Annotated in this window: 61 protein-coding genes and 1 pseudogene; 17 read left to right on the top strand and 45 right to left on the bottom strand. The window is 65.9% G+C overall.

Features of this window, described 5'->3' with window-relative positions:
• Window positions 1-144: 144 nt before the first annotated feature.
• Both BCY78_RS20545 and BCY78_RS20540 read right to left on the bottom strand, forming a co-directional pair.
• Window positions 145-522 carry a hypothetical protein gene (locus BCY78_RS20545; RefSeq protein ID WP_068305575.1) on the bottom strand — a complete coding sequence of 126 codons (378 nt, stop codon included), beginning with the start codon at window positions 520-522 and terminating at the stop codon, window positions 145-147.
• A 236-nt stretch (window positions 523-758) separates the two neighbouring features.
• The gene (locus BCY78_RS20540) at window positions 759-2,669 is read right to left on the bottom strand and encodes a bifunctional 2',3'-cyclic-nucleotide 2'-phosphodiesterase/3'-nucleotidase (protein ID WP_158515973.1); all 1,911 of its coding nucleotides are present in this window, start codon (window positions 2,667-2,669) and stop codon (window positions 759-761) included.
• A 267-nt stretch (window positions 2,670-2,936) separates the two neighbouring features.
• Here BCY78_RS20540 and nudC point away from each other — a divergent pair, with 267 nt between their 5' ends.
• Both nudC and BCY78_RS20530 read left to right on the top strand, forming a co-directional pair.
• Complete coding sequence (gene nudC / locus BCY78_RS20535; RefSeq protein ID WP_068305569.1) at window positions 2,937-3,911, top strand: NAD(+) diphosphatase; 975 nt, start codon at window positions 2,937-2,939, stop codon at window positions 3,909-3,911.
• An 11-nt stretch (window positions 3,912-3,922) separates the two neighbouring features.
• Entirely contained in the window at window positions 3,923-4,351 is a 429-nt protein-coding gene (locus BCY78_RS20530) for a hypothetical protein (RefSeq protein ID WP_068305568.1), read from the top strand.
• Between the two features lie 39 nt (window positions 4,352-4,390).
• Here the strand turns inward: BCY78_RS20530 and glpK are convergent, their stop codons facing one another.
• A complete protein-coding gene (gene glpK, locus BCY78_RS20525) occupies window positions 4,391-5,869 on the bottom strand; it encodes a glycerol kinase GlpK (protein WP_068305566.1) in 1,479 nt (492 codons plus the stop codon).
• Window positions 5,870-5,997: 128 nt separating this feature from the next.
• On the opposite strand from glpK, the gene BCY78_RS20520 reads away from it, so the two are divergent.
• The 3 genes from BCY78_RS20520 (at window position 5,998) to BCY78_RS20510 (ending at window position 8,903) form a co-directional block, all read left to right on the top strand.
• Complete coding sequence (locus tag BCY78_RS20520) at window positions 5,998-6,975, top strand: OmpA family protein (protein WP_068305564.1); 978 nt, start codon at window positions 5,998-6,000, stop codon at window positions 6,973-6,975.
• 179 nt (window positions 6,976-7,154) lie between these two features.
• Window positions 7,155-8,144, top strand: coding sequence for an agmatinase (locus BCY78_RS20515; protein WP_068305562.1), 990 nt, complete (start codon window positions 7,155-7,157; stop codon window positions 8,142-8,144).
• A 9-nt stretch (window positions 8,145-8,153) separates the two neighbouring features.
• Window positions 8,154-8,903 carry an SDR family NAD(P)-dependent oxidoreductase gene (locus tag BCY78_RS20510; protein WP_068305560.1) on the top strand — a complete coding sequence of 250 codons (750 nt, stop codon included), beginning with the start codon at window positions 8,154-8,156 and terminating at the stop codon, window positions 8,901-8,903.
• Between the two features lies 1 nt (window position 8,904).
• On the opposite strand, the gene BCY78_RS20505 is transcribed toward BCY78_RS20510, so the two are convergent.
• On the bottom strand, window positions 8,905-9,501 hold the full coding sequence (locus BCY78_RS20505; RefSeq protein WP_068305558.1) for a TetR/AcrR family transcriptional regulator: 597 nt from the start codon (window positions 9,499-9,501) through the stop codon (window positions 8,905-8,907).
• Between the two features lie 92 nt (window positions 9,502-9,593).
• Here BCY78_RS20505 and BCY78_RS20500 point away from each other — a divergent pair, with 92 nt between their 5' ends.
• Together BCY78_RS20500 and hrpB are read left to right on the top strand one after the other, a co-directional pair.
• Complete coding sequence (locus BCY78_RS20500) at window positions 9,594-9,974, top strand: hypothetical protein (RefSeq protein ID WP_068305557.1); 381 nt, start codon at window positions 9,594-9,596, stop codon at window positions 9,972-9,974.
• Window positions 9,975-10,013: 39 nt separating this feature from the next.
• Complete coding sequence (hrpB, locus tag BCY78_RS20495) at window positions 10,014-12,464, top strand: ATP-dependent helicase HrpB (RefSeq protein WP_233499456.1); 2,451 nt, start codon at window positions 10,014-10,016, stop codon at window positions 12,462-12,464.
• Between the two features lie 146 nt (window positions 12,465-12,610).
• Here hrpB and BCY78_RS20490 read toward each other — a convergent pair whose 3' ends face one another.
• Window positions 12,611-13,837: an FAD-dependent monooxygenase gene (locus BCY78_RS20490; protein ID WP_068305552.1), complete on the bottom strand. Its 1,227-nt coding sequence runs from the start codon at window positions 13,835-13,837 to the stop codon at window positions 12,611-12,613.
• An 85-nt stretch (window positions 13,838-13,922) separates the two neighbouring features.
• Between BCY78_RS20490 and BCY78_RS20485 the strand changes: the two genes are divergently transcribed.
• A complete protein-coding gene (locus tag BCY78_RS20485) occupies window positions 13,923-15,269 on the top strand; it encodes an amidase (protein ID WP_068305550.1) in 1,347 nt (448 codons plus the stop codon).
• A gap of 85 nt (window positions 15,270-15,354) precedes the next feature.
• Window positions 15,355-16,287 (top strand): 3-keto-5-aminohexanoate cleavage protein, encoded by a 933-nt coding sequence (locus BCY78_RS20480; RefSeq protein WP_068305548.1) that lies wholly within the window; start codon window positions 15,355-15,357, stop codon window positions 16,285-16,287.
• A 491-nt stretch (window positions 16,288-16,778) separates the two neighbouring features.
• On the opposite strand, the gene dapA is transcribed toward BCY78_RS20480, so the two are convergent.
• Window positions 16,779-17,654, bottom strand: a complete 876-nt coding sequence (dapA, locus tag BCY78_RS20475) for a 4-hydroxy-tetrahydrodipicolinate synthase (protein ID WP_068305547.1) — start codon at window positions 17,652-17,654, stop codon at window positions 16,779-16,781.
• A gap of 112 nt (window positions 17,655-17,766) precedes the next feature.
• Here dapA and BCY78_RS20470 point away from each other — a divergent pair, with 112 nt between their 5' ends.
• Window positions 17,767-19,722 carry a lytic transglycosylase domain-containing protein gene (locus BCY78_RS20470; protein WP_068305545.1) on the top strand — a complete coding sequence of 652 codons (1,956 nt, stop codon included), beginning with the start codon at window positions 17,767-17,769 and terminating at the stop codon, window positions 19,720-19,722.
• 93 nt (window positions 19,723-19,815) lie between these two features.
• On the top strand, window positions 19,816-21,072 hold the full coding sequence (locus tag BCY78_RS20465) for an MFS transporter (protein WP_068305543.1): 1,257 nt from the start codon (window positions 19,816-19,818) through the stop codon (window positions 21,070-21,072).
• Window positions 21,073-21,244: 172 nt separating this feature from the next.
• On the opposite strand, the gene BCY78_RS20460 is transcribed toward BCY78_RS20465, so the two are convergent.
• On the bottom strand, window positions 21,245-21,790 hold the full coding sequence (locus BCY78_RS20460) for an NADPH-dependent FMN reductase (protein WP_068305542.1): 546 nt from the start codon (window positions 21,788-21,790) through the stop codon (window positions 21,245-21,247).
• A gap of 115 nt (window positions 21,791-21,905) precedes the next feature.
• Between BCY78_RS20460 and BCY78_RS20455 the strand changes: the two genes are divergently transcribed.
• The gene (locus BCY78_RS20455; RefSeq protein ID WP_068305540.1) at window positions 21,906-23,567 is read left to right on the top strand and encodes a thiamine pyrophosphate-binding protein; all 1,662 of its coding nucleotides are present in this window, start codon (window positions 21,906-21,908) and stop codon (window positions 23,565-23,567) included.
• A 66-nt stretch (window positions 23,568-23,633) separates the two neighbouring features.
• On the opposite strand, the gene BCY78_RS20450 is transcribed toward BCY78_RS20455, so the two are convergent.
• The 12 genes from BCY78_RS20450 to rplO form a co-directional block, all read right to left on the bottom strand.
• Window positions 23,634-25,139 (bottom strand): Do family serine endopeptidase, encoded by a 1,506-nt coding sequence (locus tag BCY78_RS20450; RefSeq protein ID WP_233499455.1) that lies wholly within the window; start codon window positions 25,137-25,139, stop codon window positions 23,634-23,636.
• An 86-nt stretch (window positions 25,140-25,225) separates the two neighbouring features.
• Window positions 25,226-25,588: a DUF1304 domain-containing protein gene (locus tag BCY78_RS20445; RefSeq protein ID WP_068305538.1), complete on the bottom strand. Its 363-nt coding sequence runs from the start codon at window positions 25,586-25,588 to the stop codon at window positions 25,226-25,228.
• 119 nt (window positions 25,589-25,707) lie between these two features.
• Window positions 25,708-26,127, bottom strand: coding sequence for a 50S ribosomal protein L17 (gene rplQ, locus BCY78_RS20440; protein WP_068305536.1), 420 nt, complete (start codon window positions 26,125-26,127; stop codon window positions 25,708-25,710).
• Between the two features lie 190 nt (window positions 26,128-26,317).
• Window positions 26,318-27,334, bottom strand: coding sequence for a DNA-directed RNA polymerase subunit alpha (locus BCY78_RS20435; protein ID WP_068305535.1), 1,017 nt, complete (start codon window positions 27,332-27,334; stop codon window positions 26,318-26,320).
• 115 nt (window positions 27,335-27,449) lie between these two features.
• Entirely contained in the window at window positions 27,450-27,845 is a 396-nt protein-coding gene (gene rpsK / locus BCY78_RS20430) for a 30S ribosomal protein S11 (protein ID WP_068305533.1), read from the bottom strand.
• A 15-nt stretch (window positions 27,846-27,860) separates the two neighbouring features.
• The gene (gene rpsM, locus BCY78_RS20425; protein ID WP_068305530.1) at window positions 27,861-28,229 is read right to left on the bottom strand and encodes a 30S ribosomal protein S13; all 369 of its coding nucleotides are present in this window, start codon (window positions 28,227-28,229) and stop codon (window positions 27,861-27,863) included.
• 237 nt (window positions 28,230-28,466) lie between these two features.
• The gene (locus BCY78_RS20420; protein ID WP_139103249.1) at window positions 28,467-28,877 is read right to left on the bottom strand and encodes a hypothetical protein; all 411 of its coding nucleotides are present in this window, start codon (window positions 28,875-28,877) and stop codon (window positions 28,467-28,469) included.
• 110 nt (window positions 28,878-28,987) lie between these two features.
• On the bottom strand, window positions 28,988-29,341 hold the full coding sequence (locus BCY78_RS20415) for a hypothetical protein (RefSeq protein WP_068305527.1): 354 nt from the start codon (window positions 29,339-29,341) through the stop codon (window positions 28,988-28,990).
• 121 nt (window positions 29,342-29,462) lie between these two features.
• Window positions 29,463-30,029, bottom strand: coding sequence for a hypothetical protein (locus BCY78_RS20410; RefSeq protein ID WP_068305525.1), 567 nt, complete (start codon window positions 30,027-30,029; stop codon window positions 29,463-29,465).
• 33 nt (window positions 30,030-30,062) lie between these two features.
• Window positions 30,063-30,641: an adenylate kinase gene (locus BCY78_RS20405; RefSeq protein WP_068305524.1), complete on the bottom strand. Its 579-nt coding sequence runs from the start codon at window positions 30,639-30,641 to the stop codon at window positions 30,063-30,065.
• Window positions 30,638-32,002 (bottom strand): preprotein translocase subunit SecY, encoded by a 1,365-nt coding sequence (gene secY / locus BCY78_RS20400; protein ID WP_068305523.1) that lies wholly within the window; start codon window positions 32,000-32,002, stop codon window positions 30,638-30,640. Before secY ends, BCY78_RS20405 begins: the two co-directional genes overlap by 4 nt.
• A 104-nt stretch (window positions 32,003-32,106) precedes the next feature.
• Window positions 32,107-32,586 carry a 50S ribosomal protein L15 gene (rplO, locus tag BCY78_RS20395; RefSeq protein WP_068305521.1) on the bottom strand — a complete coding sequence of 160 codons (480 nt, stop codon included), beginning with the start codon at window positions 32,584-32,586 and terminating at the stop codon, window positions 32,107-32,109.
• Between the two features lie 207 nt (window positions 32,587-32,793).
• Between rplO and BCY78_RS20390 the strand changes: the two genes are divergently transcribed.
• Together BCY78_RS20390 and BCY78_RS20385 are read left to right on the top strand one after the other, a co-directional pair.
• Entirely contained in the window at window positions 32,794-33,630 is an 837-nt protein-coding gene (locus BCY78_RS20390) for an intradiol ring-cleavage dioxygenase (RefSeq protein WP_068305520.1), read from the top strand.
• A gap of 93 nt (window positions 33,631-33,723) precedes the next feature.
• Window positions 33,724-34,329 carry a DUF998 domain-containing protein gene (locus BCY78_RS20385; protein ID WP_083195199.1) on the top strand — a complete coding sequence of 202 codons (606 nt, stop codon included), beginning with the start codon at window positions 33,724-33,726 and terminating at the stop codon, window positions 34,327-34,329.
• Here BCY78_RS20385 and BCY78_RS20380 read toward each other — a convergent pair.
• The 13 genes from BCY78_RS20380 to rpmC all read right to left on the bottom strand — a co-directional run bounded on the left by BCY78_RS20380 (window position 34,299) and on the right by rpmC (window position 40,668).
• On the bottom strand, window positions 34,299-35,504 hold the full coding sequence (locus tag BCY78_RS20380) for a cytochrome P450 (protein ID WP_068305515.1): 1,206 nt from the start codon (window positions 35,502-35,504) through the stop codon (window positions 34,299-34,301). The two genes, BCY78_RS20385 and BCY78_RS20380, sit on opposite strands and share 31 nt — an antisense overlap.
• An 82-nt stretch (window positions 35,505-35,586) precedes the next feature.
• Window positions 35,587-36,225: a hypothetical protein gene (locus tag BCY78_RS20375; RefSeq protein WP_068305514.1), complete on the bottom strand. Its 639-nt coding sequence runs from the start codon at window positions 36,223-36,225 to the stop codon at window positions 35,587-35,589.
• Between the two features lie 143 nt (window positions 36,226-36,368).
• Window positions 36,369-36,554 (bottom strand): 50S ribosomal protein L30, encoded by a 186-nt coding sequence (gene rpmD, locus BCY78_RS20370; RefSeq protein WP_068305512.1) that lies wholly within the window; start codon window positions 36,552-36,554, stop codon window positions 36,369-36,371.
• Between the two features lie 12 nt (window positions 36,555-36,566).
• The gene (gene rpsE / locus BCY78_RS20365) at window positions 36,567-37,121 is read right to left on the bottom strand and encodes a 30S ribosomal protein S5 (protein WP_068305511.1); all 555 of its coding nucleotides are present in this window, start codon (window positions 37,119-37,121) and stop codon (window positions 36,567-36,569) included.
• 145 nt (window positions 37,122-37,266) lie between these two features.
• Window positions 37,267-37,626: a 50S ribosomal protein L18 gene (gene rplR / locus BCY78_RS20360; protein WP_068305510.1), complete on the bottom strand. Its 360-nt coding sequence runs from the start codon at window positions 37,624-37,626 to the stop codon at window positions 37,267-37,269.
• Window positions 37,627-37,637: 11 nt separating this feature from the next.
• Window positions 37,638-38,171: a 50S ribosomal protein L6 gene (gene rplF / locus BCY78_RS20355; RefSeq protein ID WP_068305509.1), complete on the bottom strand. Its 534-nt coding sequence runs from the start codon at window positions 38,169-38,171 to the stop codon at window positions 37,638-37,640.
• Between the two features lie 11 nt (window positions 38,172-38,182).
• On the bottom strand, window positions 38,183-38,581 hold the full coding sequence (gene rpsH, locus BCY78_RS20350; RefSeq protein WP_199523183.1) for a 30S ribosomal protein S8: 399 nt from the start codon (window positions 38,579-38,581) through the stop codon (window positions 38,183-38,185).
• A gap of 9 nt (window positions 38,582-38,590) precedes the next feature.
• On the bottom strand, window positions 38,591-38,896 hold the full coding sequence (gene rpsN / locus BCY78_RS20345; protein ID WP_068305507.1) for a 30S ribosomal protein S14: 306 nt from the start codon (window positions 38,894-38,896) through the stop codon (window positions 38,591-38,593).
• A gap of 19 nt (window positions 38,897-38,915) precedes the next feature.
• A complete protein-coding gene (gene rplE, locus BCY78_RS20340; protein WP_068305505.1) occupies window positions 38,916-39,476 on the bottom strand; it encodes a 50S ribosomal protein L5 in 561 nt (186 codons plus the stop codon).
• On the bottom strand, window positions 39,476-39,781 hold the full coding sequence (gene rplX / locus BCY78_RS20335; protein ID WP_068305503.1) for a 50S ribosomal protein L24: 306 nt from the start codon (window positions 39,779-39,781) through the stop codon (window positions 39,476-39,478). The genes rplE and rplX overlap by 1 nt, the downstream gene beginning before the upstream one ends.
• Entirely contained in the window at window positions 39,781-40,149 is a 369-nt protein-coding gene (gene rplN, locus BCY78_RS20330; RefSeq protein WP_013066055.1) for a 50S ribosomal protein L14, read from the bottom strand. The genes rplX and rplN overlap by 1 nt, the downstream gene beginning before the upstream one ends.
• Window positions 40,150-40,212: 63 nt before the next feature.
• On the bottom strand, window positions 40,213-40,452 hold the full coding sequence (gene rpsQ / locus BCY78_RS20325) for a 30S ribosomal protein S17 (protein ID WP_068305501.1): 240 nt from the start codon (window positions 40,450-40,452) through the stop codon (window positions 40,213-40,215).
• 12 nt (window positions 40,453-40,464) lie between these two features.
• Entirely contained in the window at window positions 40,465-40,668 is a 204-nt protein-coding gene (rpmC, locus tag BCY78_RS20320; protein WP_068305498.1) for a 50S ribosomal protein L29, read from the bottom strand.
• Between the two features lie 314 nt (window positions 40,669-40,982).
• Between rpmC and BCY78_RS20315 the strand changes: the two genes are divergently transcribed.
• Window positions 40,983-41,897, top strand: coding sequence for a delta-class carbonic anhydrase (locus BCY78_RS20315; protein WP_068305496.1), 915 nt, complete (start codon window positions 40,983-40,985; stop codon window positions 41,895-41,897).
• A gap of 159 nt (window positions 41,898-42,056) precedes the next feature.
• On the top strand, window positions 42,057-43,292 hold the full coding sequence (locus BCY78_RS20310; protein ID WP_139103248.1) for a calcium-binding protein: 1,236 nt from the start codon (window positions 42,057-42,059) through the stop codon (window positions 43,290-43,292).
• Window positions 43,293-43,298: 6 nt separating this feature from the next.
• Here the strand turns inward: BCY78_RS20310 and BCY78_RS20305 are convergent, their stop codons facing one another.
• On the bottom strand, window positions 43,299-44,423 hold the full coding sequence (locus BCY78_RS20305; RefSeq protein ID WP_068305493.1) for a DUF3179 domain-containing (seleno)protein: 1,125 nt from the start codon (window positions 44,421-44,423) through the stop codon (window positions 43,299-43,301).
• A 78-nt stretch (window positions 44,424-44,501) separates the two neighbouring features.
• Window positions 44,502-44,636, bottom strand: a complete 135-nt coding sequence (locus BCY78_RS26230) for a hypothetical protein (RefSeq protein ID WP_255403199.1) — start codon at window positions 44,634-44,636, stop codon at window positions 44,502-44,504.
• Here BCY78_RS26230 and BCY78_RS20300 point away from each other — a divergent pair.
• Window positions 44,620-45,246, top strand: coding sequence for a 2OG-Fe(II) oxygenase family protein (locus BCY78_RS20300; protein ID WP_068305491.1), 627 nt, complete (start codon window positions 44,620-44,622; stop codon window positions 45,244-45,246). The genes BCY78_RS26230 and BCY78_RS20300 overlap by 17 nt on opposite strands.
• 106 nt (window positions 45,247-45,352) lie before the next feature.
• Here BCY78_RS20300 and rplP read toward each other — a convergent pair whose 3' ends face one another.
• From rplP to tuf, 11 genes and pseudogenes are all read right to left on the bottom strand, one after another.
• The gene (gene rplP / locus BCY78_RS20295) at window positions 45,353-45,766 is read right to left on the bottom strand and encodes a 50S ribosomal protein L16 (protein ID WP_068305489.1); all 414 of its coding nucleotides are present in this window, start codon (window positions 45,764-45,766) and stop codon (window positions 45,353-45,355) included.
• A gap of 12 nt (window positions 45,767-45,778) precedes the next feature.
• Complete coding sequence (gene rpsC / locus BCY78_RS20290) at window positions 45,779-46,507, bottom strand: 30S ribosomal protein S3 (RefSeq protein WP_068305488.1); 729 nt, start codon at window positions 46,505-46,507, stop codon at window positions 45,779-45,781.
• Window positions 46,507-46,887, bottom strand: a complete 381-nt coding sequence (gene rplV, locus BCY78_RS20285) for a 50S ribosomal protein L22 (RefSeq protein ID WP_068305487.1) — start codon at window positions 46,885-46,887, stop codon at window positions 46,507-46,509. The genes rpsC and rplV overlap by 1 nt, the downstream gene beginning before the upstream one ends.
• Window positions 46,888-46,890: 3 nt before the next feature.
• Window positions 46,891-47,169, bottom strand: a complete 279-nt coding sequence (rpsS, locus tag BCY78_RS20280) for a 30S ribosomal protein S19 (RefSeq protein WP_068305486.1) — start codon at window positions 47,167-47,169, stop codon at window positions 46,891-46,893.
• A gap of 3 nt (window positions 47,170-47,172) precedes the next feature.
• Window positions 47,173-48,012 (bottom strand): 50S ribosomal protein L2, encoded by an 840-nt coding sequence (rplB, locus tag BCY78_RS20275; RefSeq protein WP_068305485.1) that lies wholly within the window; start codon window positions 48,010-48,012, stop codon window positions 47,173-47,175.
• Between the two features lie 234 nt (window positions 48,013-48,246).
• Window positions 48,247-48,597, bottom strand: a complete 351-nt coding sequence (locus tag BCY78_RS20270) for a DUF2200 domain-containing protein (RefSeq protein ID WP_068305483.1) — start codon at window positions 48,595-48,597, stop codon at window positions 48,247-48,249.
• 471 nt (window positions 48,598-49,068) lie between these two features.
• The gene (locus BCY78_RS20260) at window positions 49,069-49,365 is read right to left on the bottom strand and encodes a 50S ribosomal protein L23 (protein ID WP_068305480.1); all 297 of its coding nucleotides are present in this window, start codon (window positions 49,363-49,365) and stop codon (window positions 49,069-49,071) included.
• On the bottom strand, window positions 49,362-49,982 hold the full coding sequence (gene rplD / locus BCY78_RS20255; RefSeq protein WP_068305478.1) for a 50S ribosomal protein L4: 621 nt from the start codon (window positions 49,980-49,982) through the stop codon (window positions 49,362-49,364). Before rplD ends, BCY78_RS20260 begins: the two co-directional genes overlap by 4 nt.
• Window positions 49,979-50,707, bottom strand: coding sequence for a 50S ribosomal protein L3 (gene rplC, locus BCY78_RS20250; RefSeq protein WP_068305477.1), 729 nt, complete (start codon window positions 50,705-50,707; stop codon window positions 49,979-49,981). Before rplC ends, rplD begins: the two co-directional genes overlap by 4 nt.
• Before the next feature lie 12 nt (window positions 50,708-50,719).
• A complete protein-coding gene (gene rpsJ / locus BCY78_RS20245) occupies window positions 50,720-51,028 on the bottom strand; it encodes a 30S ribosomal protein S10 (RefSeq protein ID WP_068305476.1) in 309 nt (102 codons plus the stop codon).
• Between the two features lie 64 nt (window positions 51,029-51,092).
• Window positions 51,093-51,256: pseudogene (tuf, locus tag BCY78_RS24825) on the bottom strand (elongation factor Tu); the annotation flags it as partial.

Here is a 51,256-nt window from a genome sequence, read left to right as displayed (position 1 = left end):
TGCAGGCACAATGTTAGTCGCATTCGTGTCATTCACTAAAGGTATCGAGTTGAGTCAGTAGCTGGAGGATTGTTGTTTTCTAGTTCAAACAGACCCGGCGACCAAGAAGATCACCTCATTCCTTTCAGTCGCCACCGTAAGTTGTTAAAAAGAGACGGGGGCTATCCCGGCCACCATCCCCGCCGCGAAATTCCCCCAGAACAAACCCATCACCACCGAGAGCGTCAGCCACTCGCCGCGCAAGACCACATGGCGCGCCTCGCGGGACAGGATCCAGCGGCCCTGCAGCGTGAAGCCGATCGCCCCGCCGACCAAGGCCCCGAGCGCCAGCGCCATCAGCGCCGCCGTGCTCTCGGGCAGATGGACGGCGCGGTTTAGGGTCAACAGCCCCATCAGCGGCATCAGGTACAGGACAAGGACCGGCACCCGCCGCGTCCTAGTTGCGCGCAGGCCCAGCCAGAGCAGGCCGAGGAACAGCGGGAAAACCCAAAGCGGGATCTGAGACAGGATCGGAAGCAGCATGGCAGAAGGACCTCGAAATATTGCGATGGTCCTTCCTCGCCCCGCGCCTCCCGACCGGACAGCGCGGTTACGCGAAACGGCTCCGATCCTGCGTCGGACGCGGCTCTGTCCTTCCGCGAAGCGCAGGATGCAACCGCCTGCGCGCCGCGAAACGTGGCTGATGAAGCCTCTCCGCGCAGGCTCAAGCCTTTTGAATCACAAAAACGTCCGGACCGTCCCCCGCAGGGGACGCGCCCTCAGACCCCTTCCGACAGGTCCAGCTTCAACCGCAGGAAGCCGGTGCGGGTCAGGCCCCGGATTTCGGGATGGAAGCGGGCGATCTCGTCCAGATGGCCCTTCGCGGCGGGCCCGGTCTCGAACACCACCGAGGTGCCGGGCATCGCCTTGAACCGGATCGAGCCGCGTCCGTCCCGCGCTAGCGCGCCGCGGGCGCTCACATGCCGGCAGAGGATGTCGCGGGTGACCTGCTCGTCGGCGAGGACAAGGTTCCCCGCCCGCGCGCCCGCAAACTGCCCGGCCCCGCCCGCCCGGTAGGAATTCGTGCACAGGATATAGCGGGCCGCGGGATCGAGCGGCTTGCCGTCCAGCGTGACCGAGACCACGCGCCGCGCCGTCGCATCGACCAGCCCACCGGCATGATCGTAGCGCGCCGGCTGCGACAGGTCGTAGACCACGTCGAGCGGGTCAATCACCTCGAAATTATAGCCCGGAACCTCACCGTTCCTGAGCGGCGTGCCCGCGCTGCCCGGCTTCACCCGGTTATAGGCGGCGGCGGAGCGTTCCAGCCATTCCACCACCTCGGCCCCGGTCAGGCACAGCGCGGCGATGGCGTTCGGGAAAGGATAGAGGTCGGCGATATGCCGCAGTGCGACCGGCCCGCGCGGGACCTCGGTATAGCCTGCCGGCCCGTTCCGCCCGCCCGATTTGAACGGCGCGACGGCCGAGAGGATCGGCAACTCGGCCAGTTCGGGATCGTCGAGCCGCGCGCGGACATGATCGCGCTGCGCCTCGGCCACGACCTGAAGGGCGGCGGTCTCGCCGAGATGGGTGAAATAGGAATGGAGCGTCTCGTCGGCGTGTCCCACCGGACGGCGGATGGCCGAGAGCGTGTCCTCGTGCAGCGCCCCGACGGCCTTGGTCACGCGATGCGCCGGATCAGGCGCCCCGCCCTCAGCCGGCGTCAGCGAACGCACTTCCGAGCGCGAGCCCAGCACCTGCCAGCGCCCGCCCTCGTGCACCAGAAGCATGTCGATGAGGCCGATATGCGCGCCCCAGCAGCCGCCCATCACCGCAGGCTTCCCGGCGATGGTGCCGGTGGCGATGTCGACCTCGGCCATGCCCGAGAACACCGGCGAGGGGAACAGCAGGTGGCTGTGGCCCGTCAGCAGCGCATCAATCCCGGCCACACGGGCCAGCGGGACGGCGGCATTCTCCATCCCGTCGCGGTGACGGGCGGCGCCGATGCCGGTATGGGCCAACGCGATCACCAGATCAGCCCCGGCCTCGCGCATTTCGGGGACCCAGGCGCGCGCGGTCTCGACCATGTCGCGGGCCTCGATCCGGCCGTTCAGGGCGCGACTGTCCCAATCCATCACCTGCGGCGGGGCAAAGCCGATGACACCGATGCGGATCGGATATTCGGTGCCGAATTCGTCCTTCAGCATCCGGTCCAGAAGGACGTAGGGCTTCACCAGCGGGCAGTCGCGGCGCGGATCCGCCCCCCGACGCTTTGCCAGATTGGCCGAGACGACGGGGAAGGCCGCGCCATCCAGCGCCGTCATCAGGAAATCGAGCCCGTAGTTGAATTCGTGATTGCCCAGCGTGATCGCGTCGTAATCGAGCGCGTTCATCGCCGCCATCACAGGGTGCAGATCCCCCTCGCGCAGGCCCCGCTCATGGGCGACGTAATCGCCCATCGGCGTGCCTTGCAGGAAGTCGCCATTGTCGAACAGCAGGGCGTTGCCGGCCTCCTGCCTTGCGGCCTCGATCATGCGGGCGGCATGGGCCAGACCGACGCCGGACCACGGGCGGTCGGCGTAGTAATCATAGGGAAGAAGATGGAGATGCAGGTCCGTGGTCTCGATGACCCGGAGGTGGACGCCACGCTGCCCGGCGGCCAAGCCGCTGAAGGAAAGAGGGTTGAGCAACGCGTTGCCTCGAACGATCACGATCCCGAAACCTTCAAGCTTCCGCACCGGAGGGTCGTCGGTCGCTCATCAGGTCGAGCGGTGATGCCGGTACTCATTGTCACAAATTGGGCAAAACACAGGCCCAGCCGGGGCAAGTATCCACAACCTTTGGTTGAATATCAACCATTCCTTGCCGGGACGGCGTGACGCGGACTGGCTCCGGCGGATCGAAAGTGACATAAACCGCCCGCAAGCCAACGAGGCCCATGGGCCCAAGGGGGACGTGTGGGTCAGGATATTGTCTTCGCTGCGGAATGGGACGACCGGCTGGCCGAGTTGCGCGCCAAGCCCGAGGCGCTGGCCGAGCTGCGCGCCGAGGCCTCGACCCGCGTCCTGCCTCTGTGGCGCGGACGCCCGTTGATGGCGGGCGAGGACAGCGTCACCGCAGGCTGGCTGCCGACCGATCATCCGGTGCTGGCCGATGCCGGGCCGGACTGGATCTTCCTTGGCCGCCACGCCGGGTCCGCGCGCTTTGCGGCTGACGTCAGTTCCTGGGTGCCGGCGGGCATCGACGAGGCCGCAATGTCCGGCTTCTTCGATCCGACCGAATACCGCCACCCGGATCTGCCCGACGACCACCGCTATGCCGAGATGCGTGGCCTGATGGGGCGGCTGGATGGCGTCGATGCCTCGATGGCTTCAACCGCGCGCGGGATCCTGAACTGGCATGCCTCGCACCGGTTCTGTTCGGCCTGCGGGCAACCCAGCATGGCCGAGCATGGCGGCTGGCAGCGCGTCTGCCCCGCCTGCCGCGCCGTGCATTTCCCGCGTACCGACCCCGTCGTCATCATGGCCATTGAACGCGACGGCCAGCTGTTGCTGGGACGTTCGCCCGGTTGGCCCGAGGGCATGTATTCCACGCTGGCCGGCTTCATCGAACCCGGCGAGTCGATGGAGGCCGCCGTCCGGCGCGAGGTGTTCGAGGAAAGCGCGATCCGCGTCGGCCGGGTGTCCTATGTGGCCTCGCAGCCCTGGCCCTTCCCGAATTCACTGATGATCGGCTGCGTCGGGCAGGCTGAAACGGACGCCATCACCCTCGACCACGAGCTGGAGGATGCGCGCTGGTTCAGTCGCGCCGAGCTGGCGCAGGTGGTGGCTGGCGAGCACCCCACGGTGCGTCGCCCGCGCAAGGGTGCGATTGCTCAAGAACTCATTTCCCGCTGGCTCGCCGGCGACATCGGCTTTGGCCGCAAGGACTGACTGGACAGAAGATGCAGATCGATTCCACCAAGGATTTCAAGCGCCCGCGCGCCAAAGTATTGCAGAACTTCCGCAACCCCGAACGGTTTGAATCGGTGATGCGCGGAATGGACATCACCGTCACCCGCGTGGCCGATCCCGCGCAGCTGGCCTGGGATTGCTCGATCCACTGGAACAACGCGCCGCGCGCGTTCCGGGCGGTGTTGACCGAAGTGACGCAGGACGAGACCATGGTGCTGGCCATCACCTCGGATCTGGCCAACGCCACGATCAACATGGATTTCTATGACCTGCCGGAGGGCGGCTGCCGGGTGATTACCAAGGCCGACATCACCGCGCGGTCGATGATGATCAAGCTGGCTCTGCAATCGCTGCGCCTCGTACGGGGCAAGGCCGAGGAGAAGCTCACGCGCCTCGTCACCGCCTTCGGCAAGCCCTGACCCTAAACGGACCGCACCGCGACAGCAGCCGGCGCGGTGTCAGCCCGCCGCGATCGTTGCCTCGACCGCGCGCCGCCAGGCGTCATAACGCTGGTCGCGGCTGTGTTCGTCGAGCTGCGGCTCAAAACGGCGTTCCAGCGACCAGCGTTTGGCGAAGCCCTCGGCATCGGGCAGCATGCCCTCGGCATGGCCGGCCAGCCACGCCACGCCCAGCGCCGTCGTCTCCAGCACATCCGGCCGGTCGACCGGCGCCCCGAGGATATCGGCCAGTGACTGCATGGCGAAGTCGCTGGCGCTCATGCCGCCGTCGACCCGCAAGGTTCCCAAGGTCGCGGCCGAACCCGAGGCCTTCCAGTCCCCCCGCATGGCCTCGGCCAGATCGCGGGTCTGGAAACCGACGCTCTCCAACGCGGCCCGCGCGAATTCCGCCGGCCCCGAGTTCCGCGTAAGGCCAAAGACCGCACCCCGCGCCTCGGGCCGCCAATAGGGCGCGCCAAGCCCGGTGAACGCCGGCACGATGATCACTCGCTGGTGGTCATCCGCGGCCTCGGCCAGCGCCTGCGTCTCCGAGGCCGCACCGATCACGCCCAGCCCGTCGCGCAGCCATTGCACCACGGCCCCGGCGATGAAGATCGAGCCCTCCAGCGCATAGGTCACCTTGCCGTCCAACTGATAGGCCACCGTCGTCAGCAAGCGGTTCTGCGAGGCCACCCGCGTCTCGCCAGTGTTGAGCAGCGCGAAGCAGCCGGTGCCATAGGTCGATTTCAGCATCCCCGGCTGGAAACACGCCTGCCCCATCGTCGCCGCCTGCTGGTCGCCCGCCACGCCAAGGATCGGGATCGCCGTGCCGAACAGGCGGCACTCCCCGAATTCGGCATTGCAGTCCCGCACCTCGGGCAGGATCTGCATCGGGATGCCGAACAGGCGACACAGCTCCGGGTCCCAGCGGCCATCATCAATATTGTAGAGCATCGTCCGCGCGGCGTTGGTGGCGTCGGTCGCGTGCACCCGCCCCTCGGTCAGGCGCCAGATCAGAAAGCTGTCCATGGTACCGACGGCCAGCGTGCCGGCCTCGGCCTTGGCGCGCGCACCCGGCACATTGTCCAGCAGCCACTTCACCTTGGTGGCTGAGAAATACGGGTCCAGCAGCAGGCCCGAGCGCGCCGTGACCTCGGCCTCATGCCCCTCGGCCCGCAGGTCGGCGCAGAAATCGGCGGTGCGGCGATCCTGCCAGACAATGGCTCGGTGCAGGGCCTCGCCGGTCTGGCGATCCCAGATCACCACGGTCTCACGCTGGTTGGTGATGCCGATGGCCGCGGCCGGACCGGCCTTCTCCAAGACGGCCTCGCAGGTCTCCAGCACACTCTGCCACAGCTCCTCGGGGTCGTGTTCGACCCAGCCGGAATCGGGGAAATGCTGCGTGAACTCGCGTTGAGCCACCTCGCGCACCCGCAGATCGGCGTCGAAAAGAATGGCCCGGCTCGAGGTCGTGCCCTGGTCGATTGCGAGGATCGTCATGCCTGTCTCCCTTTGGGCCGAAACTGGCCCGAGGGGCTCAAGGCGTCAAGCCACGCTTGGGGCGCGCTTGGAAACCGAATCATAACCCCTTTCTTCCATCCTGTACCCGAGTCAAACGCGAGGGTCGCATGATACGTTGGTTCGTCGTCTTCTTCCTGAGCCTCGGCATCGCGATGGGCGGTGCACAGGCACAATCCGAAAATGATCTGCAAGGCGCGGAAGATCCGCTGCCGGAAATCCGCGATCACGGTCAGACGCTGGTCTGGCAATCGATCGTCGAGGATCCGCAAACCTTCAGCGTGCCGATGGGCGCCCTGACCGGTCTGGCGCAGATCAACGACTGGGTCCATGCCGTGGGTCCGGTCAGCCGCACCTATTATGAGCGCGACGGCACCGCCCGCCGCGTCGAGGTGGTCTTCCGCCGTCAACGCGAGGTGCTGGAACGTCACGGCTTTGAAATCCGCGTGGCCGGGTTCACCAACGACCGGATCGGGTCGGGCGTGGGCAGCCGTCGTTGGCTGGATGCCTATCTCAACACCAATGAAACGCCTGAGGATTTCCCGGCCGGCCCCGGCGCCACTGCCGAGGCGCAGGGCGTCGTCGTCGCCTCCCGTGAGGAAGCCACCGGCACGCTTTGGGCCATCGCCAGCGTCTACCAGCCGCAAGATGACGTCATCGCCATGCTGATCGACGTGATCCAGACGGCCCGCGCCGCGCCGCCGCCGCCGATCGGCTCGGCCGAACTGCGTCACGCCATGGATACCTATGGCCGCGCCGTTCTGGACGGGATCCATTTCCTCGACGATGGCACGCTGGATCCTGAGTCCGAGCGTGTTCTGAACACCGTCGGTCGCTTCCTCGGCGAGAATACGCGGCAGGTCTATCGCATCGTCGGCCATACCGATGACGCGCATTCGCTGGCCGATTCGGCGCGCCTGTCGCAGGTGCAGGCCGAGGAGGTCGTGACGGCACTTGTCGACACCCACGGTGCGGAACGTGATCGCCTGCGCGCCTTTGGTGTGGGTCCGCTGGCCCCGCTGTTCCCCAACGACACCGCCGCCGGCCGCGCCCGTAACACCCGGGTGGAACTGGTCGCCGGTCCCTGATCTCGGCCCGGGGCGTTAACCCGCCCCGGCCATGCCCATCGGCAGCAACGGTGCGGTGGCCTTTGGCCCCGCGCCGTTTTTCACACCTGCCCCGGTCGCAGGGGTGACAAGGCATCAGGCCTCTGGTTCTCTGACCGCAAAGCGCGCGCAGACGCGCCCAGTCCGACCAGGAGGCCAGAATGTCCGACCATCCCCATGGGGGCCATGCCGATTTCCAACCCGTCTCGGGTTTCGTGCTGCCCCGGTTCGCCGGGATCCCCACCTTCATGCGCCTGCCGCATATCCCGCTGGACGACCCGCGCCTCGCGCAGGTTCAGGTCGGCCTGATCGGCGCGCCCTGGGACGGCGGCACCACCAACCGACCCGGCCCGCGCCATGGCCCGCGGCAGCTGCGCGATGCCTCGACGATGATCCGCGCGCAGCATGGCATCACCGGCCTCCGCCCGTTCGAGGCGCTGAACTGCGCCGACCTCGGCGACGTGGCCCCGAACCCTGCCGATGTGCAGGACAGCCTGCGCCGCATGACCGAGTTCTATGCTCAGGTGAAAGCCGCCGGGATCATCCCGCTGACCGCCGGCGGCGACCATCTCTGCACCCTGCCGATCCTGCGTGCCCTGGCCGAGGGTCGCAGCGCCGAGAACCGCCTCGGCATGATCCATTTCGACAGCCACACCGACCTCTACCACAGCTATTTCGGCGGGCAGATGTACACCCACGGCACGCCTTTCCGCCGCGCGGTGGAGGAGGAACTGCTTGATCCCAAACGCGTCTGCATGATCGGCATCCGCGGCACCGCCTACGACAACGAGGACCGGGACTTCGCCAAATCGGTCGGCATCCGCGTCATCCCGATCGAGGAATTCCACGCGCGCGGCGTCGCAGATGTGATGGAGGAGGCCCGCGCCATTGCCGGTCAGGGCGACACCTATGTCAGCTATGACATCGATTTCGTCGACCCGGCCTATGCCCCCGGCACCGGCACGCCCGAGGTCGGCGGCCCGACCAGCTGGCAGGCGCTGGAATGCGCGCGCGGTTTGGCCGGCGTTAAGATCGTCGGCGCCGATCTGGTCGAGGTCTCGCCGCCCTTCGACCCCTCCGGCGCGACGGCGTATCTCGGCGTGTCCTTGATGTTCGAGATGCTCTGCGCCATCGTGACCGCGCAGATCTAGGGAGGATCCATGCAGAAAGTTGCCCTCGTCACCGGCGCCGCCCGCGGCATCGGACTGGCCACCACGAACCTTTTCCTCGAAGCCGGCTGGCAAGTGGCGATGATCGACCGCGACGTCCCCGCGCTCGACAGTGCCTCGGCCGGGTTGGAGGGCGCGCGCGCCTTCTATTGCGACGTCTCGCAACCCGCCGAGGTCGAGACGACGATCAAGGAAGTGCTGGCGCATTACGGCCGCCTCGACGCCTTGGTGAACAACGCAGGCGTGGCCGATTTCGGACCGATCGCCGAGACCGACTTCGCCCGCTGGCGCCGCGTGATGGAAACCAACCTCGACGGGGTTTTCCTGATGTCGCAGGCCTGCACCCTGGCGCTGAAAGCCACCAAGGGCGCGATCCTGAACATCGCCTCGATCTCGGGCCTGCGCGCCTCGACCCTGCGGGTGGCCTATGGCACCTCGAAGGCGGCGGTGATCCAGCTGACCAAGCAGCAGGCGGCGGAACTCGGCGAATACGGCATTCGCTGCAATTGCGTCTGCCCCGGTCCCGTGCGCACCAAGCTGGCGATGGCCGTCCACAGCCAGGACATCATCGACGCCTACCACGACGCAATCCCGCTGAACCGCTACGGCTCCGAGCGCGAGATCGCCGAGGTTATCGTCTTCCTGTGCTCGGACAAGGCCAGCTATGTGACCGGTCAGGTGATCGCCGCAGACGGCGGGTTCGAGAGCACCGGCGTCGGCCTGCCCGCCCTGCGCAAGTAAGTCAGGCGCAGAGCCTGCGAAACGCCGCGAGCGCCCGGTTCGACCGGGCCTCGCATTCCGCCGCCGTCGGTTCCGGCATTCGCCCGATCACCCGACGGATCTGCAAATCCCCGACCAGCAAATCTAGGTACAGGCCCAGCGCCTCCCCCCCGTCCGCATAGGACAACTGCCCCGCCGCGCGCGCCTGTTCCAGCACCGCCGCGATCATCGGCGCGATCCGTTCCCGCCCCTCGCTGGCGATGGCCCGGCCCAAGTCGCCCGTCGCATCTGCCGCCGCCGCCCGGTTCAACGCCACCGCCCGCGCGCCCGTCAGCAGCGACAGCAAGACCGGCCCCAGCCGCGACAGCGCGTCCAAAGCGTCGCCGCCTTCCGCGATCTGCGCTTCCAACAGCGCCTGCACCTCCGCCGCGTTCCGGCGAACCAGCGCGTGGAAAAGCCCGGTCTTGTCGCCATACCAATTGTAGAGCGTCTCGTTCGAGGCCTTCGCGCGTCGGGCAATCGCCAGCATCGAGGCGCCCGCATAGCCCTTTTCTTCCAGCACCGCATAGGCCGCCGTTTCGATCTGGGCCTGCCGTTCCGTCCGGTTGTCGTCGCGCATGGGGCCTCCAAGCCTGTTGACTCAATCCGTAATCGGAATTACGGATGATAGCAACCGTACACACAATTACGGTTTTCGAAATGGAGAGAGACATGACCCAGACCGACCGCAAGGCCAATGCCGCCCTCGCCCCGCTGATCGCGCTGCAGCTGATCATGCTCGGCTCGCTCTATGCCGGCGTCGCCCCCCATCCGCCCGCCGCCATCCCGCTCTTCGCCATGGGCCCGTTCCTCGGCGCCTCGGTCGGCGCGGCGGCGGCAGCGATGTTCCTTGGGCCGGGCCAATCGACCCTCGGCCGCGCTCTGGCCCTGCTCGCGGGGGCGATGGCGCTGGTGTCCTTCGGCCCGCAGAAATACCTCGACGTGCAATTCGCGCTGATCTGGCCCGCCGTCATCGCCGCGCAGGCCTCGGTCATCGGCCTTGTCGTGACGCTGCTGGCGCCCTCCCGCCGCCGGGTCGCGCAGCCCGGCTGACCCCTTCCCTTCGGGCCGGGCGTCTTTCATAACCGGCAGATGCAGATGCCCGGCCCCGCCCTTCCCATCGACCCGCTGCTGCCCGAGCTTGTCGCGGCGCTGTCCACCCATGGGCAGGCCGTCCTGCAAGCCCCGCCCGGCGCCGGCAAGACGACCCGCGTACCCTTGGCGCTGCTGCCGGTCACCAAGGGTCGGATCGTCATGTTGGAGCCCCGCCGCCTCGCCGCCCGAGCCGCGGCCGAGCGGATGGCCGAAACGCTTGGCGAAAAGGCCGGCGAAACCGTGGGTTACCGGGTGCGCGGCGAGGCGACGGTCTCGAAAGCCACGAAGATCGAGGTGGTGACAGAGGGCATCCTCACCCGCATGTTGCAATCCGACCCCTCGCTCGACGGCGTCGGCGCAGTGATCTTCGACGAGTTCCACGAGCGCAGCCTCAACGCCGATCTCGGCCTCGCTTTGGTGCTGGAAGCCCGCGCCGCCCTGCGCGAGGACCTGCAGCTGATCGTCATGTCCGCGACCTTGGACGCCGCCCCGGTGGCCGCGCTGATGGGCGACGCGCCGCTGTTGACCGCCGAGGGTCGCGCTTTCCCGGTCGAAACCCGCTGGCTCGACGCGCCTCTCCCCGCCAAGGCCCGCCTGTCCGAGGCGGTGGCGGACCTGACGATGAAGGCGCTCGCGGAGACCGAGGGCGGCGTGCTGGTTTTCCTCCCCGGCGAAGGCGAGATTCGCCGCGTGGCCGCACTGCTGACCCCGCGCCTGCCCGGCGACACACAGCTGCACACCCTCTTCGGCGCGATGGACTTCGCCGCCCAGCGCGCTGCCCTCGCCCCCGCGCAAACCGGCCGCAAGCTGGTGCTCGCCACCTCCATCGCCGAGACCTCGCTCACCATTCCCGACATCCGCGTGGTGGTCGATGCCGGCCAGGCCCGCCGCGCGCGCTTCGACCCCAATTCCGGCATGTCCCGTCTGGTCACCGAACGCGCCTCACTGGCCGATGCCGAGCAGCGCCGAGGCCGCGGCGGGCGCGTCGCTGAGGGGATCTGCTACCGGCTCTGGACCAAGGGGCAGGAGGGCGCGCTGCCCGCCTTCCCGCCGGCCGAGATCGAGACCGCCGACCTGACCGGCCTCGCTTTGGAACTGGCGCTCTGGGGCGCCGCCGACCTGCCCTTCCTGACCCCGCCCCCCGCCGGCCCGCTTGCCGAGGCCCGTGCGCTGCTCCACGACCTCGGCGCGCTCGATCCGCAGGGACGCATCAGCGACCACGGCAAGGCCATGGCCCGCCTGCCGCTGCACCCCCGCCTCGCGCATATGTTGCTTCGTGCAGGCGGGGGTGCCGCCCCCTTGGCCGCGCTCATCGCCGACCGCGACCCGCTCTCCGGCGCGCCCGCCGATCTGTCCCTGCGCCTGAAAGCCCTCGCCGATCCGCGCGCCTATCAGCGCGACCATTCCTTCCCCGTGCGGCGAGAGACGCTGGACCGCATCCGGCAGGAGGCCAAACGCCTCGCCCGCCTCGCCCCCGCCGATCAAGGGCTCGACCCGGCCGAGATGGCCGCCCTCGCCTATCCCGACCGCATCGGCCTCAGGCGCAAGGGCGACGCCCCCCGCTACTTGCTCTCAGGCGGCAAGGGCGCGGTCTTCGACGCTGCCGACCCGCTGGCGCAGACGCGGCTGATCGTAGCCACGGATCTCGACGGCGACCCACGCGAGGCGCGAATCCGGCAAGCGCTGCCGATCTCCGAATCGGCCCTGCGCGCGCTGTTCCCCGATCTGATCCGCTGGGAGGACGCCTGCGAATGGTCGCCGCGCGACAACCGTATCCTGTCGAAATCTCGCGAAAAACTCGGAGCACTGGTACTGGCCGAGCGCAATTGGGATGCCGCGCCCGAGGCCCGCGCCCGTGCCGCGCTGGACGGCTTCCGCGCCTTGGGCATCGCGCAGGTGATGACGCCCGCGGCGCGACGCCTACAATCCCGCGTGGAACTCCTGCGCGCCGAGGGGGCCGAACTGCCGGCTTTCACCGACGCTGCCCTCACCGAGCGCGCCGAGGACTGGCTGCTGCCGCATCTGACCAAGATCCGCACGGGCGAGGATCTGAAGGCGCTCGACCTGACCGACGCCCTGCGCAACAGCCTCGACTGGGAGCAACAACAACTCCTCGACCGCCTCGCGCCCGCGCATTTCACCACGCCCTTGGACCGCAAGGTGCCGATCGACTATTCCGGCGGCCAGCCCGAGATCAGCCTGCGCCTGCAGGAGATGTTCGGCGTGACGGAACATCCCACCGTGGGTCCGCGCCGTCTGCCCCTGAAGGTCACGCTTTTGAGCCCCGCCCAGCGCCCGGTGCAGGTCACGACCGACCTGCCGCGCTTCTGGGACACCTCCTACGCCGATGTGCGCAAGGACATGCGCGGCCAATATCCCCGCCACCCCTGGCCCGAGAACCCGCGCGAAGCCGACCCGACGCTGCGCGCCAAACGCCGGGGCACCTGACGGTGAGCTGGGATTGAGTATTTGGAACAAGGTGAGGGGCAATTTGAGTCAAATTGTCCGCACCTGCGCTGGGCCCGCCCTTTCACTTTGTCTCAAATACTCTCCGGGGTGAGGCCGCAGGCCGAGGGGGCGGAAAGCCCCCTTCTTCAGACCCGCTCGCCCTGCATCAGCTTCGGCTCGGCGGCATTGAGCCCTGCGGCCTCGCGGATGAAGTAGCGGCGCAGTTGCGGCACCGCGTTGACCGCGCCGAGGCCGAGGCCCCGGATCAGCTCCATCACCGGATTGCCGTTGGAAAACAAACGGTTCACCCCATCCATCCCCAGAGCCATCCGCACCACGTCGAAACGGCGCCATTCCTGATAGCGCTCCAGCACGTCGATGGCGGCAATGTCCTCGCCGCGCCGCTGGGCCTCGATCAGCACCTCGGCCAAGGCCGCCACGTCGCGCAGGCCGAGGTTCAGCCCTTGCCCCGCAATCGGATGCACGCCATGCGCCGCGTCGCCGACCAACGCCAGCCGTTCGGCCACGAAGGACTCGGCCACGGTCAGCCGCAAAGGATAGGCGAAGCGCTGGCCCTCCAAGGCGATCTCGCCGAGAAAATCGCCGAAACGGGGCCGGAGCACTTCCAGATACTCGGCCTCCGTCAGCCGGCCGATGGCCTCGGCGGTGGCGTGTTTCTCGCTCCAGACGATGGAAGAACGATTGCCCGGCAGCGGCAGGATCGCCAGCGGGCCGGGCGGCATGAAGAACTGATGCGCGATGCCCTCGTGCGGGCGCTCATGCGAAATCGCGCAGACAAGGCCGGTCTGGCCATAGTCCCAACCCCAACGCTTGATGCCGGCGCGCTGCGCAGTGGCCGAATCGCGCCCGTCGCAGCCGACGATCATCCGCCCGCGCAGCACCCGCCCATCGGCCAGCGTCAGCGAGGCGCCCTGCGGCCCTGTCTCCTGCGCGACGACGCGGGCACCGGAATGCAGCGTCACGCCGTCAGCGGCCTGCATCGCATCGAGGAAGGCGGCGTAGAGATGCCGGTCCTCGATCATCTGGCCCATCACGCCTTCCTCGATCTCCGACGAATCGAACCCGAGCATCAGCGGCGAGGGGCCCTGCCCCGCATGCCCTTGGCTGGCGCGGATGCCGTGGATCGGCTGTGCCTTGGCGCGCAGCCCGGACCAGAGGCCCAGCGCCTGCAGCACCCGCACCGAGGCCAAGGCCAGCGCGTAGGCACGCCCGTCAAAGCGTTCCTCGGCCCGCGATTGGGCGGGGCGCGCGTCCACGACGGCGACGGAAAGCCCGCCCTGCGCCAGCGCGAGGGCCAGCGCCGGGCCGTTGAGCCCGCCGCCCACAATGAGAATATCGGCATCCTGTGTCATGGCCGCCAAACTACTCCTGCGCGCGGGATTGTCCATGCGACCTGCGCGCGCTAGCGTCCCGACCAAGCAGCCGAAAGGGATGGCAATGAGCGAGACATGGCGCAGCATGAGCGCGGGGGCGCTGGGGCGCGGGATCGAGGCCGGGAAGATCTGCCCGCTGGATCTGACCGAATGCTTCCTCGATGCGATCGACAGCCATGAGCATCGCGACCGGATCTACACCACGACCATGCGCCTCCACGCGCTGGAGATCGCCGCTGCCGCGCGCGGTCGCGCGAAGGCAGGGCTGCGGCGCGGGTTGCTCGACGGGGTGCCGGTCAGCTGGAAGGACCTGTTCGACACCGCCGGCGTGCCGACCGAGGCCGGGAGCCTGTTGCTGAAGGGGCGGATGCCTGCGCGCGATGCGCTGGTGGTGGAGCGTCTGACCGGCGCCGGAATGCCGCCTCTGGGCAAGACGCATATGACCGAGCTGGCGTTTTCGGGGCTGGGGCTGAACCCCGTCGCGCAGACGCCGCCGATGATCCATGACGCGGACCGCGTGCCGGGGGGCTCGTCCTCGGGCGCGGCGGCCTCGGTGGCCTGGGGCTTGGCGCCCTTGGCCATCGGGTCGGATACCGGCGGTTCGGTGCGGGTGCCGGCGGCGTGGAACGATCTGGTGGGCCTGAAGACCACCTCGGGGCGCATTCCTGCGACGGGCGTGGTGCCTTTGGCCGAAAAATTCGACACCATCGGCCCACTGGCGCGCACGGTCGAGGACGCGGCTTTGGCCTTTGCGCTGCTCGACGGCTCCAAGGCGCCCGATCTGCGCGGCGCCTCATTGGACGGCACACGACTGTTGGTGCTGGAGAGCGTCGCTTTCGACGACATCCACGCGGGCCCGGCCGAAGGGTTCCAGCACGCTGCGAAGGCCTTGGAGGCCGCCGGGGCCTCGGTCACTCATGGCAAGGTCGCGGCCGTCGAGGAGGCGATGGGCCTCGCCGGCGTGCTCTATACCTCGGAATGCTACGGCATCTGGGGCGAGACCATCGAGCTGACCCCGGACGTGATGTTCCCGCCGGTGCGTGACCGCTTCCGCGCGGGCGCGCAGCACAAGGCGTCGGATTATGTCGCGGCCTGGCGGCGGCTCGACCGGCTGCGCGCCGAATGGCTGGCGGCGACGGCGGGTTATGACGCGGTGCTGATCCCCTCGGTCGCCAGCGTGCCGCCGCGCATCGACGATCTGATGGGCGATCTGGACCTCTTCGCGTCCGAGAACCTGCTGGCCCTGCGCAACACGCGGATCGGCAATTTGATGGGCCTTTGTGCGCTGACCCTGCCGACCGGTGTGAACTGCGCGGGCCTCATGCTGATGGGCCGTCCGGGTGACGAGGCCCGGCTGCTGCGGCTGGGCGCGGCGGCGGAAGCGGCGATCGGGGCGGTTTCCGGCGCCTGAGCCATTGCCTGCCCGCCCGGAAGGGTTAGGGTCCTCCCCGGCGGGTTGTGGGGACAACCTCGCCTTGAGCCGAGGGAGGGCCGACATGGCGCGCAAGCCGAAAACCATCATCACCTGTGCCGTGACGGGCGCGATCCATACGCCGACGATGTCCGAGGCGTTGCCCTATACCTATGACCAGATCGCCGAGCAGGCGATTGCGGCCTCGGAAGCGGGCGCCTCGATCCTGCACCTGCATGCGCGGAACCCGGAAACCGGCGCGCCGTCGATCTATCCGGACGACTTCGCGCCCTTCCTTCAGCGCATCAAGCAAGCGACGAATGCGGTGGTGAACATCTCGACCGGCGGCTCGCTGACGGCCTCGATCCAGGAGCGGATCGCGCCGGCGAAGACCTTCTCGCCCGAGATGTGCTCGATGAACATGGGCAGTCTGAACTTCAGCTTCCACGGGCTGGCCGGGCGCTACAAGGAGTGGAAATTTGACTGGGAGAAGGACTATGTGACCGGCTCCGAGGGCAATATTTTCCGCAATACCTTCAAGGACATCAAGGAAGCGGCCGAGACGTTGGCGCCGCACCGGATCAAGTTCGAGCACGAGATCTACGATGTGGGTCATCTCTACAATCTGAAATTCATGATGGATCAGGGCCACTTCAAGGCGCCGATCTTCCTGCAGTTTGTCCTGGGGATCCTCGGCGGGATCGGCGCGGATGTGGAGAACCTCGTGTTCCTGAAGCGCACCGCCGACAAGCTGTTCGGCGATCAATACCGCTGGTCGGTGCTGGCGGCGGGGGCGGCGCAGATCCCGATGGCGGTGACGGCCAGCCAGATGGGCGGGCATGTGCGCGTCGGCCTGGAAGACAGCCTCTTCATCTCGCGCGGCGAGCTGGCGGAGTCGAATGCTCAGCAAGTCGCCAAGGTGCGGCGGATCATCGAGGAACTGGGGCACGACGTCGCCACGCCGGATGAGGCGCGCGAGATCCTCGACCTCAAGGGCGGCGATCAGGTCGCGTTCTGAGGGCCCCAAACACAGCCGGGCGCGAGGATCTGACACCTCGCGCCCGCCAACCTGTGCATAAGCCAACCCACTGATACAAGGGCCAGAACACGCGGTTGAACCGCCGAAATCCAGCCCGGAAAACCGAGGGCGCGGTGCGTTCTGCACGCGCGCCCTCTTTTCCCTCGTGCCCGTTCCCGCCCGCGAAAGCAGCCATTCGAGCCGCAACATTCCCCGGTCGTTTGTCCTGAACGGACCCCAATACAGGCGCCGCTGACAAGGCAACCTGTGTCTTCCTGCACGGTCATCGGCTCCCCAGCCTGTACCGCATGACCAATCTGCATGGTTAACGTTAACTCTTGGTTACCAAGAACGCGGTGCCCGAAACAATTCGCGCCTCAGGGCAAGATTCTTCACGGCCCCCTCGCCGCGGCGCAGAGAATGCGGGCCAGAAGGCCGGAACGAAAAAGGCGGCCCCGAAGGACCGCCTTTCACGAATTCTGTCCGGACGATCAGTCCAGAATGCCGGCGTGGCGCATGGCGGCGTCGATGGCGGCGGCCGTCTTGCCCGACACCGGCAGCAACGGAAGGCGCACTTCGTTCTCACATTTGCCCAGACGCGACAGGGCATATTTTGCCCCAGCCAGACCCGGCTCCAGGAAGATCGCCACATGCAGCGGCATCAGCTTGTCCTGCAGCTCCAACGCGCGGGCATAATCACCGGCCAGCGTGGCCTCCTGGAACTGCGCGCAGAGCTTCGGCGCGACGTTCGCGGTGACCGAGATGCAGCCGACGCCGCCATGGGCGTTGAAGCCCAGTGCGGTCCCATCCTCGCCCGAGAGCTGGATGAAGTCCTTGCCGCAGGTCTCGCGCTGAAGCGAGACGCGCTCGATCTTGCCGGTGGCATCCTTGACGCCGACGATATGCGGCAGCTTGGCCAGCTCGCCCATGGTCTCGGGCGCCATGTCGACGACCGAACGGCCGGGAATGTTGTAGATGATGACCGGCAGCGTCGAGGCGGCATTGAGCGCGCTGAAATGCGCGATCAGCCCGGCCTGCGTCGGCTTGTTGTAATAAGGGGTCACCACCAGCGCCGCATCGGCGCCGACCTTCGCGGCGTGTTTGAGCAGACGGATCGCCTCGATCGTGTTGTTCGAACCGGCACCGGCGACCACGGGCACACGGCCCTTCACCTTCTTGACGACGAACTCCACGACCTGTTCGTGCTCGTCATGCGTCAGCGTCGGGCTCTCGCCGGTGGTCCCCACGGGAACAAGCCCGTGCGACCCTTCAGCGATATGCCACTCGACCAACGCTTCGAGCGCTGCGTAATCGACCGCACCGTCCTTGAACGGCGTGACCAGCGCGGGAAGCGAACCCCGGATCATGTGTGACTCCTCTTGGCAGTCTGCCGCGGACGGGCCGAAACCTGACCCCTTTGTGTGTTGCGCAGACGTCCAAGCCGACTAGACTCTCGAGCGGTCCTTTTCAAGAGCAACCATGCGTCTCCTGCCTGCCCTCCTCGCCTTTGTCACCGCTCCGATCCTGTCCGACCCGGTCCGCGCCTGGGAGGGCGCCCCGCCGCCGCGCGCGGGCGGGGCCATCGGCGCGCTGGTGAATGCCGTCCGCGTCGGCGATGCCGAGCGCTTCGCCGTCCTGTCCGAAGCGGCGGGGCCGATTGGCGTGCGCATCGCCACCTGGCGCATCCTGCGCGAGGGGATCGCGGGGGATCTGTCGACCTTCGCCAGCTTCGACGCCCATCACGCGCATTGGCCCGGGATGGCGCTGCTGCGCTCGCGCGCTGAGGAGCGGCTGGCCGGCGAGGCGCCCGAGGTCGTGCTGGGCTGGTTTGCCACGCATGAGCCGCAGACCGCGGGGGGCCTGCTGGCCCTGCTGCGCGCGCAGACCGCGACCGGCGCCGACCCAAGCGGCACCCTGCGCGCCCTGTGGCTGGAGCGGTCACTGACCGGCGATATCGAGGCCGATCTGCTGGCGCGGTTCGGCGACCAACTGCGCCCGCTCAACGGAGCCCGGCTGGACGCGATGCTGTGGGAAGGCGAGCGTGACGCGGCCGAACGGATGCTGTCCCGCGTCGGCCGGCCCGAGGCCGCGCTGGGGCGCGCCCGCATCGCGCTGCAGACCCGCGCCGACGGGGTGGATGCGCTGATCGCCGCCCTGCCCGCCGCACAGGCGGCCGATCCGGGGCTGGCGCATGACCGCTTCCGCTGGCGACTGGCGCAGGGATTCACCGATTCCGCCGCGCAGCTGCTGGCCGACCTGCCCGCCGACAACCTCGGCCGGCCCGAGGTCTGGGCGGGTCAACGCGCCCGGCTTGCGCGCCGCGCGCTCGAGGCCGGGGACAACCAGCTGGCGTACCGGCTGGCCGCAAACCATGGGCTGACGGATTTCGGCACCTCAATGGCGGATCTGGAATGGCTGGCGGGCTATGTCGCCTTGCGGCGCCTCGACCGTCCGGCGGATGCCGCCCAGCATTTCGCGCGGCTTCGCAACCGCTCGGTCAGCCCGATCACGCTGGGCCGCGCCGGCTATTGGGAGGGGCGGGCGCTGGAGGCCGCCGGGCAGGCCGATGCCGCCCGCACCGCCTATGAATTCGGCGCGCAATACCAGACGGCCTTCTATGGCTTGCTGGCGGCCGAGCATCTGGGTCAGGACCTCGACCCGGCCGTGATCGCCGCCCCGGAGTATCCCGACTGGCACGACACGGCGCTGGCCTCGTCCGACCTGCTGCAGGCGGCAATCCTGCTGCATGATTCCGGCCAATGGTACGGGGCCCGCCGCTTCACGCTGCAACTGGCCGAGAACCTGACGGACCCCGACCAGCTGGGCGCGCTGGCGCAGCTGTGGTTCGACCGGGGCGAGCCGCATTTCGCGCTGCGCATCGCCAAGGAGGCGATCTCGAAGGGCGTGCTGTTGCCCCGCGCCTATTTCCCGGTGACGGAGCTGGCCGAGGCCGATCTGCGCGTGCCCGCCGATCTGGCCCTGTCGATCGCCCGCCGCGAGAGCGAGTTCGACTACCGCGTGACCAGCCATGCCGATGCGCGCGGGTTGATGCAGGTGATGCCGGCGACCGGTCAGCACACCGCGCGGCGGATCGGCATCGGCTATGACGAGGGGCGGTTGTCCTCGGACCCGGCCTATAACGCGGTTCTGGGCGCGGCCTATCTGGAGGAGATGTCGGATCTGTTCGACGGCACCCTGTCGCTGGTCGCCGCCGCGTATAACGCCGGACCGGGCCGCCCGCGCCGCTGGGCCGAGGAATACGGCGATCCGCGCGATGCCTCGGTCGATCCGGTGGATTTCGTCGAGATGATCCCCTTCACCGAGACGCGCAATTACGTGATGCGCGTGACGGAATCGATCGTGATCTACCGGGCGATGCTGGCCGGGCGCGCGGGCCCCATCGGCTTGACCGACATTCTGCGCGGGCGCGACTGAGGCCGCGCAATGGTGGGGTGAAACCCCACCCTACGGCCTTGACGCGGGGCTGGAAGCGTTGATCTTTCCGGTCATGGCGAAAGGACCGGGCCCATGTCGCACCCTCATGCGCTGACGCGCTTCATCGCGGCCTCGGGGCTGACCAACCTCGGCGACGGGATCGCCACCATTGCCTGGGCCTGGACGGCGACGCTGCTGACGCGCGACCCGCTTCTGGTGGCGCTGGTACCGGTCGCGCTGCGCCTGCCCTGGGCCGTTTTCGCCCTGCCCGCGGGCGTCATCACCGACCGCACCGACCGGCGACGTCTGATCCTGGCGATGGACCTGATCCGCATGACCGCCTTCGCGCTGGCCGGTCTGGTGCTGTGGCTGGCCCTGCCCCTGCCCGACGCGCCCGAGACGGGCACCGCCTCCGCCCCCGCCTTCGCCGCTCTGGTGCTGGCCGCGCTGATCGTCGGTGCGGCCGAGGTCTTCCGCGACAATGCCGCGCAAACCATGCTGCCCTCCATCGTCCCGCACGACCGGCTGGAGCAGGCGAATGGCCGGCTCTGGAGCATCGAGATGACCGGGAACGCCCTTGTCGGCCCGCCGCTGGGGGCCTTGTTGATCGGCCTCGCCTTGCCCCTGCCCTTCCTGCTGAACGCCGGAGCTTACGGCATCGCGGCGCTGATCGTCGCCGGGCTGGTCGGGGCCTATCGCCCTCATCGCCCCGAGCCGCGCAGCTTCCGCGTCGAGCTGGCCGAGGGGCTGGCCTTCCTGCGCGCCTCGCCCTTGCTGCGGGTGTTGGCGGTACTGACGGGGCTGTGGAACCTGTTCTTCCAGATGGTCTCGATCGCGATGGTGCTGCATGTGCAGGAGAACCTCGGCCTGCCGCCGACCGCCTATGGTCTGATCCTTGCCGCGGGGGCCGTCGGCGGGATCCTCGGCGGGCTGGCGGGGGAGCCGATCGTGCGCAGGTTCGGCCCGGCACGAACCGCGCAATGGGCGCTGGTGGTCTCGGCGCCCGCTTTCGTGGGTATCGCACTCGCGCCGGGGGCGTGGTCGCTGGGGCTGGTCTTCGCCGTCTTCGAATTCGCGGGACTGGTGTGGAACACCGTGTCGGTGGCGACGCGGCAGCGGATGATCCCGGACGGGCTGCTGGGACGGGTGAACTCGGCCTACCGGCTGCTGGCCTGGGGGATGATGCCGCTTGGGCTGCTGCTGTCGGGCATTCTGGTCCGGCTGCTCGACGGGCCTCTGACGCGCGAGACGGCGCTGGTTGCGCCCTTCTGGGTGGCAAGCCTCGGGGCACTGGTCATTGCGCTCTGGGGCTGGGGTCCGCTGGGACGGGGGTTGCGCGGGAAGGGGTGAGGGACAGCGTCGGCCCGTGGGGTGGCGCCGCAACGCTTGATCAGGGCGTTCTATCCCCCCAAGTCCGCCTGACAGCTGTTCCGCGCGGGCGGCAACCAAAGCGCCAGCCCGCCGGAACGGGCCGGCGCTGCCCCGGCGCCTTCGGCTTGCCCCGGGCCCGTAGGGTGGGGTTTCACCCCACCTTGCCCGACGCCTGATCCCTGAGCCGCTCCATCAGCGTCTCCAGCTGCTTGCGATACCGCTCGGACAACAGCCGCCCCTCCGCGTCGAACTCCTTCTCCGGCGCCGCCACGAAAACCTCGGGCCAGCTCAAGGGCTCGACCCGATGCGGCACCAACATCCAACGCAGCACGTTCTGCGACCGCTCGCCCCCGGCGCGCCCGCCCGCCGCCGTAACGATGGCCACCGGCTTGCCCGCCAAGGGGTTCGGCTTCAGCCGGCTGAGCCAGTCCAGCGCGTTCTTCACCACGCCCGGCGGGGCCTTGTTGTACTCGGGGCAGGCGAACAGCACCGCATCCGCCCCGGCAATCGCCGCGCCCAAGGCCTCGACCTCAGACGGCATCCCTTCGGCCTCCAGATCCTCGTCGAACAGCGGCAGCCGCAAAGATCCCTCGGTGAAACGGCCCCCGAAGATCCCGGCGGCCTCTAGCATCAACTGGCGATTGTAGCTGGCCGCGCGGAGCGATCCGCATAGGCCGACGAGGGTAAGGTCCGTCATTCAAGTCTCCTTTTGCCGCCAAGCTATCGCAGGCTTGCCGATCGGCAAGCAGGGCTTGCTTGAAACCGGCGCGCCCTTGCGCCACTTTCGCCCCCGATAGCGGAAAGGACCCATCATGCGCCACGGCGGACAAATTCTGGTCGATCACCTGAAAGCCGAGGGCATCCGGCGCGTCTTTTCCGTCCCCGGCGAGAGTTTCCTCGCCGCGCTGGACGGCCTGCACCAGTCGGGGATCGAGAATGTCGTCTGCCGTCAGGAAGGCGGCGCCGCGATGATGGCCGAGGCCCATGCCAAGCTCACGGGCGAGGTCGGCATCTGCTTCGTCACCCGTGGGCCGGGCGCCACCAATGCTTCGGCCGGCATCCATATCGCCAAGCAAGATTCGACGCCGATGATCCTGTTCGTCGGCCAGATCGACACCGGCCACCGCGACCGCGAGGCGTTTCAGGAGGTCGATTACCGGCAGGTCTTCGGGGGGCTCGCGAAATGGGCCACGGAAGTCGACGACATCCGCCGCCTGCCGGAATACCTCAGCCGCGCCTTCCACCTCGCGCAATCGGGTCGCCCCGGCCCGGTGGTCATCGCCCTGCCGGAAAACATGCTCTCCTCGTTGGCCGATGTGCCCGACCTGCCGCCGCGCAAGGCTCCGCTCTCGGTTCCAGCCGAAGCCGAGACCGCCGCGATCTGGGACGCGCTGAAGGGCGCCGAGAAGCCGCTCCTCGTCGTCGGCGGGCCGACATGGTCCAAAGAAGCCGCCGCCGATCTGGGCCAGCTGGCCGCAGCCACCGGCCTGCCCGTCGCCGTCACCTTCCGCCGTCAGGACCGGCTCGACAATCGCCACAAGAACTACGTGGGCGACCTTGGCGTCGGCATGAACCCCAAGTTGGGCCAACGCCTGCGCGACGCCGATTTGGTGCTGGTGATCGGCGGGCGCCTCGGCGACACGGCGACCAATGGCTACGAGCTGATGGACCCGGCCGCCCCGGGCAAGACCATCCTGCATGTCCATGCCGATGCCGATGAGCTGGGCCATGTCTGGCGCCCGGATCTGGGCATCGTCTCGCCCGCGCCGGCGATGATCGCGGCGCTGAAGACCTCGGTGCCGCAAGGCCTGCCCGATTGGTCCGCCTGGACCGAGGCCACCCGCGCCGAGTATGAGGCCTTCGTCACCCCGCGCGAGACCCCCGGCGATGTGAAGCTGGAGCAGGTGATGCGCTGGCTGTCCGACAACGTCGAGGACGACGCGGTCGCCACCAACGGCGCCGGGAACTACGCCGCCTGGATGCACCGCTACTTCCGCCCGCGCGCCTATCCGGGGCAGCTCGCGCCGACCTCGGGCAGCATGGGCTATGGCTTCCCCGCCTCGGTCGCCGCCAGTCTGGAGCGGCCCGGTGCGACGGTGCTGTGCTTCGCCGGCGACGGCTGCTTCCAGATGACGATCAACGAGATGTCGACCGCCCGCCAGTACGGCGCGACGCCGATCGTCATCGTCGCCAACAACGGCCGCTACGGCACGATCCGCATGCACCAGGAGCGTCATTACCCGGCGCGCGTTTCGGGGACCGAGCTGTTCAACCCGGATTACGCGGCCCTCGCCCGCGCCTATGGCGGCCACGGCGAGACCGTGACCCGGACCGAGGATTTCCCCGAGGCCTTCGCCCGCGCCAAGGCCGCCGGCACCGTCGCGGTGATCGAACTGGTTCTGGACCCCGAGGCCCTGTCGCCCGGTCAGGAACTCAGCGCCGCCCGCGCGCAGGGCGAAGCCGCCAAGAGCTGACCCCGCCCCCAACCACGCAAAAGGGCGCGCCTCAGGCGCGCCCTTTGTCATTCCGTTCCGCCGGCGTCAGATCCGGAAGCGCAAAAGGCTCCGGCGGCCGTCGCGCATCAGTTCGACCTCCCAATAGCGGGCAGGATCGCGCAGCACCCGGTCCAGCTGCGCCGTGTCATTCACCGCCTGACGGTTCACCGACAGCAGCACATCGCCACGCTGCAACCCGGCACGGGCGGCGATATCTCCGGCCTCGACCACCACCACGCCTGAGGCCTGCGGATCGAGCCCGTGCTCGGCCGCGACGGCGGGGTTGATCGTCTCGGCCACCAGACCGCGCAGGGCGATGCCCTGAACCTCAAGCCGGTTGCGGGCCGGCGTCTCAGGCGGGGCCATCAACGCCACGGTGCTCTCGTGCTGATCCGAGCCGCGCTGCCAGCTGACCTGCGCCTCACCGCCGATCCCGCGGGCCGAGAGGCGGAACATCATCTCCTGCGGCGAGTTCACCGCGTCGCCATCCACAGCCAGCACCACGTCGCCCGGCTGCAACCCCGCCTGCGCCAGCGGGCTGTCCGGGTGCATCTGCGTGATTGCCACGCCCTGCGGCGCGCCAAGGCCCAACCCATCCGCCAGCGCGGCGTCGACCGCCTGCGCACTCACGCCCATCCACGGGCGCTGGAAGCGGGTCTCGCCGCCCTCGGCCTGCGCGACGACCTGCGCGACCAGATTGGCCGGGATGGCGAAGCCGATGCCGTTGGAGCCGCCGGAGCGCGTCAGTATCGCCGAGTTGATGCCGACCAGATGGCCCTGCATATCCACCAGCGCCCCGCCCGAGTTGCCGGGGTTGATCGCGGCATCGGTCTGGATGAAGTAGCCCGTGCCCGAGCCCACCGCGATGCCCGAGCGCGCCAACGCCGAGACGATGCCGCTGCTGACCGTCTGGCCCACGCCGAACGGGTTGCCGATGGCGAGGACGAGGTCGCCGACCTCGATCCGGTCGCTGTCGGCCAGCTCGATCGCCGGCAGATCCTGCGCGCCGCGCAGCTTGAGGATGGCAAGGTCGCTTTCCTCATCCGCCATGATGACATCCGCTGCGAACTCGCGACGGTCGTTGAGAACCACCCGGATGTCATCCGCATTGCCGACGACATGAAAGTTCGAGACGATGATGCCGTCCGACGACAGGATGACCCCCGACCCCAGCGCGTTCTGCACCCGCGGCGCGCTATGGCCAAAGTCGCGGAACAGCTGGCCGAAGACCGGGTCGTTGAAGAATGGGCTTTGCTGGGCCTGCACGACGCGACGAGCATAGATCGAGACCACGGCCGGCGCAGTCTGCCGCACCACGGGGGCAAAGCTGAGCTGGATCTGCGCCTGACTGCCCGGCACCTGCTGCTGCACCACGGCCGGCTGGACCGAGGCCGAGGCCTGTGTCGGAGCGGCGGGCGGAATGGGCGAGACAGGGGGCGGCGCGGCGTTCTGGATCGATTCAGCGCTGACGGGTGGGAGCGCCTGCATCGCTCCGATGGTCAGCCCCACCCCCGCGACGGCCCCGACAAGGACCAATCCGATGATGCGCATACCTGCCTCCGATAACAATCGATGAGGGCAGAATGGTCATGCACCCCGCAGGGTGCAAGACGTGTCACGCGAATGGGAACGGGACCTCAGGTCAGCCAGACCGCCGCAAGACCGATCAAGGCCGGCACGCCCTGAACGTAAAAGATCCGCCGGCTGGCCGTCGCCGCGCCATAGGTGCCGGCGACCAGCACGAACAGCAGGAAGCAGCTGGCCACATTGCGCGCCCAGTCCGCGTCCGAGATGACCAGCGACCAGAACAGGCCGGCCGCGAGGAAGCCGTTGTAGAGGCCCTGGTTCGCCGCCAGCACCTTGGTCTGCGGGAACAAGTCGCGCGGCAGAGAGCGGAAGGCGGCGGGGCCGCGGCTCTCCCAGGCGAACATCTCCAGCCAGAGGATGTAGACATGCAGCAAGGCGGTCAGGGTGACGGGGATCATGGCGATCCAGGACATGGGCTTCCTCCGGGAATGATGGGCCGACGGTATCCGCGCGGGCGCGGCCGTCAAGCCATGGAAAAACCCCCGCAGCCGGGCTGCGGGGGTCCTGTCCGGGCCGGCAAGCGGCGCGGGACTTATTCTTCCGAAGCGTCCTCGGCTTCGAGACGGGCCTTGTCGGCAGCGCCTTTGGCCGAGACGTCGCGCTCGACGAACTCGATGATCGCCATCGGCGCCATGTCGCCATAGCGGAAGCCGGCTTTCAGGACGCGCAGGTAACCACCGGCACGTTCTTTGTAGCGCGGGCCGAGGACTTCGAACAGTTTCGCGACGTCCTTGTCTTCCTTCAGCATGGCCGCGGCCTGACGACGAGCGTGCAGGTCACCGCGCTTGGCGAGGGTGATCAGCTTCTCGACGATCGGACGCAGTTCCTTGGCTTTCGGCAGAGTGGTCTTGATCTGCTCGTGCTCGATGAGCGAGCCGGCCATGTTGGCGAACAGCGCCTTGCGGTGTTCGTGGGTGCGGTTCAGGCGGCGGTAGCCACGGGCGTGACGCATGGGTCTTCTCCTAAGTGCGTTTTGCTTTGTGTTGCTCCCCGTGCGTTGCGGGAAGCGTCGTTGGGGCGGGATGCCCAGGGTGTTCCCCGGCTGGACCGGGCATTGGGGTAAGGTGGGGTTGAACCCCACCCTACATCTCGTCCCGCGTAGGGTGGGATTTCATCCCACCAGTCGCGGCAGCGTGAGCTTCTCAGAACTGGTCTTCGAAGCGCTTCGCCAGATCTTCGATGTTCTCCGGCGGCCAATCCTCGACTTCCATGCCGAGGTGCAGGCCCATACCCGAGAGCACTTCCTTGATCTCATTGAGCGACTTGCGGCCGAAGTTCGGGGTGCGGAGCATCTCGGCTTCGGTCTTCTGGATCAGGTCGCCGATATAGACGATGTTGTCGTTCTTCAGGCAGTTTGCCGAACGGACCGAGAGCTCCAGCTCGTCGACCTTCTTCAGCAGCAGCGGGTTGAACTCCAGACCGTCGTCGTCAGCACCGCGGCCGGCCGCTTCGGGCTCTTCGAAGTTCACGAAGACCTGCAGCTGGTCCTGCAGGATGCGCGCGGCGAAGGCCACGGCGTCCTCGGGGGTGACCGAGCCGTCGGTTTCGATCTTCATCGTCAGCTTGTCGTAATCCAGCACCTGACCTTCGCGGGTCGGGGTGACTTCATAGGCGACCTTCTTGACCGGCGAATAGATCGCGTCGATCGGAATGAGACCGATAGGCGCATCTTCCGGGCGGTTCTTGTCGGCGCCGACATAGCCTTTGCCGGTGTTGACCGTCAGCTCCATGAACAGCTCGGCGCCGTCATCGAGGTGGCAGATCACATGGTCCTTGTTCAGGACTTCGATCCCGTTGGTGACGGCGATATCGCCGGCCTTCACGACCGAGGGGCCGCGCGCCGAGATGGTCACACGCTTCGGGCCGTCCACTTCCATCTTCAGGGCAACGCCCTTCAGGTTCAGGACGATGTCGGTCACGTCCTCACGGACGCCGGCGACCGACGAGAATTCGTGCAGCACGTTGTCGATCTGGACCGAGGTGATGGCGGCGCCTTGCAGCGACGACATCAGCACGCGACGCAGCGCGTTGCCCAGCGTCAGGCCGAAACCGCGCTCGAGCGGCTCGGCGACGACGGTGGCTTTCCGCGAGGGATCGGCACCGGGACGCACATCAAGCTGCGCGGGCTTGATCAGTTCCTGCCAGTTCTTGTGGATCATGGATTGGCCTCCATACTTGTGACCGGCTCATGACCGTAGCCGGACACGCCCGAGGGTCTCTCAATGACAGAATCGGACCGCGCCATGGGCGCGGTCCGACTGTTTCGTAGTGGCGTCAGACGCGGCGACGCTTCGGCGGGCGGCAGCCGTTGTGCGCCAGCGGGGTCACGTCGCGGATCGAGGTGATCGACAGGCCGGCAGCGGCGAGCGCGCGCAGAGCCGATTCACGACCCGAACCCGGGCCCTGGACTTCGACTTCGAGGGTGCGCAGACCGTGTTCCTGGGCCTTCTTCGCAGCGTCTTCCGCAGCGAGCTGAGCGGCATAGGGGGTCGATTTCCGCGAGCCTTTGAAGCCCATGGTGCCGGCCGACGACCACGAGATGGCGTTGCCTTGCACGTCCGAGATCAGGATCTTGGTGTTGTTGAACGTCGAGTTCACATGCGCCACGCCGGCAGCAATGTTCTTACGCTCTTTGCGCTTGACGCGCGCGACTTTGGTATCACGAGCCATTGGTCCTGCCTCCCCTTACTTCTTCTTACCAGCGATGGCCTTCGCCGGACCTTTGCGGGTGCGGGCGTTGGTGTGGGTACGCTGGCCGCGGACGGGCAGGTTACGACGGTGACGCAGGCCACGGTACGAGCCGATGTCCATCATACGCTTGATGTTCATCTGGACTTCGCGACGCAGGTCGCCTTCGACGGTCAGGTTCGCGTCGATGTATTCACGGATCGCCAGAATTTCGTCGTCGGTCAGCTGGTTCACGCGACGGGTCGGGTCGATGTTCAGAGCGGCCACGATCTGGTCAGCGGTCGCAGGACCGATGCCGGTGATGTAGGCCAGCGCGATCGGAACGCGCTTTGCGGTAGGGATGTTAACGCCAGCAATACGTGCCACGCGGTTTCTTCCTTCTGTTGCGGTTCCGTAGTTCCAGAACCTTTTTTCACAACACGAGCCTGCGGGGCCGTGCCAAGCGAAAAGACCCCTTGAATACCATCCAAGAAAACGACCCGAGTTGGCGGGCGACTCGGATCGCTGGGTCAGGCGCTCCGGGTAGGCGGTTTTCGGCCGGGCGTCAAGAGCCGGCCCCATCTGTCAAGGGGTTTTCTGCCGGATCCCGCGCAATGGCCCTGCTCAACCGGGGCATGCGAAGAACGTCATCGGCTGTTCGCTGCCATCATACAGGACGGCACGGGGGGATTCCAGCGTCTCGATCCGGAAGGTGAAGAGCTGCGGCGTGATCAAGCCGGGCTCCTCGCAATAGCCCAGATGCGTCGTGATCGTGCCCTCGGGCGCGGTCAGATCCAGCGCCGGCTCGAAGGCGCAATGATACTCCACCCCCTCTATCCCTTGCGGCCCAAGCGCCAGCGCACCAGTGTCGGACATCGCCGGGACCAGAGCCTCGCCATCTCCCAGCATCGGGCAGATTTCGGTGTTCGAGACATAGAGCCCGTCGCGCCCCAGGAGGGCCTCCGGCTCGGGCGATTGCGCCGTCGCAGGGACAGGCAGAAGCATGGCGGCAGTCAGGATAGCAGTACGAAACATGGAAAACACTCCAGGATCAGCGAGCCCAGAGGGTAGTCCTATGCGGGGCCGCATCAAGAGGATGGCACCGTGCGGATGTCGTCCCAGCGCTCGCCTCAACAAGGCCGGCGTCAGGCCGCGCCGAGCCCACCGTCAATCTCAACCATCAATCCAACCATGCGAGCCCCCTGGCCTTTCGCATGGCGCCGCTTGATCGTTGCAGGCTCCCCGTACACCCGCAGCGCCTCGACCTCTGCGTCCGGCAATCGCCGCAGAACAAATTCCTCCCCGGCACGGACCTCCATAAGCGCCTCGTCCTCGCGCCGCAGGTACACCGTTGCAAATCGCAATTTGGCGGCGTTGCGCTCGTTGGCCTCCCGGCGAAAGCGGCCGGCTATATGGTAAGTCTCAGCCCCTTTCACCAACTCGAACCCGCCACCATCCCCTGAGGCGAACAGCGCTGCGGCGACCAGCGTTGCATCCATTGGCACACGCAGACGCAATTCAGGTTCCGGTGACCACGCCGGCATACGAACGAGCGAGGTGCCCGCGACTTCGCAAGTCCCCGCACCGCTCCATTGATCCCAAAATGCCACACCACGACCTTCACGCGCATACTGCCGGGACACGCGCCTCCCCGACCAATGCCCGCCCCCTCGCGGAAAGAAACTCCATAAAGGCCGTATCCACCGCATAGTGCTGCCGGTCTTGATAGAAGTCCTCACCCAACGCTTCGATACCTGCCGCCTCGCAGTACTCGGCATTGGGCTCAGCAAACGGAACCTTCCAGGCGTCTAGCAACTTACGCAGCCGTATCCGGTAGCGCTTCCCTCCCCCAGACGCCGCTTCCGCTTGGTTGGTCAACAATAGAGCGCCGACACGAACCCCCATTTGCGCACAATGGGTCAAGAGAATCTCGAAATACGACAGAAGTCCCTGAGCATTATGAGGTGAACGGCGGAGTTGGTTGATGTCGTTCAGACAATACTCCCAAAGCAGGACATCCCCAACCTTGAGATCCGCCGTGAAAAGAGCTCGGAACAGAGCGGTGATCGAATGTGTTCCACCGATAGACAGATTTACGACCGACCCATCAATCGGATCGCTGGAAAAGACACGGGTCCAACCATCCTTCAGGATGCTGTTGGACCCGCCGCAGATGTAAATAGTCATGATACCCCGAACACTGGTTTCGGGGTCATGTGATCACGCCTTCAGAAGACTCGCAATAGCGTCGCGGACCGCTTCCATCGACTGCATGCCGTTCACGGTCTGCAGATTGCCCTTGGCATAATAGTAGCCGGTCAGCGGCGCCGTCTTCTTGTAATATTCCTTCAGGCGTCCCGCGAAGACCTCGGCATTGTCGTCGCTGCGCACCGGCTGGCCGGCAGCAGCAGCTTCGGCCGCGCGCTTCTCGATCCGGCCGACGAGCGCTTCGTCATCGACGACCAGCTCGATCACCGCATCCAGCGACAGGCCCTTCTTCGCCAGCAGCTCACCCAGAGCATCCGCCTGCGGCAGGGTGCGCGGGAAGCCGTCGAAGATGAAGCCGCCTTCAGAACCCTTGTCGAGTTGCTCCTCGATCAGGCCGATGACGATCTCGTCGGTCACCAGCTGACCTGCATCCATCACCGCCGCGACCTTCAGGCCCATCTCGGTGCCCGAAGACCGCGCAGCGCGAAGCATGTCGCCGGTCGAGAGTTGAACCATGCCGCGGGTCTCGACGAGGATACCCGCCTGGGTCCCCTTGCCGGCGCCCGGAGCGCCCAGAAGAATGATGTTCATCGCAGAGCGGGCCCTTTGCGTTGGGTCTTGCCGCGGTTCTTGCCGCGCAGTTGCGAGCGCTCGAGCAGGCCTTCGTACTGGTGCGCGACCAGGTGCGATTGGACCTGGCTCATCGTGTCGAGGGTCACCGCCACGACGATCAGCACCGAGGTGCCACCGAAGTAGAAGGGAATCGACAGCTGCGAGCGCAGGATTTCCGGCATCAGGGCGACGGCAGCCAGATACAGCGCGCCGACGGTGCAGATACGGGTGACGATGAAATACAGGTATTCCTCGGTCCGCTTGCCCGGACGGATGCCCGGAATGAAGCCGTTCTGGTTCTTCAGGTTCTCGGCGACGTCATCGACCTTGAACGACACGTTGAGCGTGTAGAAGAAGGTGAAGAAAACGATCAGACCCGTGAAGAACAGCAGGTACAGGGGCTGGCCCGGCCCGAAATAGGCGAGGATCGTCGCCATGATCGGGTTGGTCGAGCTGCCCGAGAAGGTCGACAGCGTCGTCGGCAGCAGCAGCAGCGACGAGGCGAAGATCGCCGGGATCACGTTGGCCGGGTTCACCTTGATCGGCAGGTGCGACGAGCCGCCGTCATACACCTTCATGCCGACCTGACGCCGCGGGTACTGGATATGCACCTTGCGCAGTGCACGCTCCATGAACACGACAAAGGCCACCAGCCCGATCATCATCAGCATGATGCCGACGATCACCGGCCACGAGATGGTACCGGTCCGGCCCTGCGACAGGAACTGCGCCAGCTGGGCGGGAACCTCGGCGATGATGCCGACGAAGATGATCAGCGAGGTGCCGTTACCGATGCCGCGCGCGGTGATCTGCTCACCCAGCCACATCAGGAACAGCGTACCGCCAACCAGCGTGATCACGGTCGAAACACGGAAGAACCAACCCGGATCGGTGGCCAGATCCCCGGCTTCCAGCGAAATCGCGAGGCCGTAGGATTGCACCAGCGCCAGGAACACGGTGCCGTAGCGCGTGTATTGGTTCAGCTTGCGACGGCCCAGCTCGCCTTCCTTGCGGAGGTTCTGCCACGGGCCGTACATCGAGGCGACGAGCTGCACGATGATCGACGCAGAGATATAGGGCATGATGCCCAGGGCGAAGATCCCCATGCGGGCAATCGCGCCGCCGGTGAACATGTTGAGCATGCCGCCAATGCCGGCGGCCGCATCGGTCATGAACTCGCGCAGCGAGTTGCCGTCGATGCCGGGCACAGGGATATAGGTCCCGATGCGGTAGACGATCAGCAGTCCGATCGCGAAGAAGATGCGCTGGCGGAGGTCCTTCGCCTTGGCGAGCGTGGCCCACGAGGTGTTGGCCGCCATTTGCTCTGCAGCAGAAGCCATGTTCCCGTCTCTTTCATGACAGCGCCGCCGAGCCGGGTTCCGGTCGGCGGCGCAGGAAAACCCATGCGGATGATGTAAGGGGCGAGCGCGTCGCCCACAACACCTTATTCCGCGGCTTCGGTCGCCACGACGGTGGTTTTCAGCGAGCCGCCGGCTTTCTCGACCGCTTCAACCGCCGCTTTCGAGGCGCCTGCGACGACGATCGTCAGCTTCTGAGCAACGTCACCCTTGGCCAGCACGCGGACACCGTCCAGCTTGCGGCGCACGAGGCCCGACGCGACCAGCACGTCCTCGTTGATCTCGGCCTTGGCGTCGATCTTGCCGGCTTCGATGAACTTGACGATGGCGCCCAGGTTGACGACGGCCCATTCCTTGCGGTTCGGCTTGTTGAAGCCGCGCTTCGGCAGGCGGCGGTACAGCGGCATTTGGCCGCCTTCGTACGCGTTGATCGCCACGCCCGAACGCGATTTCTGACCTTTGATACCACGGCCGGCGGTTTTACCCTTGCCCGAACCAGGACCACGGGCAACGCGCTTCTTCTTGCGGGTTGCGCCTTCGTTATCGCGAATTTCGTTCAGTTTCATTGTCGCATCTCCTGTGCCGGAATACCCCGCCTGCGACGGAAAGGGGCAACTCGGCTTGCGTGTCTGTGAATCGGCACCTCATGCGCCGATCGGGGGCGTATAGACGGGATGTCGCCACGGTTCAAGCAAGATCACGCCGCCCCTGAAACCGCTGTCCGACGGAATGGCCACCCTTCTGCGTTGATAGGGCAACACAAAGGACAGCCAATGACCCAAACACCCTTCCCCACCCCGGTCCTGACCCGCCGCCACGCGCTGACCCTGCTCGCCGTCGGCGCCAGCGGCGTGATGATGCCGCGCCTTGCCTATGCCGACACCAGCGCGCTGATCCCCGGTGCCGATGTCTGCGCCCTGACGCCCGAAGTGACCGAAGGGCCCTATTACCTCGATACCGGGATGATCCGCAGCGATATCACCGAGGGCAAACCGGGCCTCGCCCTGTCCCTCCGGCTGCAAGTCGTCGATGCCGCCTGCCAACCGATCGAGGGCGCCCGTGTCGACCTGTGGCATTGCGACGCGCAGGGGGTCTATTCCAGCTTCGGCGGCGACAGCGGCCAGACCTCGGCCGAGGGTGAGACCTTCCTGCGCGGCACGCAGATGGCCGATGCGCAGGGCTTGGTGCAGTTCCAGACGATCTATCCCGGCTGGTATCGCGGCCGGACCACCCATATGCATTTCAAGGTCTGGCTCGATGAGACGCAGGTGCTGACCGGGCAGATCTTCTTCCCCGACGCCCTGTCGCAATACCTTTACGAGAACGTCGAGCCCTATCAGCGCGACGCCACCCGCGACACTTACAACGGCAACGACGGCATCGCCCAGCAGGCGACGCGGGCCTCCTACGCCGCGCTCACCGAGGGCGCCGAGACCTATCTCGCGCAGATGATCATCGGCGTGGACCCGATGGCCGTCTCGTCCGCCGGGATGGGCGGTGGCGCGCGTCCCGGCGAGCGCCCGGATGGCCCGCCGCCGGGCGGCATGGGGCCGGATGGCATGGGCTCAAGCGGGACCGCGGGCAGCCCTTACCTGCCGGGCGACGCATAATACCTGCGATGGCGCGCAGCGGGCCGGTCCCGCTGCCGCTTTCCGCCGTCGCGTGGCCATAATTCGTTCAGGCATATGCTCTATGGCTGAGCCATGGCCCAGATCTACCGATTCGCACTTGCCGCCCCTATGTTCTTCCTCGCCGCGCTGCTGGTGGGGCTGACGGCGCAGACCGACCATTCCCTGCTGGCCGATCCCTTGGCCCTGCTGCTGGTGCCCTCCCGCCCTGGTGCAGGGCTGGTGGCGGGTCTGGTGGCCATGGCCGGGCTGCTGCATGCCGCCCTCGGACTTGCGCTGGCAAAGGACCCGGACGGGCCCGGACGGATGGCCCCGCGGCTGATCATTGCCCTAGGCCTCGCCTGCATGCTCTGCGCCCTCGGGTTTCCCATGGATCTGCCCGGCAGCGAAGGGACGCCCGAAGGCGCCGCGCATATCGCCTTGGTCGGCCTCAGCGCGCTGCTGACCCTCTCGGCCGCGATCCTCTGCGCCCGGATCGCCGCTTCGGCGGCCGAGCGGCTGGCCTCGGCCATCGCCGCCGTGGTCATGCTGTGTGGCGGGATCTTCTCTGGCGTGGCGGAAGGCCTCGGCCTGCCCCTCGCCGGTCTGGGCGAGCTGGTGACGCAGCTGACGTCGCAGCTGTGGCTGGCCGGCCTCGCGTGGTGGGGTGCTCAGCGCACCCGCACCGGCAAGCTCGCGTAACCCCGGAAACGCGCCAGCGGCACCATCGACGACTCGCCATTCGCCGCCAGCTTCGGAAAGCGCCGGACAAGCCCGCCGAGGGCGATCCGCCCCTCCACCCGCGCCAAGGTCGCGCCGAGGCAGATGTGGATCCCCGTCGCAAAGGCGAGATGCCGGTTCGGCTTGCGCCCCAGATCGACACGATCCGGTTCCTCGAACACCGCCGGATCGCGGTTCGCCGCGGCGATCGAGGTGTGGATATACGTCCCCTTCGGCAGCACCACGTCGCCAAGGTCGATATCCTCGCCCGCCAGCCGGTTCCCCTGCTGCAGGGGGCTCTCCACCCGTAGAAACTCTTCGACAGCCGTGGTGATCAACTCCGGCTCGGCCAAGAGGCGCCGATGCTCATCGGGGTTGTTCAACAGGATGCCGACAGAATTGCCGACGAGGCTGGTCGTCGTCTCGTGCCCGGCATTCAGAAGGAAGATGCAGTTCTGCATCAGCTCCTCTTCGGACAGTTTACGCCCATCGATCTCGCCGAAGATCAGACTCTCCAGCACCTCGCCCTCCATCGCCCCCTCACGGTTGCGACGGCGATGGTCGATGATGTCGGTGAGGATCTCGGTGAACTCCGTCACCGCCTCGTTGCCGGCCTTCAGCCGCTCCGGCGGGACCACGGGGTCCAGCGCGCCCAGAATCGCCAGCGAGTAGCCGCGCAGCTTTTGGCGATATTCCGGTGGGATCCCCAGCATGAACGAGATGATCTCGGTCGGCAGCACCTTGGCGAAATCGTCGATCAGATCGAGTTCACCCTTCTCCTCGACCTGATCGAGAAGCCGGTCGACGATGCCTTCGATCAGCCCCTCGAACACCGCCAGCTTGCGGGGCGTGAAGGCCGAGGCCAAGAGCTTGCGCACCACCGTATGATAGGGCGGATCGTTGAACACGAGGCTGGTCGTGTGATGCGTGTGCAGCGGGCATTCACCGAATTTCTTGCCGAATTCCTCGGTCTTGTCGGACAGCATCGCGCGAGATTGATAGACCTTCAGCACATCCGCATGCCGGGTCAGAAACACCGAGCCATCCGCATTGCGATGCACCGGGCTTTCGCGCCGCAATGCGTGCAGGACCGGATAAGGGTCACGGATATACTCCATGCCGATCGCGTTCAGATCGAAATTGGCGACGTCCAGCATGCTGCCCTCCCCTGCTGCCGCGCCAGAGTGAAGCAGCCCGGCGACGGGGGCAAGAGCCGATCATCGCGGATGCAACGACGCCCTATTCAGCGACGCGCGGGATGAAGACCGCGATGTCGCCCAGCACCTCGTTCACGCCCCAGGTCCGCAGATACAACCGACCGTTGAGGATATAGAGGTCCTTCACCGGGTATTCCGACGGCGAGTAACCGTCGTTGCGGCTGAAGCGTATGAAGGCATCCACGCGCTCCTCGCCCGGCTCGATCACGGCAAAGAGGTCCGGCGGCATGCTGGTATCCACCGCCCGCATGATGCCCAGCACCTCGTCATAATCGGTGATGCGCTCATCCCCCATCCGGCAGACGGCCTCCAGCCCGACGCCGGCGACCGTGCCGCCAATGCTCAGAAGCGGCGAATCCGCGCCGACCAGCGCGACCGCCGATCCCAGCACCCGCGCCGTTCGGACAAGGAAGCCGGCATCAGGCTGCGGCGCGCCGGTGCCGGTGGCGCCAACGCTGGTCTCTCCGGTGATCGGGTTGATCATCAGGTAAAGCATCGGGGTGGTGTCGTCGGGCCCGGCGCTGGCGGCCCGAGCGGCCTCGACGGCGGGAGATTCGCGCCGGGCGACCAGTTCGGACAGCCGATAGTCGCAAAGCCCGGCCTGCGCGGCGACGGGCATGAGGCCGACGATGGTGGAGAGAATCAAGACGGCGGAACGCATGGCTACCCTCTTCCGGGACGGCCCACAGCTACCGGGCGCGCAGCCCTGCCGGAAGAGGGCGCCGCTTCAACTCTTCGCGGGCGCCGGCATGAGAAAAGGGCGGGGTTTCCCCCGCCCTTTCAATCCGTCTGAACCGTGAAGGCTCAGGCTTTTTCTTCGACGATCGCAACCAGGTGCGGGATCGAGTTCACCATGCCGCGCACGGAAGGGGTATCTTCCAGCTCACGGGTGCGGTGCATCTTGTTCAGGCCAAGACCCTTCAGCGTTTCGCGCTGGATGGCCGGGCGACGGATCGGCGAGCCGATCTGCTTGACGACGATGGTAGCCATTGTCCGGTCTCCTTAGGCTTCGGTCGGCGCATCTTCCTTGCGGAGGATGTCGGCGACTTTCTTGCTGCGACGCTGGGCGACCTGACGCGGGCTAGCCTGCTTCTTCAGGCCGTCCATGGTCGCACGGATCATGTTGTACGGGTTCTGCGAGCCGAGCGACTTAGCGACGACGTCCTGCAGACCCAGCATTTCGAAGACGGCGCGCATCGGGCCGCCCGCGATGATGCCGGTACCGGCAACCGAGGTCCGCATCACGACGCGACCGGCGCCATGACGGCCCTCGATGTCGTGGTGCAGGGTGCGGCCGTCACGCAGCGGCACGCGGATCATCTGGCGCTTCGCCTGCTCGGTGGCTTTGCGAACGGCCTCGGGGACCTCTTTCGCCTTGCCTTTGCCGAAGCCGACGCGGCCCTTCTGGTCGCCAACGACGACGAGCGCGGCGAAGCCGAAGCGCTTACCACCCTTGACGGTCTTCGACACACGGTTGATCGCAACCAGGCGATCGGCGAATTCCGGGGTCTCTTCGCGATCTTCGCGACGGCCCCGACGGTTTTCACGTTCTGCCATGAAAGGCATTCCTTCTGTCAGGTGGCGCAGGCTCTGCCACGCCGATGGTTTCCGATCGCAGTGGTAAGCCAGCCTGTCCGGTTAGGAAGGCTGGCAAACCCTCGATCATCGAGGCGGTCCGGGAAACCCAAGCCGCCTGCAGGGATCAGAACTTCAGGCCGCCTTCGCGGGCAGCGTCGGCCAGGGCTTTGATCTTCCCGTGGAACAGGAAGCCGCCACGGTCGAAGTAGCATTCCTCGACGCCAGCCGCTTTCGCGCGCTCGGCAATCAGGGCGCCCACTTTGGTCGCCGCGTCGATGTTGTTCACACCGACAACGCCCAGGTCCTTTTCGAGCGTCGAAGCCGAGGCGACCGTGATCCCCTTGGCGTCGTCGATCAGCTGGACGCTGATGTTCTTGTTGGAGCGGTGAACCGAAAGGCGCAGACGGCCGTTCGCGGTTTTCCGCAGTTTGTTCCGGACGCGCTGACGACGCTTCTGGAACAGCTTGAGCTTGGTGTTCGCCATCTGTCGCGTCCTTACTTCTTCTTGCCTTCCTTACGGAAGATGTACTCACCCTTGTAGCGGATGCCCTTGCCTTTGTACGGCTCGGGGCGGCGCCACTCGCGGATGTTCGCGGCCACTTGGCCCACCTGCTGAGCATCGATACCTTCGATGACGATCTCGGTGGGTTTCGGGGTCGTCACGGTGATGCCCTGCGGAACCTCGAAGATGACTTCGTGGCTATAGCCCAGCGAGAGCTTCAGGTCCTTGCCCTGCATCGCGGCGCGGTAACCCACACCCTGCAGTTCCAGTTCCTTCTTGAACCCGGTGGTCACGCCGACGGTCAGGTTCTCGACCATCGAGCGGGTCATCCCCCACTGCTGACGAGCACGCTTCGAGGTGCCACGCGGGGTCACCTTGATTGCGCCGTCTTCCTGGGTGATCGTGACGTCATCGGTCGCCTTGAAGGTCAGGGTGCCTTTCGGACCCTTCACCGACACGGTCTGACCCGAGATGGTCGCAGTCGCGCCCGAAGGCACAGCGACAGGCTTCTTGCCGATACGAGACATGACAGCCCTCCTCAGAACACGCGGCAGAGCACTTCGCCGCCGACATTGGCAGCGCGTGCATTCGCATCCGACATGACGCCCTTCGGGGTCGAAACCACCGAAACGCCCAGGCCGTTGCGGACCGACGGGATTTCTTTGGCGCCGGCATAGACGCGACGGCCCGGAGTGGACACGCGCTTCAGTTCCCGGATCGCCGGTTCACCGGACGAGTACTTGAGCTGGATGTCCAGCTCGTTGTGGCCTTCAGCCGTGGTCACACGCTCGTAACCGCGGATGTAGCCTTCGTCGGCCAGCACGTCGAGAACCCAGGCACGCAGCTTGGAGGCCGGGGTGCGGACGGTCGATTTGCCACGCATCTGCGCGTTGCGGATGCGGGTCAGCATATCGCCGAGAGGATCGTTCATCATCACCGTTCCTCCTTACCAGCTCGACTTGACCATGCCCGGAATGTGGCCGTTCGACCCCAGTTCACGCAGCATGATCCGCGACAGTTTGAGTTTGCGATAGTAGGCCTTCGGACGGCCGGTCAGTTCACAACGGTTGTGAAGACGGGTCGCCGACGAGTTGCGGGGCAGCTCGGCCAGTTTCAGGTTCGCCTTGAAGCGGTCTTCCATCGAGGCGTTGGGGTCGGTGGCGACTTCTTTCAGCGCAGCACGCTTGGCGGCATATTGCTGCACCAGCTTCTGACGCTTCTTCTCGCGTTCGACCATGGATTTTTTAGCCATGTTTTCCTCTCCTTCCGCGTCAGGCCATGAACGGCATGTTGAAGTGCTTCAACAGTGCCTTGGCTTCCGCGTCGGTTTTCGCGGTGGTGCAGATGATGATGTCCATACCCAGAACGTCGTCGACCTTGTCGAAGTCGATTTCCGGGAAGACGATGTGTTCCTTCATGCCCATGGCATAGTTGCCACGGCCGTCGAACGAGTTGCCTTTCACGCCGCGGAAGTCGCGGACGCGGGGCAGAGCGACGACGATCAGACGCTCGAGGAACTCATACATCCGGTCGCCGCGGAGGGTGACCTTGGTGCCGAGCGGCATTTCTTCACGAACACGGAAGCCCGCGATCGAGTTCTTTGCCTTGGTGATGACAGCCTGCTGGCCAGCAATCAGGGTCAGGTCGGCCTGGGCCGATTTCACCTTCTTGGTGTCCTTGACGGCTTCACCGACGCCCATGTTCAGGACGATCTTGTCCAGACGCGGGATCATCATGTCGTTCTTGTAGCCGAACTCTTCTTTCAGGGCCGCGCGAATGCGGTCCTTGTAGTCGGCCTTGAAACGCGGGGTGTAAGTCGCAGCGTCGAGCATCAGATCACGTCTCCCGTGGTCTTGGCGAAGCGCACTTTCACGCCGTCTTCCACGCGGAAGCCGACACGGGTGGCTTTGCCATTGGCGTCGAGCAGCGCCAGGTTCGACAGGTCGATCGGCTTCGCCTGCGGAAGGCGGCCACCCTGTTCGGTCTGGCTTTGCTTGGTGTGACGGATGGCGATGTTCACGCCGTCCACGATGGCCTTGCCGTCCTTGGGCAACACGGAGGTGATTTCACCCTGCTTGCCTTTGTCCTTGCCAGCCAGAACGACGACCTTGTCGCCTTTCTTGAGTTTCGCAGCCATCACAGCACCTCCGGCGCCAGCGAGATGATCTTCATGAAGTTCTTCGCGCGCAGCTCGCGAACGACCGGCCCGAAGATACGGGTGCCGACCGGTTCGCCCTGGTTGTTCAGGATGACGGCAGCGTTACGGTCGAAGCGGATGGCGGTGCCATCTTCACGACGAACTTCTTTGGCGGTGCGGACGACGACGGCCTTGCGGACGTCACCCTTTTTCACACGGCCTTTCGGAATGGCTTCTTTGACCGACACAACGATGATGTCGCCCACGGAAGCATAGCGGCGATGCGAACCGCCCAGAACCTTGATGCACTGAACTCGGCGAGCGCCGGAGTTGTCAGCAACATCCAGATTGGTCTGCATCTGGATCATGGAAAGTCTCCCGACCTTTGGGGGTTATCCCCAGGGTTTCGTAGAACCCTGGCGAGGGGTGAATTAGGCGGTTGCCTCGGTCACGACGCGCCAGCGCTTCGTTTTCGAGATCGGGGCGCACTCTTCGATGCGAACAGTGTCACCGACCTTGAATTGGTTCAGAGGATCGTGCGCGCGATATTTCTTCGACGAGCGAACGGTCTTCTTCATGACGGGGTGCGTGAAGCGGCGCTCGACGAGGACGGTGATCGTCTGCTCGTTCTGGTCCGAGGTCACGGTGCCTTGCAGGATGCGTTTGGGCATGTCTCGTTATCCTCAGTTCGCCGCCGCTTCAGCGGCTTTTTGGTTCAGGACGGTCTGCACGCGGGCGACGTCACGACGGACGGCACGGATGCGGGCCGTGTTTTCCAGCTGGTTGGTGGCTTTCTGGAAGCGGAGGTTGAAGGCCTCCTTCTTCAGCGCCACGAGGTCAGCACGGAGCTGATCCGGGGTCTTCGAGTTCAGTTCGGCAGCGTTCATACGCCTGCTCCTTTTCAACATCACCAGAGGGCCCGTGTGGGTGACCCTGTGTCCGGTGGAGTCAATGATGAACCCGCTGATTCCGACACCGGAATCCGCGGGATGCTGCGCTATAAGGGAGGACGCCCGCCATGGCAAGCACCGTGCGTCGGAATCCGCCGAAATCCTCAGGGATTTTACACAAAGGCGCCGCGCTTTCAGACGGAACCTTTTTCGCCGTCGCTGTTCGTCGTTTGGAATCCGCTAACGGATGGCCGGTATGGTGAATCGCATCGACGCTGCTGCTGCCCCGTACTTTGCGCTTGGAGGAGACCATGTACAACCCGTTCCGCCCGTCACTGGCCGCGACCCTGTCTTTCGGCCTCTCGGCGCTGACGCTGATCCTGATGGCTGCTGCGGCCTCGGGTCAGACGCATGGCGCCTCCAGCCACGGCACCGATGCGCATCACAGCGTCTCCGACAGCGTCATTCAGAACCAGCGCATCGCTCTCTCGCGCGCGACCCATGGTGTGGGCTTCGGCCCGCAGGCTCCGCGCGACATCGATCTGGTCGCGGGCTCGAACCGCCGGATCTTCGGTTTCGCCCCGCATTTCAGCCGCATGAACCTGTGCAACATCCATTTCCATGAGGGGGCCGAACATCGCGGGGGCGAATTCACCACCTACATCGGCAATGGCGACGGCAACGGCAATGGTTCGGGCTACGCCTATGACGGTCATCTGACCGATGCCGAGCGTGCCCCCTATACCCATCCGGTCGGCGATGTCGGCCATGGCGCGCTGGTGCCCGGCGACACGATCGAGGTGCATTTTGTCTACTCGACCGCCGATGTCCGCCCCGGCCCGACCCTTGGCTCGTGCCTCGACACCGAGACCGGCAACCCGGAACTGCGGGTCGAGGCGCAGGTGATGGTGCTGGTCAACGATCCCAACGCCGCCAACTTCCTTGAGCTCGCCTCGCTGCAGACCATCGACGGCTATGCCCAGGCACCGAACCTGCCGCGCGACAGCGGCATGCCCATCGTCTACCAAGGCTCGACCACGGGCCCCAGCTACAACGAGAACGGCTCACCCTATCAGGTGACCTGGAGTGTCCGTCCCCGCGTCCTGCGGGTGTCGATCCAGTCGATCGACGCCTGGCTGGGCAACAATGCCTTCGGGGAGGATCACGCCCATGGCGTGCGCAACCTCGTCACCGATCCGGAGCTTCTGTCCGAGATCCGCTTCTGATCTCAGCCCCCCGGCAGGATGACAGGGCGCCCCACCGCGGGCGCCCTTTTCCGTTGACTTGGCCACCCGAACAAGAAACCCTGCGGTTGTGTTTTGGTTAACGGTAGCGCCGGGGGCGTCATGGGTCTCGCAATCATTCTCCTTCTTTTCTCACTCTCGGTGGCCTTGCCCAGTGGCGCGATGGTCGATGCCGGCGATCCCGGTGACGATACCAGTGATGATGGCACCGAAACGCCGGGCGACGATGATCTCCTCGATGATGACGGGGCCGGGGACGAGGATGAAGACGACGGGGACGATGACGACACCGAGGGCGGCGACACCGAAACCCCGCCGGAGACGGACGACCCCGAAGACGAGACGCCCGGCGATGAGGACCCCGAGGACGAAACCCCGGGCGATGACGACCCCGATGAGGAAGACCCCGGCGACGACGATCCGGATGATGAGGATACCCTGACGGGGGACCGGCTGGATCCTGCGGGCTATCGTGGCCGGCAGACCGGCGCGATTTTCCTGTCGGGCGGCGAGACTTTGCGCGCGGACGACACCGATGACCTGATCCTTGCGGAGGATTACGTCAGCCCGGTCCGCCTGACCATCGATGCCGCCGGCGGCGATGACATCATCGATCTGACCGGGGTCGATGATGGGATGAACGTGATCTCTGGCAGCGACGTGACGGGCGGTGACGGCGACGACACGATCTGGGCCGGCACCTATGACGCGACGATTCGCGGTGGGGCCGGCGATGACGTGATGTTCGTCCGCGGCGGCCAGTCCGAGTTTCTGGGCGAAGACGGCGACGACCTGATCCAAGTGAAGCCGCACACTACCGGCGTCGGGGTTGGCAGCGTCATCGATGGCGGCGCCGGGAACGATACGCTCGACGGGCGCCTCGATTACAGGACAACCTTGCAGGGTGGCGCCGGCGACGATGTCCTGATCCTCGCCGCGGCCCAAGACGGCTCGCAACCCGGCTTCTTCGACGGCGGCGAGGGGGATGACACGATCCGGATCGACGGCAGCTGGTATATCCCGACGGGCGAAAGCTTCATCACACCCAGCGGGCGCGGCGGCGAGGGGGCCGATGTCTTCGAAGTGGCCGTGTCCGAGGGTGACGGCGACAGCTCCAGCGTCACCGATGCTTACTTCGCATCGGCTGCGCAGATCGTCGATTTCACCAGCGGCGAGGACCGGCTGGTGTTCGACCTCAGCACATTGGGCGAGAGTTATGCGGCCGGAACGCTTGAGATCGAGCAGATCGACGGCATGACCCCGGCCAGCACCCGCGTCTCGCTGGAGCTGATCGGGCCGGAAGACACCCGCACCATCTCGATCACGCTGCAGGGAACGGCGAGCCTGACCGCCGATGACGTGGAGATCCTCGGCTAGGTCAGGTCAGGGGCGCAGCAGTCGGGCGGAAGGATGGAACAGCTTCCAGCTGAACCAGTATTCGTCCGACAGAGCGACAGGCCGCAGGTCGCCCTGACCCGCCAACGCCTTGCCGCGGAGGGTCCATTGCTCGCCCGTCGCCGCGTCGACAATGTGCAGATCCCGAAGCGACAATTGGCGGCCGTCCTGGTGGAAACCAACCACCCCGCCCCCACCCGAGATCAGCACCACGCCGATCTCGGCGAGAGGGACGACGCCCGCCGCGCGCACCGCATCGCGCTCGACGGCCAGCGGCGGCAGTCCGCGCTCCAATACGCCAATGACATGGGTCCGCGCGGGCAGGCTGGTGTCGTGTTTCGCGCGCGACAGGCCCGGCGTGACCTCGGACGCCATGATCTTCCGCCAGACGCCGGGGATTGGCAGCTCGAATTCCTTCAGGTCGGCCTCGGTGAAGGCAGCGAAGGGAGGCACATCGTCTGAGGCGCGCAGCTCGCGCCAGCTGAGCATCTGGTATCCAACCATCTCCAGCTCACGCGGATGCAGCGGGCCCATCAGCGACTGGAAGCTGGCCTGCTGGAACCAGGTCTGCGTCCGCCGGTCGCCGACGATCATGTTGCCGCCCTTGAAGCTGGCGACGAAGAGCGGGCCGATCTCGGTCACGTCGAAAGGGATCATCGAGCGGCACATGGCGCAATAGGTCACCGCGACGATCCGGTCGCCGAAACGGTCGTTGATGATGTGGTGATGGATCAGGTGATCGAGCGCATAGGCGCGGGTGACGCCGTTATGTTCGACCACGGCGATCTCCATCTCGTCCCGCAGGGGCAGCACCTCGGCCTCGGCATGGGCGGGGAAATCCACCGCCGGGAAGGCCACCGATTGGTGCATGCGGTAGGTCAGAACCACCGACAGCGCCATCACCAGAAGCGGACCCCAAACCGCCAACGGGAAGACCGGCTGCAGCAGCGCCCACAGCAGGGTCAGCGCGGGCAGCGCCCAGGCGAGCGGCTTTCGGTAGAAGGAATGTGCCCGCAGCCAACGCAGGGGCACGGCCTCGATCAAGGCCATCCAGATCGCGCCGGTACCATTGAGCAAGGCCACGACGCCGAGCAAGGAAAAGACAATCAGCATCGTACACCCCCAAGTTGCACTCATGTTACGCCGCCCTCATGGCGAAGGAACACCCCTGAGGCAAGCGGTCGGGGCTGATTAGATCACCACCCCGGCCGTCCCCCGGTGGATGCGGGATTTGCACCAACCCACTGGATGCGTGTAGATCGGCAGCAATTGCGGGGCGCCCTGCCCTGCCCGCATCAGGATCACGCCCATGTCCAAGGCCACCATCGAATCGCTCTTCGTCACGCGCCTCTACCGCGCGCCGCTTTCCGCCTACAAACCGCAGGTCGACCCGGAGGAGCTGGTCAATTCCTGCTATTCCATCGCCGAGGACGACGAGGCCGGTCAGGAATGGTGCGAGGAGCAGGGCTATCCCGGCTATACCTCCTATGCCTCGCTGACCGATCTGCCCTGGCGCTTCCCGATCTTCGCCGACATACAGAAGGCGCTCGACAAGCATGTCGCGGCCTTCGCCAAGGATCTGGAATTCAACCTTGAGGACCGCAAGCTGGTGCTGGAAGATCTGTGGATCAACATCCTGCCGGAGGGCGGGCTGCACACCTCGCATTTGCACCCGCATTCGGTGATCTCGGGGACGACCTATGTGCAGATGCCCGAGGGCACCTCTGCGCTGAAGCTGGAAGACCCGCGCTCGGGCCGGTTGATGGCCGCCCCTGCCCGGCTGAAGGACGCGCGGCGCGAGATGCAGACCTTCGTCTATGTGAAGCCCGAGGTCGGCGACGTGCTGCTGTGGGAGAGCTGGCTGCGCCACGAGGTGCCGATGAACATGGCCGAGGACGAGCGGATCTCGGTGAGCTTCAACTACCGCTGGGAGTGAGGCGGTCGCCTCACCACTCACCGGAGACAGAAAAACCCCCGCCGATCGCTCGGCGGGGGTTTCTTGTTCTTTCGTCAGACTGGAACGTGCCCTGAGGGCGCGCCGATTACCAGTCTTCGCGAACGACGACGCGGGTCTTGATCGGAAGCTTCATCGCAGCGAGGCGCAGGGCTTCGCGGGCGATGTCTTCGTTCACACCGTCGATCTCGAACATCATCCGGCCCGGCTTGACCTTGCAGGTCCAACGGTCGACCGAACCCTTACCTTTACCCATCCGCACTTCGACCGGCTTGGCCGAGACGGGGACGTCCGGGAAGATACGGATCCAGACACGGCCCTGACGTTTCATGTGACGGGTCATGGCACGACGCGCAGCTTCGATCTGACGCGCGGTGATGCGCTCCGGTTCGACAGCCTTCAGACCGTACGAGCCGAAGTTCAGGAGCATACCGCCCTTGGCTTCGCCGTGGATGCGGCCCTTGTGCTGTTTGCGGAACTTAGTCCGTTTCGGTTGCAGCATGACTTACTCTCCTCAGGCGCGGTCGCGGCGATCGTCGCGACGATCACGACGCGGCGCGCTGCTCGGGCCTTCCTGAAGCTCGGCCTGCCGGCGATCGCGCGCCTGCGGGTCATGCTCCATGATGTCGCCCTTGTAGATCCAGACCTTGATACCGATGATCCCGTAGGGGGTCATGGCCTCGGCCAGCGCATAGTCGATGTCGGCGCGCAGGGTGTGCAGCGGCACACGGCCTTCGCGATACCATTCGGTCCGGGCGATCTCGGCGCCGCCAAGGCGGCCGGCGATGTTCACACGGATGCCGAGGGCACCGATACGCATCGCGTTCTGCACCGAGCGCTTCATGGCGCGGCGGAACGAGACACGACGCTCGAGCTGCTGGGCGATCGACTCGGCCACCAGCTGGGCGTCCAGCTCGGGCTTGCGGACTTCAACGATGTTGAGGTGCAGTTCCGAGTCGGTGAAGTTCGACAGCTTCTTGCGCAGGCCTTCGATATCGGCGCCTTTTTTGCCGATGATCACGCCCGGACGCGCGGTGTGGATCGTGACGCGGCACTTCTTGTGCGGACGCTCGATCACAACGCGGCTCACGCCGGCAGCCTTGCACTCTTCCTTGATGAAGTCGCGCATGCGCAGATCTTCAAGGAGCAGGTTGCCATATTCTTCGCCGTCTGCGTACCAGCGGCTGTCCCAGGTGCGGTTGACCTGGAGGCGCATCCCGATGGGGTTAACCTTCTGTCCCATTACGCTTGCTCCTCGCGCTCGCGCACCTTGATGGTGATTTCGGAGAACGGCTTCATGATCTTGCCGAAACGGCCGCGAGCCCGCGGACGACCGCGCTTCATGACCATTTTCTTGCCAACCCAGGCTTCGGCGACGATCAGGTTGTCGACGTCGAGACCGTGGTTGTTTTCAGCGTTGGCGACAGCCGACTGAAGGCACTTCTTCACGTCGATGGCGATACGCTTCTTCGAGAAGGTGAGATCGGACAGCGCCTTCTCGACCTTCTTGCCGCGGATGAGGCCGGCGACCAGGTTCAGCTTCTGCGGCGAGACGCGCAGCATGCTGGCCTTGGCCATGGCTTCGTTGTCAGCCACGCGGCGCGGATTTTGCTCTTTACCCATGACTTACTTCCGCTTCGCTTTCTTGTCGGCAGCGTGCCCGTAGTAGGTACGGGTCGGCGAGTACTCACCGAATTTCTGGCCGATCATTTCCTCAGTCACGTTGACCGGGATGTGCTTCTTGCCGTTGTAGACGCCGAAAGTCAGGCCCACGAATTGCGGCAGGATGGTGGAGCGGCGCGACCAGATCTTGATGACGTCGCTACGGCCGGACTCGCGCGCTTTCTCCGCTTTTTTCAGCAGATAGGCGTCAACGAAAGGGCCTTTCCAAACAGAACGTGCCATGGATTAGCGGCCCTTCTTCTTGGCGTGGCGCGAACGGATGATGTATTTGTCCGTCGCCTTGTTCGAGCGGGTACGGGTACCCTTGGTGTCCTTACCCCAGGGGCTAACCGGCGTACGGCCGCCCGAGGTCCGGCCTTCACCACCACCATGCGGGTGATCGATCGGGTTCATCGCAACACCGCGGACGGTCGGCTTGATGCCCATGTGGCGACGACGACCGGCTTTACCGAGGTTCTGGTTCGAGTGATCCGAGTTCGACACGGCACCAACGGTGGCCATGCATTCCTGACGGACCATGCGCAGTTCGCCCGACGAGAGGCGCAGCTGAGCGTAGCCACCGTCACGGCCGACGAACTGGGCGTAGGTGCCCGCGGCGCGTGCGATCTGACCGCCCTTGCCCGGCTTCAGCTCGACGTTGTGGACGATGGTACCGAGCGGCATGCCCGAGAACGGCATCGCGTTGCCCGGCTTGACGTCGGTTTTCGCGCCCGAGATAACGCTGTCGCCAACGGCCAGACGCTGCGGGGCCAGGATGTAGGCCACTTCGCCGTCTTCGTAGCGGATCAGCGCGATGAACGCGGTGCGGTTGGGGTCATATTCGATACGCTCGACCGTCGCGGCCACGTCGAACTTGCGACGCTTGAAGTCCACGATGCGATAGAGGCGCTTTGCGCCGCCGCCTTTGTGGAATGCCGTGATCCGTCCGGTGTTGTTCCGGCCGCCCGTTTTCGTCAGGCCCTCGGTGAGGTGCTTGACGGGACGTCCTTTCCAAAGCTCCGAACGGTCGATCAGCACCAGCCCACGCTGGCCAGGCGTCGTCGGTTTATACGACTTGAGTGCCATGGTTTCTGTCTTCCGTTGCTTTGCAGGCAGGTTGCCCTGCCTTCCGTTATAGCCCCCCGAAGGTGGCCTGTTCCGGGTGCGTATCGGTTGCCCGAATCGAACCCTGATTCCATAAATCGACAGCCCCGGAACGAATCCGGGGCCGCGCGATGGGCGGGAACTACGCGATTTCCGGCGCCACGTCCATAGGCGGCGCCTGTTTTTTTGGGCTTTCGGCGTGGATCGTCAGCGCTGTCAGCAGCGGAGGACCTTGGCCATCGGTCGGCCCTTGGCGATCTCATCGACAAGCTTGTCCAGGTAGCGGATCTCGCGCATCGTGCCTTCCGGCAGCTCCTCGATCCGCACACCGCAGATCTTGCCGGTGATCGCCGCGCGGGACGGGTTCATGGCCGGAGCCTCGGCAAAGAACGTCTCGAAATCCGTGCCCTGCTCCAGCACCGCCTCTAGACCCGGCTGGTCATGCCCGGTGAGCCAGCGGATCGCCTCGTCGAGCTCTTCGCGGCCGCGGCCTTTCCTCTCGACCTTGGCGAGATAGAGGCGGTACACGCTCGCCACGCTGGTCTTGTAGATGCGGTGATTGTCCATCCAGGCCTCCCTGGGTGCAGGGTGCCTGCTCGTGACCCCAAGCGCAAGAAATAGACCCGCTAACCGTGCGCGAGGCCGTCCGAACCTCAATCAGCTTCCCGGCTAGACCTTCGCGCTGCCGGGACGTCTCCGCGCTGCCTGCCTCGCATATACTCGAAGAAGATTATGATCGGCCCGCCGTAGACGACCGTGAGGGCCGCAAGGCGAAAGTGGGAGTCATCGAACACCGTCGCCTCCCACCAATAGCATCCGGCAAAGCCAAACCACGCCAGGACCTCAAGCATCATCTTTACACGAAAACTCAAACCGACCGTACCTCCAAGGCCCATTCCCAGACCCTGCCGCTCATGGCAGCACGGCTCTCTGAATCCAAACGATCCACCACACCGCCCGCAAATACAAGAAGGCCCCCCACCTTGCGGTGAGGGGCCCTCTTTTGCGTAGGGTGGGGTTACACCCCACCGGCGCGGATCACAGACCGGTGGTCACGTCGATCGCGTTGCCTTCCTCGAGGGTGACATACGCTTTCTTGACGTCCTTGCGCGTGCCCAGGATGCCCCGGAAACGCTTGGTCTTGCCCTTGGTGACGGTGGTGTTGACCGCCTTCACCTTGACACCGAAGAGGGTCTCAACGGCTTCTTTGATCTGCGGCTTGGTCGAGTCGATCGCCACTTCGAAGACGACGGCATTGGCTTCCGAAGCCATGGTCGCTTTCTCGGTGATGATCGGCTTGCGGATCACGTCGTAATGTTCAGGCTTAGCGCTCATGCCAGTCGAGCCTCCAGAGCTTCGACACCCGCCTTCGTGATCACCAGGGTGTCACGCTTCAGGATGTCGTAGACGTTCGCGCCCATCGACGGCAGCACATCGACGCCATCGAGGTTGCGAGCGGCAGCGGCGAAGTTCGCGTTCACTTCGGCGCCGTCGATGATCAGGACCTTCTTCCAGCCCAGATCGTTCACGGCCTTGGCGAGCAGAGCAGTCTTGGCTTCGGCCATGTCAGCCGCATCCAGGATAACCAGCTTGCCAGCGGCAGCCTTGGCCGAAAGCGCATGCTTCAGGCCGAGGGCGCGAACTTTCTTCGGCAGGTCGAAAGCGTGCGACCGCGGGGTCGGGCCCTTGTAGACACCACCCTTACGGAAGATCGGCGCCTTCTTGGAACCGTGACGAGCGCCGCCGGTGCCTTTCTGGCGATAGATCTTCTTGGTCGAGTACGACACTTCCGAGCGACCCAGCACCGAGTGGGTGCCGGCCTGCGCCTTGGCGCGCTGCCAGCGCACCACACGGTGCAGCAGGTCGGCGCGGGGCTCGAGACCGAAGATCGCGTCGTTCAGGTCGACTTCACCGGCCTTGCCGGCGTCGAGCTTGATCACGTCGAGTTTCATTCATCAGCTCCTTCAGCGGCAGGCGCAGCCTCGGCAGCGGCGGTCGCTTCGGCGGCTTTCAGGCCGGCCGGACGCGGCGCGTCAGCGTGGGCGGCTTTCTTGACCGCGTCCTTGATGGTGACCCAGCCACCTTTCGAGCCCGGAACGGCGCCCTTGACCATGATCAGGCCACGGTCGGCGTCGGTACGGACGATCTGCAGGTTCTGGGTGGTGACGCGGACGGCACCGAGGTGACCCGCCATCTTCTTGCCCTTGAACACCTTGCCGGGGTCCTGGCACTGGCCGGTCGAACCGTGCGAACGGTGCGAGATCGACACACCGTGCGAGGCGCGAAGACCACCGAAGTTGTGGCGCTTCATAACACCGGCGAAGCCTTTACCGATCGAGGTGCCGGCGATGTCGACGAACTGACCGGCAACATAGTGCTCGGCCGAGATCTCGGCGCCAACTTCGATCAGGTTTTCCGGCGAGACGCGGAATTCGGCGACCTTACGCTTCGGGGCGACGTTCGCTTTCGCGAAGTGACCACGCATCGGGGCCGAAACACGCTTCGCTTTCGCCGTGCCGGCGCCCAGCTGAACCGCGGTGTAACCGTCGGTGTCAGAGGTGCGCTGCGCGACAACCTGCAGCGAGTCGAGTTGGAGAACGGTCACGGGAACCTGCTTCCCGTCCTCCAGGAACAACCGGGTCATGCCCAGTTTCTTTGCGATAACTCCAGAGCGCATCGGTAGAGCTCCTTAAACCTTGATTTCGACATCGACGCCGGCAGCGAGGTCGAGCTTCATGAGCGCGTCCACGGTCTGCGGGGTCGGGTCGACGATGTCGAGAAGACGCTTGTGCGTCCGGATTTCCCACTGGTCGCGCGACTTCTTGTCGATGTGCGGGCCACGGAGAACCGTGAACTTCTCGATTTTGTTGGGCAGCGGGATCGGACCGCGGACCTGAGCGCCCGTGCGCTTGGCCGTGTTGACGATTTCCGCGGTCGAAGCATCGAGCACGCGGTAATCGAAGGCCTTGAGCCGGATGCGGATGGTTTGACCTTGCATCGTTTTTCCCTCGGGTTGGCAGGTGGGGACGGGAGGGTTTCCCGGCCCCACCCCACCGCGTTACTTACTTGATGATTTTCGAGACGACGCCGGCGCCGACGGTACGGCCGCCTTCACGGATAGCGAAGCGCAGCTTCTCTTCCATGGCGATCGGGGCGATCAGCGAGACTTCGAACTTCAGGTTGTCGCCCGGCATCACCATCTCGGTGCCTTCCGGCAGCTTCACGG

This window comes from Pararhodobacter sp. CCB-MM2 (assembly GCF_001691415.1).
In the GTDB taxonomy this organism is placed as follows: Bacteria; Pseudomonadota; Alphaproteobacteria; order Rhodobacterales; family Rhodobacteraceae; genus Pararhodobacter.
This window is presented reverse-complemented; position numbering and strand designations above follow the sequence as displayed.

Bases quoted from the DNA above. Each gene is read 5' to 3' on its own strand.
- dapA (WP_068305547.1), bottom strand. From the start codon at position 17,654: ATGATCCGGGGTTCGCTTCCCGCGCTGGTCACGCCGTTCAAGGACGGT.
- rpmD (WP_068305512.1), bottom strand. From the start codon at position 36,554: ATGGCTACCATCGTCGTCAAGCAGATCGGCTCGCCGATCCGTCGCCCG.
- BCY78_RS20315 (WP_068305496.1), top strand. From the start codon at position 40,983: ATGTACAACCCGTTCCGCCCGTCACTGGCCGCGACCCTGTCTTTCGGC.
- rplE (WP_068305505.1), bottom strand. From the start codon at position 39,476: ATGCTCGACGCTGCGACTTACACCCCGCGTTTCAAGGCCGACTACAAG.
- BCY78_RS20530 (WP_068305568.1), top strand. From the start codon at position 3,923: ATGCAGATCGATTCCACCAAGGATTTCAAGCGCCCGCGCGCCAAAGTA.
- BCY78_RS20300 (WP_068305491.1), top strand. From the start codon at position 44,620: ATGTCCAAGGCCACCATCGAATCGCTCTTCGTCACGCGCCTCTACCGC.
- BCY78_RS20480 (WP_068305548.1), top strand. From the start codon at position 15,355: ATGGCGCGCAAGCCGAAAACCATCATCACCTGTGCCGTGACGGGCGCG.
- BCY78_RS20390 (WP_068305520.1), top strand. From the start codon at position 32,794: ATGACCCAAACACCCTTCCCCACCCCGGTCCTGACCCGCCGCCACGCG.
- BCY78_RS20510 (WP_068305560.1), top strand. From the start codon at position 8,154: ATGCAGAAAGTTGCCCTCGTCACCGGCGCCGCCCGCGGCATCGGACTG.
- BCY78_RS20435 (WP_068305535.1), bottom strand. From the start codon at position 27,334: ATGATCCACAAGAACTGGCAGGAACTGATCAAGCCCGCGCAGCTTGAT.
- BCY78_RS26230 (WP_255403199.1), bottom strand. From the start codon at position 44,636: ATGGTGGCCTTGGACATGGGCGTGATCCTGATGCGGGCAGGGCAGGGC.
- BCY78_RS20490 (WP_068305552.1), bottom strand. From the start codon at position 13,837: ATGACACAGGATGCCGATATTCTCATTGTGGGCGGCGGGCTCAACGGC.
- BCY78_RS20385 (WP_083195199.1), top strand. From the start codon at position 33,724: ATGGCCCAGATCTACCGATTCGCACTTGCCGCCCCTATGTTCTTCCTC.
- rplO (WP_068305521.1), bottom strand. From the start codon at position 32,586: ATGAAACTGAACGAAATTCGCGATAACGAAGGCGCAACCCGCAAGAAG.
- BCY78_RS20405 (WP_068305524.1), bottom strand. From the start codon at position 30,641: ATGAACATCATTCTTCTGGGCGCTCCGGGCGCCGGCAAGGGGACCCAG.
- rpsC (WP_068305488.1), bottom strand. From the start codon at position 46,507: ATGGGACAGAAGGTTAACCCCATCGGGATGCGCCTCCAGGTCAACCGC.
- rpsQ (WP_068305501.1), bottom strand. From the start codon at position 40,452: ATGCCCAAACGCATCCTGCAAGGCACCGTGACCTCGGACCAGAACGAG.
- glpK (WP_068305566.1), bottom strand. From the start codon at position 5,869: ATGACGATCCTCGCAATCGACCAGGGCACGACCTCGAGCCGGGCCATT.
- BCY78_RS20515 (WP_068305562.1), top strand. From the start codon at position 7,155: ATGTCCGACCATCCCCATGGGGGCCATGCCGATTTCCAACCCGTCTCG.
- BCY78_RS20500 (WP_068305557.1), top strand. From the start codon at position 9,594: ATGACCCAGACCGACCGCAAGGCCAATGCCGCCCTCGCCCCGCTGATC.
- rpsJ (WP_068305476.1), bottom strand. From the start codon at position 51,028: ATGCAAGGTCAAACCATCCGCATCCGGCTCAAGGCCTTCGATTACCGC.
- rpsN (WP_068305507.1), bottom strand. From the start codon at position 38,896: ATGGCTAAAAAATCCATGGTCGAACGCGAGAAGAAGCGTCAGAAGCTG.
- rpsS (WP_068305486.1), bottom strand. From the start codon at position 47,169: ATGGCACGTTCTGTTTGGAAAGGCCCTTTCGTTGACGCCTATCTGCTG.
- rplP (WP_068305489.1), bottom strand. From the start codon at position 45,766: ATGCTGCAACCGAAACGGACTAAGTTCCGCAAACAGCACAAGGGCCGC.
- BCY78_RS20415 (WP_068305527.1), bottom strand. From the start codon at position 29,341: ATGGATGCAACGCTGGTCGCCGCAGCGCTGTTCGCCTCAGGGGATGGT.
- rpsE (WP_068305511.1), bottom strand. From the start codon at position 37,121: ATGGCAGAACGTGAAAACCGTCGGGGCCGTCGCGAAGATCGCGAAGAG.
- secY (WP_068305523.1), bottom strand. From the start codon at position 32,002: ATGGCTTCTGCTGCAGAGCAAATGGCGGCCAACACCTCGTGGGCCACG.
- BCY78_RS20520 (WP_068305564.1), top strand. From the start codon at position 5,998: ATGATACGTTGGTTCGTCGTCTTCTTCCTGAGCCTCGGCATCGCGATG.
- rplB (WP_068305485.1), bottom strand. From the start codon at position 48,012: ATGGCACTCAAGTCGTATAAACCGACGACGCCTGGCCAGCGTGGGCTG.
- BCY78_RS20455 (WP_068305540.1), top strand. From the start codon at position 21,906: ATGCGCCACGGCGGACAAATTCTGGTCGATCACCTGAAAGCCGAGGGC.
- BCY78_RS20270 (WP_068305483.1), bottom strand. From the start codon at position 48,597: ATGGACAATCACCGCATCTACAAGACCAGCGTGGCGAGCGTGTACCGC.
- BCY78_RS20375 (WP_068305514.1), bottom strand. From the start codon at position 36,225: ATGCGTTCCGCCGTCTTGATTCTCTCCACCATCGTCGGCCTCATGCCC.
- rplD (WP_068305478.1), bottom strand. From the start codon at position 49,982: ATGAAACTCGACGTGATCAAGCTCGACGCCGGCAAGGCCGGTGAAGTC.
- BCY78_RS20465 (WP_068305543.1), top strand. From the start codon at position 19,816: ATGTCGCACCCTCATGCGCTGACGCGCTTCATCGCGGCCTCGGGGCTG.
- BCY78_RS20545 (WP_068305575.1), bottom strand. From the start codon at position 522: ATGCTGCTTCCGATCCTGTCTCAGATCCCGCTTTGGGTTTTCCCGCTG.
- hrpB (WP_233499456.1), top strand. From the start codon at position 10,014: ATGCAGATGCCCGGCCCCGCCCTTCCCATCGACCCGCTGCTGCCCGAG.
- rplR (WP_068305510.1), bottom strand. From the start codon at position 37,626: ATGGCGAACACCAAGCTCAAGCTGTTCCAGAAGCGTCGTCAGCGCGTC.
- BCY78_RS20450 (WP_233499455.1), bottom strand. From the start codon at position 25,139: ATGCGCATCATCGGATTGGTCCTTGTCGGGGCCGTCGCGGGGGTGGGG.
- rplX (WP_068305503.1), bottom strand. From the start codon at position 39,781: ATGGCTGCGAAACTCAAGAAAGGCGACAAGGTCGTCGTTCTGGCTGGC.
- BCY78_RS20380 (WP_068305515.1), bottom strand. From the start codon at position 35,504: ATGCTGGACGTCGCCAATTTCGATCTGAACGCGATCGGCATGGAGTAT.
- BCY78_RS20420 (WP_139103249.1), bottom strand. From the start codon at position 28,877: ATGTTTCGTACTGCTATCCTGACTGCCGCCATGCTTCTGCCTGTCCCT.
- rplN (WP_013066055.1), bottom strand. From the start codon at position 40,149: ATGATCCAGATGCAGACCAATCTGGATGTTGCTGACAACTCCGGCGCT.
- BCY78_RS20505 (WP_068305558.1), bottom strand. From the start codon at position 9,501: ATGCGCGACGACAACCGGACGGAACGGCAGGCCCAGATCGAAACGGCG.
- rplQ (WP_068305536.1), bottom strand. From the start codon at position 26,127: ATGCGTCACGCCCGTGGCTACCGCCGCCTGAACCGCACCCACGAACAC.
- BCY78_RS20305 (WP_068305493.1), bottom strand. From the start codon at position 44,423: ATGCTGATTGTCTTTTCCTTGCTCGGCGTCGTGGCCTTGCTCAATGGT.
- rplF (WP_068305509.1), bottom strand. From the start codon at position 38,171: ATGTCTCGTATCGGCAAGAAGCCTGTCGCTGTGCCTTCGGGCGCGACT.
- BCY78_RS20445 (WP_068305538.1), bottom strand. From the start codon at position 25,588: ATGTCCTGGATCGCCATGATCCCCGTCACCCTGACCGCCTTGCTGCAT.
- rpsK (WP_068305533.1), bottom strand. From the start codon at position 27,845: ATGGCTCGTGATACCAAAGTCGCGCGCGTCAAGCGCAAAGAGCGTAAG.
- rpmC (WP_068305498.1), bottom strand. From the start codon at position 40,668: ATGAACGCTGCCGAACTGAACTCGAAGACCCCGGATCAGCTCCGTGCT.
- rplV (WP_068305487.1), bottom strand. From the start codon at position 46,887: ATGGGTAAAGAGCAAAATCCGCGCCGCGTGGCTGACAACGAAGCCATG.
- BCY78_RS20460 (WP_068305542.1), bottom strand. From the start codon at position 21,790: ATGACGGACCTTACCCTCGTCGGCCTATGCGGATCGCTCCGCGCGGCC.
- BCY78_RS20260 (WP_068305480.1), bottom strand. From the start codon at position 49,365: ATGAGCGCTAAGCCTGAACATTACGACGTGATCCGCAAGCCGATCATC.
- rplC (WP_068305477.1), bottom strand. From the start codon at position 50,707: ATGCGCTCTGGAGTTATCGCAAAGAAACTGGGCATGACCCGGTTGTTC.
- BCY78_RS20485 (WP_068305550.1), top strand. From the start codon at position 13,923: ATGAGCGAGACATGGCGCAGCATGAGCGCGGGGGCGCTGGGGCGCGGG.
- BCY78_RS20410 (WP_068305525.1), bottom strand. From the start codon at position 30,029: ATGACTATTTACATCTGCGGCGGGTCCAACAGCATCCTGAAGGATGGT.
- BCY78_RS20470 (WP_068305545.1), top strand. From the start codon at position 17,767: ATGCGTCTCCTGCCTGCCCTCCTCGCCTTTGTCACCGCTCCGATCCTG.